This is a genomic window from Streptomyces sp. Ru73 (assembly GCF_002920575.1).
GTDB lineage: Bacteria > Actinomycetota > Actinomycetes > Streptomycetales > Streptomycetaceae > Streptomyces.
In genome coordinates, this window is the sequence record NZ_PQSQ01000030.1 from 1 (window position 1) to 57,528 (window position 57,528).

Here is a 57,528-nt window from a genome sequence, read left to right on the forward strand (position 1 = left end):
GCCGTACAGGGACGGCGCCGGCTCGCGGCCAGCCGCGGCCTCGGCGAGTTCGCCGACCGCATGCGGCCCCTGCTGGTCGGCACGGTGCTGCTCTTCCTGGGCGCGGCCGCAGTGCTGCTGGCCGCCGCCGGCCTGCTGACCGGTACGTCCGGTACCGGTCCCGCCCGGCTGTCGCCCGCCGCGCTCGGCCCCTTCGCCGCTGCCCTGGCGCTCGCCGCGCTGCTCTTCCTCGCCCGCCTCCTGACCGTTCACGGTTTCCCGGCCGCGGCGGGCGCCGGCCTGGCCGCCGCCGGCGCGCTGGAGGCGGTGGCCCTCGCCACGCTCCCCGCCGGGCGGCTCCCGGGGCTGGAGGCGGTGGCCCGGCCCGTGACCGAGGCGGCCGGGCTGCTCGGCCCCGCCGTCGTCCCGGCAGCCGCCTGCACCGCCGCAGCGCTCGGTCTGTTGGCGTACGGGCTGCGCGCCTTGACCGGCGCGTCGGCGCACTCAGCGGCGCCCGGCACGGCCACGCTCCGGCCCGACGCCCCCACCCCGCCGCCCGGCCCGTCCGCGGCGACCGCCCCCTGAACCACGCGACTCCCGAGCCGCGTAGCCGCCACCCCCCGCTCCCTCCTTCGACCCTTCACGACCCCCTCTGAGGAGCCCTCGCAGATGACCGTCCACCACGCCGTACGAGGTCCGCTCGTACGAGAGCCGGCCGCAGCTCTCCCGGCCGTACGGGAGCAGTCCGCCGCCGTTCCGGCCGCCCGAGAACTGGGGGCCGCGCGATGAGGGTTCTGCTTGTCGGTGCCAACGGGTACCTCGGCCGGCACGTCGCCGACCGGCTGCTCGCCGACCCCGCCGTCCAGCTCACCGCGCTCGGCCGCGGCGACGACGCCGACGTCCGCTTCGACCTGGCCACGGGCAGTCCCGGCGCGCTCACCCGCTTCCTCGACGCGGTGCACCCGGGCGTCGTGATCAACTGCGCGGGCGCGACCCGCGGCGGCGCCCGCGACCTGACCCGGCACAACACCGTCGCGGTCGCCACGATCTGCGAGTCACTCCGGCGCAGCGGATGCGGCGCCCGTCTGGTGCACCTCGGCTGCGCTTCCGAGTACGGGCCCTCGCAGCCCGGCTCCTCCACGGCCGAGGACGCCGTGCCGCGTCCCGGCGGCCCGTACGGCGTGAGCAAGCTCGCGGCCACCGAGCTGGTCCTGGGCTCCGGTCTGGACGCGGTCGTGCTGCGGGTGTTCTCGCCGGTCGGCCCCGGCACGCCGGCCGGGTCCCCGCTGGGCCGGCTCGCCGAGGCGATGCGCCGCGCCATCCAGTCCGGCGAGGGCGAGCTGAAGCTCGGCGGCCTCGGCGTGCAGCGCGACTTCGTCGATGTACGCGACGTGGCGCGCGCCGTGCACGCCGCCTCGCTGTCCGCCGCCCAGGGAGTGGTGAACATCGGCACCGGCAAGGCCGTACGTCTTCGTGAGGCCGCCGCCGTGCTCGCCAGGGTCGCCGGGTTCGGCGGCGCGCTGCACGAGCTCGACGCGCCGCCCGGCCATGCCCCCGGGCGCGTTCCGATCCCGGGCCAGGGCGGCGACCACCACGGCGCGGGGCTGCCCGCCTACCCGTACCCGGACGGCTGCGGCAGCTGGCAGCAGGCCGACGTCCGCACCGCCCGCGACCGGCTCGGCTGGCGCCCGCGCATCGGGCTGGAGGAGTCGCTCGCCGACATCTGGATGGAGGCCGCATGTCGCATCTGACCGCGCCGACCCCGAGCCTGACGGCGGCCCTCGGCGCCGGCCCGTTCGGGGTCGGCGTCCCCGGCTACGGACATCCGCTGCTCGCCCCTGCCGAGTGGGGCGAGCTGCGCCGGCTGGCCCGGGAGGGCCCGCATCCGTACGGCGGCGGACCGCTGCACTGGGCGGTGCTGAACGTCGCCGACGGGCCCGGCTCGCGGCCGGATCCGCACTGCCTGGAGGCGGCGGGCCGGCTCCGGGAGGCCGCCGGGGCGCCGGCCGGCTTCGCGGGCGGGCGGCGGCCCCGGCTGCTCGGCCATCTGGACGCGGCGCACGGTGACCGGAGCTTCGGCGAGCTGATCTCCGAGGCGCACCGGTACCTCGACTGGTACGGCGTGGACGGCTTCATCCTGGACCGCTGTCCCACAGAGCGGACACACCTCGCCGAGACCCGCCGCGTCGCCACCACGCTGCGGGCCCTGAGGGACGACGCGTACCTCGTCTTCCGGCACGGCGCGCACCCCTGCGCCGGGTACGCGGAGTGCGCCGACCAGCTGGTCACCTTCGCCGGTCCGTGGACGGAATACCGCTGGTCACAGGTGGCGGAGTGGACCGCCGACCATCCGCCCGAGCGGTTCTGCCATCTGGTGCACGGGGTGCCCCGCACCCACCTGGAGGAGGCGCTGCGCATCGCCCGCTGGCAGGGCGCCGGCACCGTCTTCTTCACCGATCACCGGGACACGGGTGGCGGGGACGCCTGGCAGACGCTGCCCGGGTACTGGGACGAATTCGTCTCGCGAATCGGACCGGGTGTCTCGGAATGAAGAAGGGCGTGGCAGTGTTACGGGAAGAACCACCGTAATGAATTACCGACCAACGGAGTCCCCGTGTCGCTGCCACCCCTGGTAGAGCCCGCTTCGGAGCTCACCGTCGACGAGGTCCGCAGGTACTCCCGCCACCTGATCATCCCTGATGTCGGGATGGACGGGCAGAAGCGGCTGAAGAACGCCAAGGTGCTGTGTGTCGGCGCCGGTGGCCTGGGCTCGCCCGCGCTGATGTACCTGGCCGCGGCGGGCGTGGGCACGCTCGGCATCGTGGAGTTCGACGAGGTCGACGAGTCGAACCTGCAGCGCCAGATCATCCACAGCCAGGCGGACATCGGCCGCTCCAAGGCGGAGTCCGCCAAGGACAGCGTCCTCGGCATCAACCCGTACGTCACGGTCAACCTGCACCAAGAGCGCCTTGACTCCTCCAACGTCATGGACCTCTTCGCGCAGTACGACCTGATCGTCGACGGTACGGACAACTTCGCCACCCGTTACTTGGTGAACGACGCCTGCGTGCTGCTGAACAAGCCGTACGTGTGGGGCTCGATCTACCGCTTCGACGGCCAGGCGTCGGTCTTCTGGTCCGAGCACGGTCCCTGCTACCGCTGCCTGTACCCGGAGCCCCCGCCGCCGGGCATGGTGCCCTCCTGCGCCGAGGGCGGCGTCCTCGGCGTGCTGTGCGCCTCGATCGGCTCCATCCAGGTCAACGAGGCCATCAAGCTGCTCGCCGGCATCGGTGACCCGCTGGTCGGTCGTCTGATGATCTACGACGCGCTGGAGATGACCTACCGCCAGGTCAAGGTCCGCAAGGACCCGAACTGCGCGGTCTGCGGCCCGAACGCCACCGTCACCGAGCTCATCGACTACGAGGCCTTCTGCGGCGTCGTGTCGGACGAGGCCCAGGAGGCGGCGCTCGGCTCGACGATCACTCCGAAGCAGCTCAAGGAGATGATCGACGGCGACGAGAAGATCGAGATCATCGACGTCCGCGAGCCGAACGAGTACGAGATCGTCTCGATCCCCGGCGCCAAGCTGATCCCGAAGAACGAGTTCCTGATGGGCAACGCCCTCCAGGACCTGCCGCAGGACAAGAAGATCGTCCTGCACTGCAAGACGGGCGTCCGCTCCGCCGAGGTCCTCGCGGTCCTGAAGTCCGCGGGCTTCTCGGACGCGGTGCACGTCGGTGGCGGCGTCATCGGCTGGGTCAACCAGATCGAGCCGGAGAAGCCGGTCTACTGACCGTCCGCGCCCACTGGAGCGCAGGAAGGCCCGTCCGCGATGCGGACGGGCCTTCCGCATGCTGAGCGGGTGCCGGGGCGTGCGGCTGCGGGTGTGCGCCGACGGGCGTACGGAAGCGCTCGTGCCACCGGTTCCGCGCGGGCGGGTGCGCCCGGGGACGCCAGGGCGCCGCGCGGGCGCGGGGCTTTCCGGCCGCGCCGTAAACCGGTACCGCGGCCTGATGGCACCGCCGTACCGTTGCCGCATGGACGACTTCTTCCCGCCGCCGCGGCCGAGAGACGAAGAGCCCATCGAGGAGACGGGGTTCGACCGCGTGCCCTGGGAGGGCGCGCCCGAGGACATCATCGGCGGCATCGTGCCGCTGGAGCGGGTGCTGGCCCGCAACGACCACCTCGCCATCGTCGCGACCCAGGCAGTCGCCTACGCGGACGGCGTGGAGATCCGGCTGCGGCTGCGCGCCCGGCGCCGCCCCGGCATGAGCCGCGAGGAGTGGGCGCTGGTCTCCCGCGGGATCTGGGGGTACGACGACGACCCCTGGCAGGTCGCAGAGGCGGAGGCAGCGGCCGCGCAGGGCCGGCACCCGGACGGGCTGCTGCGCTTCGGGGTGCGCTTCGCTGACGGCTCCGTGGTGACCACCGTCGACGAGCGCGACGACGAGGACGAGTGGCCGGGACAGCGCCCGGACCGGCCGGTGCTGAGCCTGAACGAGGAGGGCGGCGGCAGCTCCGGCGAGAACATCGACAGCGAGTACGCGCTCTGGCTGTGGCCGCTGCCCCCGCCGCAGCTCTTCGAACTGGCGGTGAAGTGGCCCCTGCTGGGCGTGGACCTGACCTTCACGCCGCTGGACGGCGCGGAGATCGCGGCGGCCGCGGCCCGCGCCCGCCCCTTCTGGGACGACTGACCGGCCGATCTACGGGACGCGCGGCCCGCTGCGTACGGAGGGGCCGCGCCGCGCCGTGTACGAAGGGGCCGCGCCCCGCTGCGTACGGAGACGGCGCGTGCCGCTGCGTACGGAGGAGGCGCGTGCCGCCTGCCTCCGTACGCCTTCGATCACCGCGCTTCCCGGCCCGCCGGGCGCGTCACAGCGCTCCCTTGCGCGTCAGGAACGTGAAGGACAGCCAGCCCGGCAGGACCGGCAGCCAGAACGTCATCAGCCGGAACAGCAGCACCGCCGACAGGGCCGTGTCACTGCCCAGCCCGGCAGCCGTCAGCAGACCGGTCAGGGCCAGTTCCACGGCGCCGACGCCGCCCGGCGTGGGTGCCGCCGAGCCGAGCGCGTTGCCCGCGAGGAAGACGACCGCGATGCTCGCGTAGGAGATCTGGTCGCCGCCCCCGAAGGCGCGGATCGAGGCGTCCAGGCACATCACGTTCGCCGCCGTCAGCAGCAGCATCCCGCCGATGCCGGTGACCAGCTTCTTCGGCCGCTGCAGCACGTCGAGCATGCGCGGCACCACACCGGCGAACAGCGACCGCACCCGGGTGACGACGAACTTGCGCAGCGCCGGGATGGCCGTGACCACCAGGGCCAGCACCGCCGCCGTCAGCAGGCCGGCGATGACCGTACGGGACGGCGACAGCGACGGCGTGCGTTCCGTACCGGTCAGATAGCCGAAGGTCAGCAGCAGCAGGATGTGGCTGCCGAGACCGAACAGCTGGGAAGCGCCCACGCTCGCCACCGCGAGGCCCGGCCGGATGCCGGCCCGCTGCAGGAAGCGCGCGTTGAGCGCCACGCCGCCCACCGCGGCCGGCGCGACCAGCTTCACGAAGTTGCCCGCGACCTGTGCGATCACCGTCCGGAGGAAGGAGACCTTCTCGGGGACGAAGCCGAGCAGGCTGAGCGCCGCCGCGATGTAGGTCAGCGCCGAGAAGACCAGCGCGGCCGCCACCCAGCCCCAGTTCGCCTCGCCGATGACCTGGTCGAACTTCACGTGGGTGAGCTGCGAGAGCAGGAAGTACGCGGCGAAGGCGCCCGCGATCCAGCTGACCAGCGTGCGCGGGCTGATCCGCTCCAGTTTGGCCGGTTCCACCGGTGCGGTCGGCCGGATCAGGAGCACCTGGCGGCGGATCTGGGAGAGCAGGTCCTCCTCGCGGGCCTCCTCCATCGCCTCGTCCAGCGCCCGCTTCTCGGCGTTCTTCTCGGCGCGCAGCGTCTTGCGGTCCGTGCGGCCCTCGGCCGCCTTGGCGGCCTTGGCCGCCTGGGAGGCCGCCAGGACGGCCTCACGCTCCCGCTTGGCCCGTTCCCTGGCCAGGTGGCGCAGCGTGGCCCTGGTCGTCCGGCTGAGCGCGATCGGCTGCAGCAGCGGCAGGCTGTCCGCCACCGCGTCCGGGCCGAGCACCTCGACCGCCGCCTGCACGCTGCGCTCCGCGCCGACCCGCAGGCCCAGCGTGGTGAGCAGCTGCGCGACGTCCATCCGCAGCACCACGTCACCGGCGGCGATCTCGCCGCCGCGCAGATCGGTCAGGACGACCGTGCCGGAACGATCCACCAGCAGCGCGTCACCGACCAGCCGCCGGTGCGCGATGCGTCGCGACTGCAGCGCGGCGACCTGCTGCCAGGCGTTGTCCATCAGCTCGTCGGTGATCTCGTCGTCCGCGAGCGCGTCCAGGGTGCGGCCCCCGACGTGCTCGTACACGAGCATCACGGCGTCCGGGCCCAGCTCGGAGGTGGCGATCAGCTTCGGCGCGTTCGCCCCGGCGGCGATCGCCGCGTACGCCAGCAGCGCCTCCTGCTCCAGCGCCTGGCGCAGCGACTGGAGGCTGCGGCGCTGGTTGATGCCGCGCAAGGAGAGCCGCCGCCACACGCGGTAGAAGAAGCCCTGCGCCTGCTGCTCCCGGTCCACGACGGTGACGTCGATGGGCGGGCCGTCCTCCAGGGTGACGATGTACCGGCGGCCGCGGTCGGAGTGCTCCGGGTACGCGGTGTCCTCCGCGCGCAGCGCGCTGACCGGCCGGAAGCCGACGCGGCGCAGGCCGGCGAGGAGGTTCTGGCCGGTGGGCCGGACGTTCGGGGAGCCGACCGCGTACAGCGTGCCGAAGGCGACCGTGTACCCGATCAGCACGGTCGTGACGATGGCGAACGGCGTGGTGTACCGGCCGACGAGCACCGCGAAGGCGTCGAGCAGCAGCACGCACCACATGGCCACGCGCCAGCGCGGCCTACGGGACATGCCGACGGCCGTCATGTAGGCGATGACGGGTGCGAGGTAACTGTGCACGGGGGCGGTGATGGCCCCGTTGCCCAGCGGCTGGGTGAGCGCGTCCCGGATGGACTCCGGCGCGGCCTCGGCCACCCAGAGGTCCGTCGCGAGCGACACCCCGTGGGCCAGTACGGCCGCGAGTACGCCGTCCGCGATCCGGAGGCCGTCCCGTTTGATCAGCCGTTCGATCGCGAACGCCACCGGAACGATCAGTACCGCAATGCTCGCGGTCAGTCCGGCGAAGGTGATCAGTAGCTGGGGCGCCTGTCCGGCCCCCTTGCCGATGTCGTTCTCCAGGCCCTGCGTCGTGCCGTGCGCGAACGTCGCCAGCCCCAGGACCAGCGCGATCCCGACGATGCCGAGCAGGAAGCGCAGCAGGTCGAAGGGGCGGTGCACACGTGCGGGCAGCAGCGGCTCGTCACCCGAGACGTGGTCGACGTGGAACTCGCTGCCGGGGCACTCGCCGGCGGCACGGCCCGCCCTGTCGGGGCGGTCGGTCCGCTCCGTACGGGGGACCTTCGCGGCGCCCGGTCTGTCGGCGTCCTGCCCTGAGGCGTCGTCGCGCGACGCACCCGGTGGCGGGCGCTCGTCCTTCGGAGTGCGGCCGGCGGCAGCCCCCGTGCCCTCGGGCACGTCGGCCCGCCCGGCCTGCTCGGTCGTACTTGCCATGTCGGTCGTGGAAGCCCTTCCCCGTCGTAGCGGCTGTCCCGGTGTCTGCTCCGGCTGGTCCTGCTGCTCCGGCTTCCTCTTGCTCGTTCCGTCGGTCTCGGCCCCGGTGTCGGGCCGGGGCGTGTGGTCGGTGTCGCTGCTGTCGGATCCTGTGGAGCCGTGGTCGGCGGTGCTGCCCCCGGACCGCGGCAGCGCCTCAGGAGCGCCCGCCTCCCCTGGAGGCGCCGCGCTCTGATGCTGCTCAGCCGTCTCTTCTTGATCTCGTATCACCAGTCACCGCCCGGAAGATGGTGGCACGGCCCTGGTGCGGAGGGGGGCATCAGGGTGCATTTCGGGGGCGCGGGAAGCGCAGCGTACGCCGCGTCGGCCGTCCGTGCACGCGCCGTCACCGCCGTGGCGGGGAACGAGGGGCGTTGTCGGTGGCGTGCGGCAGGATGGGCCGAATGAGTGGGACCGGAGAGAGCGGGAGTGGCGCCCCGGGCGGCGAGCTGCCGGAGTACGCGGACCGCGTGCTCGACGTGGCCGAGCGGATTCCGCCGGGCCGGGTGATGACCTACGGGGACGTCGCCGAGTACCTCGGTGACGGCGGGCCGCGGCAGGTGGGACGCGTGATGGCGCTGTACGGCGGCGCCGTGCCGTGGTGGCGCGTCGTCCGCGCGGACGGCGTCCTGCTGCCGGGCAGCGAGCGGCGCGCGCTCCAGCACTACCGCACCGAGGGCACGCCGCTGCGCGAGCCGACGCGCACGGCCGGCTCCCGCGAGGAGCGCACGATGCCGCGGCTGGACATGGCGCGGGCACGGTGGGACGGCAGCGAGCCGGGCGCGGGCGGCGCTCCGGGCGGCGCGGACTGAGCACACTGCTCCCGGGGGCGCGTACGAGGTGCGCGCGGCCGCCCGTTCCCGCCGTCCCGTCGCGGGACGCGCTGCGGCTCGTGCGCCGCGTGGCGTAGCGTCGGGCGCAGCCACCACGACGGACACCACCACCCATACCACCTCACACTTCAGCACCGCTCGCATCGGCAATCCTTGTCCGTAACACCAGCATCACCGCAGACCGGGCGCCCGGCATCACTCGCCGGACACCCGTCTCCACCGCATCCGCACACCAGGACCCCAGTACCACCGCAACCGCACCCCAGACCCCTGCACAGGCGATCCACGTGAGTTCCTCCCCCTCGGCGATTCCGGAGCCCCGGCCGTACCCGCGGCCGGCGCGCCGGGATGCCCCCGGCGCGTACCGCCTGGTCCGCACGCGCCCGGAGGCGGTCCGTCCTCCTGCCTTGGACGCACGCCAGCGCGCGGTGGTTGACCACGAGGACGGCCCGCTGCTGGTGCTCGCCGGTCCCGGTACGGGCAAGACCACGACGCTCGTCGAGGCGGTCACCCGGCGGGTGCGCGAGGGCACCGACCCGGAGCGGATCCTCGTCCTCACCTTCAGCCGCAAGGCCGCCGTGGAGCTGCGCGACCGGATGGCGGCCCGGCTGAGCCACGAGCCCCCGGACGGGCCGGACACGCCGTACGCGGACGGCGCGGCACCCGGCGAGGGCGAGGAGGCACCCGGCGAGGGCAACAGGGCGCGTGACGCCGGCGGCGCGCCCGCGCCTGCCCCCGTGCACCGGACGGGCGGCCCGCAGGCCACCACCTTCCACTCCTTCTGTTACGCGCTGGTCCGCGCCCATCAGGACGCCGACCTCTTCGCCGACCCGCTGCGCCTGCTCTCCGGCCCCGAGCAGGACCTCGTCGTCCGCGAGCTGCTGGCGGGCCAGGCCGAGCTGGCCCGCGAGGACCGCGCGCTGGTCGGCTGGCCGGACGAGCTGCGCGCCTGTCTGACCACCCGCGGCTTCGCCGACGAGGTGCGCGCCGTGCTCGCGCGCAGCCGCGAGCTGGGCCTCGGCCCGGACGCGCTCGGCGACTTCGCGCGCCGTACGGGGCGGCCCGACTGGGGCGCCGCCGCCGGCTTCCTCGCCGAGTACCTCGACGTGCTGGACGCCCAGGGCGTGCTGGACTACGCCGAGCTGGTGCACCGCGCGGTGCTGCTCGCCGAGCGCCCCGAGGTGGCGGCCGAGCTGGCGCGCCGGTACGACGCGGTCTTCGTCGACGAGTACCAGGACACCGATGCCGCGCAGGTCCGGCTGCTGCGCGCGCTCGCCGGGAACCACGGGCCCGCGCGCCCCGGGGCGGGCGGCGGCCGCACCCTGGTCGCCTTCGGCGACCCCGACCAGTCCGTCTACGCGTTCCGGGGTGCCGACATCAACGGCATCCTCGACTTCCCGGAGACCTTCCGGCGCGCGGACGGCACGCCCGCGCCCGTACAGGTGCTGCGCACCGCCCGCCGTTCGGGTGCCGCGCTGGTCGCCGCCACCCGGCTGCTCACCCGGCGCATGCCGCTCAACCGGCTGCCGGCGCGCCAGGTCAGGGAGCACCGCGAGCCGGAACCGGTGCGGGACGGCGGCCGGGTCGAGGTGTACACGTACCCGACGGCCGGCGCCGAGCTGGACAACATCGCCGACATCCTCCGCAGGGCCCACCTGGAGGACGGCGTCCCCTGGCAGGACATGGCCGTCCTGGTGCGCGCCGGCGGCCGCTCGATCCCGTCCGTACGCCGCGCCCTCACCTCGGCCGGCGTCCCCCTCGACATCGACGGCGACGACCTCCCGCTGCGCCACGAGCCCGCGGTCGCCCCGCTGCTGCTGGCGCTGCGGGTGGCGGCGACGGACGCCCCGGTGACGCACGGGACGGGCGCGGACGCCGGGGAGGGGCTGTACGGGCCCCAGGACGAGCTGGCCGCGGTCCAGGACGCGCTGGACGAGGCCGAGGACGAGCCGGCGGGTGACGAGGGTGCCGGGGAGGCCGGGGCTCCGGACGAGGCCGCGGAGGGGACCGTGACGCCCGCCGGGGCCGACGCGAGCGACGAGTCCGCCGACGCCGGGGCCCCGGGCTCTGACGCGACCGACGCCCCGGCCGCGTACACCCGGATCGCCCCCGAGGTGGCCATGGAGCTGCTCACCTCGCCGCTCGGCGGGATGGACGCCGCCGACCTGCGGCGGCTCGGGCGGGCCCTCCGGGAGGAGGAGCGGGCCGCAGGACAGGCCGTGCCGCGCCCCTCGGACGTGCTGATCGCCGAGGCGCTGGACGAGCCCGAACGCCTCGTGGCGCACGACCCGGCCTACGCGCGCGGCGCCCAGCGGCTCGGGCTGCTGCTGCGCAAGGCCCGCGAGCTGCTCGCCGGCGGCGGCACCGCCGAGCAGGCCCTGTGGGAGCTGTGGGACGGCACCCCCTGGCCGGGGCGGCTCGAACGGGCCGCCCGGCGCGGCGGCGCCGCGGGCCGCAACGCCGACCGCGACCTGGACGCCGTGGTCGCCCTCTTCGAGACCGCGGCGCGCGCCGAGGAGCGCACCGGCGGCCGGGGCGCCCTGAACTTCCTGGAGGAGCTGGACAACCAGGACATCGCGGCCGACACGCTGACCCGCCGTACGGTGCGCCCCGACGCGGTGCGCCTGATGACCGCGCACCGCTCCAAGGGCCTGGAGTGGCGCCTCGTCGTGGTCGCCGGCGTACAGGAAGGGCTCTGGCCCGACCTGCGCCGCCGCGGCTCGCTCCTGGAGGCCGACCGGATCGGCCGGGACGGCCTTGCCGCACCGCTCACCCCCGGGGCGCTGCTCGCCGAGGAGCGCCGGCTGTTCTACGTGGCGGCGACCCGCGCCCGGGAGCGCCTGGTCGTCACCGCCGTGAAGGCCGCCGCCGACGACGGCGACCAGCCCTCCCGCTTCCTCAGCGAGCTGGGCGTCGACCCGGTGGACGTCACCGGTCGCCCGCGCCGCCCCCTGTCGGTCGCCGCGCTCGTGGCCGAGCTGCGCGCCACGATCGTGGACCCCGCGGCCTCCGAAGCGCTGCGCACGGCCGCCGTGGAGCGGCTGGCCCGGCTGGCCGCGCTCCGGGACGAGGAGGGCCGACCCCTGGTGCCCGCCGCGCATCCGTACCGCTGGTGGGGCCTGTACGAGCCGACGCACAGCTCCGTACCGCTGCGCGACCCGGACACCCCCGTGGCCCTCTCGGGCAGCGCGCTCGACCAGCTCGCGAACGCCTGCGCGCTCCAGTGGTTCCTGGGCCGGGAGGTCAAGGCGGACGCGCCCGCGACCGCGGCCCAGGGCTTCGGCAACGTGGTGCACGTGCTGGCCGACGAGGTCGCCTCCGGCCGTACCCCCGCCGACCTCGCCGTCCTGATGGAGCGGCTGGACTCGGTGTGGGACGCGCTGGCCTTCGATGCGCCCTGGAAGTCGCGGCAGGAGAAGGACAACGCGCGCGCCGCCCTGGAGCGCTTCCTGCGCTGGCACGTCATGGAGCGCGAGGAGCTCGGCCGCACCACGGTCGCCACCGAGCACGGCTTCGACGTCACGCTGCGGGCCGGGACGGACGAGGAGTACGCGGTCCGCATCCGCGGCAGCATGGACCGCGTCGAGGCCGACGCGGACGGCCGCGCGTACGTCGTGGACTTCAAGACCGGCAAGAGCAGGCCGACCGGCCCCGAGGTGGCCCGGCATCCGCAGCTCGCCGTGTACCAGCTCGCGGTACGGGAGGGCGCCGTCGACGAGGTCTTCGGGGGCCGCACCCCGCAGCCCGGGGGAGCGGAGCTGGTGCATCTGCGGCAGGGCGCCGCCAAGAAGGACGGCGGCGACGCGCTCCCCGTGGTGCAGGCCCAGCAGCCCCTGGAGGGCGAGTGGGTCGGCGAGCTGCTGGCCACGGCAGCGGGGCGTGTCCTGGAGGAGCGCTTCGTCCCCTCGACCGGTAAGCACTGCACGCACTGCGCCTTCAAGAGCTCCTGCTCGGCACGGCCCGAGGGACAGCACGTCGTCGAGTGACGGTCCGCCCCACTGACCGGCTGTTTTGCCACGTTGTCAGTGCCGCCCGTTACGGTCTCGGACGTGTCCGCACGCATCACCGACCCCGAGCAGCTCAAGCAGCTGCTGGGCATCCCGTTCACCCCGGAGCAGCTGGCCTGTATCACCGCGCCGCCCGCCCCGCAGGTGATCGTGGCCGGCGCCGGTTCCGGCAAGACGACGGTCATGGCCGCCCGGGTGGTGTGGCTGGTGGGCACCGGACAGGTCGCCCCCGAGCAGGTCCTCGGCCTGACGTTCACCAACAAGGCCGCCGGCGAGCTGGCCGAGCGGGTGCGCGCCGCCCTGCTCGCCGCCGGCGTGACCGACCCCGACCCGGCGCCGCCCGGCCACGGGAGCGCCGACGACGCCCCCGGCGAGCCCCGCATCTCCACGTACCACGCCTTCGCCGGCCAGCTCCTGAAGGACCACGGCCTGCGCATCGGGATCGAGCCCAGCGCCCGGCTGCTCGCCGACGCCACCCGCTTCCAGCTCGCAGCCCGGGTGCTGCGCGAGGCGCCGGGCCCGTATCCCGCGCTCACCACCTCGCTGCCCGCCCTCGTGGAGGACCTGCTCGCCCTCGACGGGGAGCTGGCCGAGCACCTCGTCACCCCCGAGGAGCTGCGCGCGTACGACACGAGGCTGCTCGCCGAGCTCGGCGCCGCCAAGCTCAGCAACGCCGAGCTGCGCAAGGTCCCCGAGGCGGTGCAGGGCCGCCTGGAGCTGCTCGAACTGGTCGAGGCGTACCGCGGCGAGAAGCGCCGCCGCGACCTCCTCGACTTCGGCGACCAGATCGCCCTCTCCGCCACGCTCGCCACCACGCGCCCCGAGGTGGGCCGGCTGCTGCGCGAGGAGTTCGCCGTCGTCCTGCTGGACGAGTACCAGGACACCTCCGTGGCCCAGCGCCTGCTGCTCTCCGGGCTCTTCGGCGGGGGCACGGGGCACGCCGTCACCGCCGTCGGCGACCCCTGCCAGGCCATCTACGGCTGGCGCGGCGCCTCCGTCGCCAACCTCGACGACTTCCCCCGGCACTTCCCGTTCGCCGACGGCACCCCGGCGCGCCGCTTCGCGCTCAGTGAGAACCGCCGCAGCGGCGGCCGCCTCCTGGACCTCGCCAACGGCCTGGCGGCCCCGTTGCGCGAGCGCCACGAAGGCGTCGAGGCGCTTCGCCCCGCGCCCGGCGCGGAGCGCGACGGCATCGTGCGCTGCGCCCTGCTGCCCACCCACGCCGACGAGATGCGCTGGCTCGCCGACTCCCTGGCCCACCTGGTCCGTACCGGCACGCCGCCCGGCGAGATCGCCGTCCTGTGCCGCACGGCCGGCGATTTCGCGCGCATCCAGGGCGAGCTGGTGGCCCGCGACATCCCGGTGGAGGTGGTGGGCCTCTCCGGCCTGCTGCACCTTCCGGAGGTCGCCGACCTGGTCGCCGTCTGCGAGGTGCTGCAGGACCCCACGGCCAACGCCGCCCTGGTCCGCCTCCTCGTCGGGCCGCGCTGGCGCATCGGCCCCCGGGACCTCGCCCTGCTGGGCCGTCTCGCCCGGACACTCGTCCACCGCGACGACCCCTCCAACGACCCCGAGCGGCGCCTCGCCGAGGCCGTGGAGGGCACCGACCCGGCCGAGGTGATCTCGCTCGCCGACGCCCTGGACACGTTCCTCGGCACGGACCCCGGCGCCCCCGGGGAGGACGAGCCGGGGGCCGGGCTGCCCTTCTCGGCCGCCGCCCGGGTCCGCTTCGCGCACCTCGCCGCCGAGCTGCGTGAGCTGCGCCGCTCCCTCGGCGACCCCCTGATGGACGTGCTGCACCGGGTCCTGGCCACCACGGGGCTCGATGTCGAGCTGTCCGCCTCCCCGCACGCCCTGGCCGCGCGCCGTCGCGAGACCCTGGGCTCCTTCCTCGACATCGCCGCGGGGTTCGCCGCCCTGGACGGCGAGGCGACGCTGCTGGCCTTCCTCGGGTTCCTCCGCACGGCCGTGCAGCACGAGAAGGGCCTGGACAGCTCCCTCCCGGGCGGCGAGAACACCGTCAAGGTGCTGACCGCGCACAAGTCCAAGGGCCTGGAGTGGGACGTCGTCGCCGTACCGGGACTGGTCGAGAAGCAGTTCCCCAGCGGCCAGGCGCGCGAGTCCTGGACCAGCCAGGCCAAGGTGCTGCCGCACGCCCTGCGCGGCGACGCCGACACCCTGCCGGACGTGCCCGAGTGGGACAGCCGCGGCCTGAAGGCCTTCAAGGAGGCGATGAAGGACCACCAGGCCACCGAGGAGCTGCGCCTCGGGTACGTCACGTTCACCCGCCCCCGCTCGCTCCTGCTCGGCTCCGGCCACTGGTGGGGGCCCGACCAGAAGAGGCCGCGCGGCCCGTCCGCCTTCCTGGACGCGCTGCGCGCGCACTGCGAGGCGGGCCACGGCGAGGTCGAGGAGTGGGCCGACCCGCCCGAGGAGGACGCGGAGAACCCCGCCCTCGTGGCCGCCGCCGACGACGCCACGGGGGAGTGGCCGCTCCCGCTGGACCCGGAGGCCATGGCCCGGCGCCGGGCCGCGGCGGAGGCCGTACTGGCCAGGGTGCGGCACCTGGAGGGCGGCACCCCTGCGGCCCCCTCGGAGCCCGCCGAGCCGCCGCAGGGCCCGGCCGGCCCGCCGGACGACCCCGACTGGCCGGCCGAGGAGCCCGCGTACGAGGACGAGGAGCGGTACGGGGATCCGTACGCCGAAGACCCCGACGAGGCCCACGGCGACCCGTACGACGAGCCCTGCGAGGACACGTACGCCGAGGACCCGTACAACGACCCGTATGCCGAGGACGAGGCGTACGGCGCCCCGGACGACGCCTCGCACCCCGGCCACCCCGCGCGCACCGCGCCCGGCGCCGCCATACCGGCAGCGCGGGACGGCGACGCCGCCGACGCCGCGGCCTCGCTGACCCCCGAGGAGCGGCGGACCGTCGCCTCCTGGGACCGCGACCTCGACGCGCTGGCGGGCGAGCTGCGCCGCTCCCGGGCCCGCGTCCAGGACGTACCGCTGCCCTCCTCGCTCAGTGCCTCGCAGATGATGCGGCTGGCCGCCGACCCGGACGGCTTCGCGCGCGAGCTGGCCCGGCCGATGCCCCGCCCGCCGCAGCCCGCAGCGCGCCGCGGCACCCGCTTCCACGCCTGGGTGGAGTCCCGCTTCGAGGAGCTGACGCTGCCGATGCTGGGCCCCGAGGAGCTGCCCGGCGGCGACCCCGAGGAGCCGGACGGGGACGGCATCGCCGACGAGCGGGACCTCGCCGCACTGAAGGAGGCGTTCGCCCGCACCCCGTATGCGCAGCGCACGCCGCACAGAGTGGAGGTCCCCGTCCAGCTCACCCTCGCGGGCCGCCTCATTCGCGGCCGCATCGACGCCGTCTACCGCCTCGACCCCGACCCACAGGCGGCGGACGGCTACGACGGTCCCCGCTACGAGATCGTCGACTGGAAGACCGGCCGCAGCCAGGACGCCGACCCGCTCCAGCTGGCCCTGTACCGCCTCGCCTGGGCCGAGCGGCGCGGCGTCCCGCTCGCCGCGGTGCGCGCCGCCTTCCTGTACGTCCGCAGCGGCGAGCTGGTGCGTCCGGCCCACCTCCCGGGCCGTCGCGAGCTGGAGCGCATCCTGCTCGGCGAGGAGCCCGGCGGCAGCGGCGACACGACCGCAGCCGGCGGCGCTCACGACGGTGACCAGGCGTACCCGGCGGGTCACGGAGGTGAGACCGGCGACCGTACGACCCATGCGGGCCGATAGGCTCAGGGGTATGAGCAGCACCCCGGACAGCGCTGTCCGCACGTACATCAGCAGCCGACGTGACGCCTTCCTCGAAGACCTCGGCGCCTGGCTGCGCATCCCCTCCGTGTCGGCCGACCCCGGCCACGCACCCGATGTACGCCGCAGCGCCGAATGGCTGGTCGCCAAGCTCACCGAGACCGGCTTCCCGACCGCCGAGGTCTGGGAGACCGAGGGCCTGCCCGCGGTGTTCGCCGAGTGGCCGTCCGGCGACCCGGACGCCCCGACGGTGCTCGTCTACGGCCACCACGACGTGCAGCCCGCAGCCCCCGAGGACGGCTGGCACACCGACCCCTTCGAGCCGCACATCACGGACGGCAGGCTCTACGCGCGCGGCGCCGCCGACGACAAGGGCCAGGTCTTCTTCCACACCCTAGGGGTGCGCGCGCACCTCGCCGCCACGGGACGCAGCGCGCCCGCCGTCAACCTGAAGCTGCTCATCGAGGGTGAGGAGGAGTCCGGCTCGCCGAACTTCCCCGCCCTGATCGCGAAGCACGCGCACCGCCTCGCGTGCGACGCCGTGATCGTCTCCGACACCGGCATGTGGGCCGAGGACACCCCGACCGTATGCACGGGCATGCGCGGCCTCACCGACTGCCAGATCGACCTGTACGGGCCCGACCAGGACATCCACTCCGGCTCCTTCGGCGGCGCCGTGCCGAACCCCGCCACCGAGGCGGCCCGGCTGGCCGCTGCCCTGCACGACGCGGACCGCAGGGTCGCGATCCCCGGCTTCTACGACGGCGTGATCGAGCTGACCGAGCGGGAGCGCGAGCTCTTCGCCGAGCTGCCCTTCGACGAGGACCAGTGGCTGCGTACGGCCCATTCGCACGCCGCCCTCGGCGAGGCGGGCTACTCGGTACTGGAACGCATCTGGGCCCGCCCCACGGCCGAGGTCAACGGCATCGGCGGCGGCTACCAGGGCCCCGGCGGCAAGACCATCGTGCCCGCCCGAGCCCAGCTGAAGCTGTCGTTCCGGCTCGTCGCGGGCCAGGACGCCGCAGCGGTCCAGCAGGCCGTCCGCTCCTGGGTCGCCGACCGGCTGCCCCCAGGCATCCGGCACGACATCACCTTCTGGGGCGCCACCAGGCCCTGCCTGACCCCGCTGGACCACCCCGCCCTGCAGTCGGTCGCCCGCGCCATGGGCCGGGCCTTCGAGCAGAAGATCCGCTTCACCCGTGAGGGCGGCTCGGGGCCCGCCGCCGACCTCCAGGACGCCCTCGGCGCCCCGGTGCTCTTCCTCGGCATCTCCGTGCCCTCCGACGGCTGGCACGCGCCCAACGAGAAGGTCGAGCTGGACCTGCTCCTGAAGGGCGTCGAGACCGCGGCGTACCTGTGGGGCGACCTGGCGGAGAACTGGCGCCCGGCATGACCCGACCGCCACGGTCGCGGCCTCCCGCCGGCCCGCGCCCCGCATACGTACGCAGCCCGCATCTCTCGCACAGGGGGAGTTGGAAACTCCAGTGACCACCCGGACCGATCACGACGCACACCGGCCCATCACCTTCAGCGCCGACAGCGGCATCGACCGCAGCGCGCACCACCGACTCGACGAGGCCTGGCTCGCCGCTGCATGGAGCCACCCGACGACGCGCGTCTTCGTGGTCTCCGGCGGTCAGGCCCTCGTGGACGACACCCCCGACGGCCGCACCGAACTGGTCATGACGCCCTCCTTCGAGGCGCCGATGACCGAGACCCACCGGTACTACCTCGGGCAGGACGAGGACGGCGTCCGCTACTTCGCACTGCAGAAGGACTCCCTGCCGGGGCGCATGGACCAGTCCGCGCGCCCTGCCGGGCTGCGCGAGGCCGGACTGCTGCTCTCCGAGCGCGACGCCGGCCTCCTCGTGCACGCCGTCGCGCTGGAGAACTGGCAGCGGCTGCACCGCTTCTGCTCGCGCTGCGGCGAGCGCACGGTCATCGCGGCGGCGGGCCACATCCGCCGCTGCCCGGCCTGCGGCGCCGAGCACTACCCGCGTACCGACCCGGCCGTGATCATGCTCGTCACCGACGAGGAGGACCGCGCGCTCCTGGGCCGCCAGGTGCACTGGCCCGAAGGCCGGTTCTCCACGCTCGCCGGCTTCGTGGAGCCGGGCGAGTCCATCGAGCAGTCGGTGCGCCGCGAGGTCTACGAAGAGGCCGGCGTGGTCGTCGGGGACGTCGAGTACGTCGCCAGCCAGCCCTGGCCCTTCCCGTCCAGCCTGATGCTCGGCTTCATGGCCCGTGCCACGCAGCCCGAGATCCAGGTGGACGGCGAGGAGATCGAGGAGGCCCGCTGGTTCTCCCGCGACGACCTGCGCAAGGCCTTCGAGTCGGGCGAGGTGCTGCCGCCCTACGGCATCTCCATCGCGGCCCGCCTGATCGAGCTCTGGTACGGGAAGCCGCTGCCGAAGCCCTGACGGCCGCAGACGTGCGCGAGGGCCGGAACCGTACGGTTCCGGCCCTCTGCGTGTCCGGCCTCACAGCGCGGGCCGCGCAATGGCGTGCGCGGGCCTCAGGCGCCGAGCTTCTCCTTGATCCACGCGAGCGGCGGGTTGCCCATCGCGTGCTGCTCGCCGCCGCCCTCGGGGACCACGACGACGGTCGGCACCAGCTGGTTGCCGTCGTTCACGGTCTCCACGTACTTCGCGGACTCGGGGTCCTGCTCGATGTTGATCTCGGTGTACGCGATGCCCTCGCGGTCCATCTGGCCCTTGAGCCGACGGCAGTAACCGCACCAGGTGGTGCTGTACATCGTGACAGTGCCCGCCATGAGTCTCGCGCTCCTTCTTGCTGCTCAGCTTGGTGCTGCTCGGCGTGACCGCGGCGGATTGCCGCGACCGCAGTGGTTCAACGCGCACCTACCCCGGACCATTCCCGGCCCTCCGGCGGCGCGCGCAGGTCCCCTTCCCGCCCCGTTCGGGCACTTCCCGCCCCGAACATGCCGGCCCCCTTCCGGGCCTGCGCAAAAGTACGACCATCGGCCGCGGCTGTGGACAACATTCCCGGCCGCCGCCGGGGACCTGGCAGCATGGCGGGGTGACAGCAGCATCGGACCCCACCCTCTTCCCGCACGCACCGCAGACGTCGAACTTCCCCGCCGCCCCGGCGGACGCCGACGCGGTGCTGGAAGGGCTCGACCCCGAGCAGCGCGAGGTCGCCACCGCGCTGCACGGTCCCGTCTGCGTGCTGGCCGGTGCGGGCACGGGCAAGACCCGCGCGATCACCCACCGCATCGCCTACGGCGTCCGCGCGGGCATCCTCCAGCCGAACACCGTCCTCGCCGTCACCTTCACCAACCGCGCGGCGGGCGAGATGCGCGGCCGGCTGCGCCAGCTCGGCGCCGCAGGCGTCCAGGCCCGCACGTTCCACTCCGCCGCACTGCGCCAGCTCCAGTACTTCTGGCCCAAGGCCGTCGGCGGCGAGGTCCCGCGGCTGCTGGAGCGCAAGGTCCAGCTGGTCGCCGAGGCCGGCGTCCGCTGCGGCATCCGGCTGGACCGCACCGAGCTGCGCGACGTCACCGGCGAGATCGAGTGGTCCAAGGTCACCCAGACCGTGCCGGCGGACTACCCCGCCGCCGTCGTCAAGGCCACCCGCGAGGCGCCCCGCGACCCCGCCGAGATCGCCCAGATCTACCGCACCTACGAAGACCTCAAGCGCGAGCGCGGCGTCATCGACTTCGAGGACGTGCTGCTGCTCACGGTCGGCGTGCTCCAGGAGCGCCCGGACATCGCCGAGCAGGTCCGCGCCCAGTACCAGCACTTCGTCGTCGACGAGTACCAGGACGTCAGCCCCCTCCAGCAGCGCCTGCTGGAGCTGTGGCTCGGCGACCGCGACAGCCTCTGCGTGGTCGGCGACGCCAGCCAGACGATCTACAGCTTCACCGGCGCCACCCCCGACCACCTGCTGAACTTCCGCACCCGCCACCCCGGCGCGACCGTCGTGAAGCTGGTCCGCGACTACCGCTCCAGCCCGCAGATCGTCCACCTCGCCAACGGCCTCCTCGCCCAGGCCCGTGGCCGCGCCGCCGAGCACCGCCTGGAGCTGATCTCCCAGCGCGAGGCGGGCCCGGAGCCGGTCCACGTCGAGTACGGCGACGAGCCCGCCGAGGCCGAGGGCACCGCCCGCCGCATCCGCGACCTCATCGCCTCCGGCGTGCCCGCCGGCGAGATAGCCGTCCTGTTCCGGATCAACGCCCAGTCCGAGGTGTACGAGCAGGCGCTGGCCGACGCGGGCGTGCCGTACCAGCTGCGCGGGGCCGAGCGGTTCTTCGAGCGCCCCGAGGTGCGCGAGGCGGGGCACAAGCTGCGCGCCGCCGCCCGCTTCGGCGGCAACGACACCCTGCTGGACGACGCCCAGGACCTGCCCTCCGAGGTGCGGGCCGTGCTCAGCGAGATGGGCTGGGGCGACCGGCCGCCCGCCGGGTCCGGTGCCGTGCGCGACCGCTGGGAGTCGCTGGCGGCGCTGGTCCGGCTCGCCGAGGACTTCGCGCGGGCGCGTCCCGAGGCCACCCTCGCCGACCTGGTCGCCGAGCTCGACGAGCGGGCCAGTGCCCAGCACGCCCCGACGGTCGACGGCGTGACGCTGGCCTCGCTGCACGCCGCCAAGGGTCTGGAGTGGGACGCGGTCTTCCTGGTCGGCCTCACCGACGGCATGCTGCCGATCACGTACGCGAAGACGGACGAGCAGCTGGAGGAGGAGCGCCGCCTGCTGTACGTCGGCATCACCCGCGCGCGCCGCCACCTGAGCCTCTCCTGGGCCCTCTCGCGCTCTCCCGGCGGTCGCGCCCACCGGAGCCCCAGCCGCTTCCTGAAGGCGCTGCGGACGGGCGCGGGCGCTGCGGGACACCGCTCGCCCGGCGGGGGCGGCGGCATCGAGCGCGGCGTCGGCGGCGCGGCGGGCCGGGGCGAGGAGCGGGAGGCGGCCCGGCGCAAGCGCCGCGGGCCGATCCGCTGCCGGGTGTGCGGCCGGGTGCTCTCCGACGGCGGTGAGATCAAGCTCATGCGCTGCGAGGACTGCCCCTCCGAGCTGGACGAGGGGCTGTACGAGCGGCTGCGGGACTGGCGCGAGGCGCAGGCCGCCGCGCTGGGCCAGCCGGCATTCTGCGTCTTCACCGACAAGACACTCATGGCGATAGCCGAGGCCGTTCCGGGAACCGAACAGGAGCTGGCGGGCATCCCTGGAGTAGTAAGGCGCAAGCTCCGCAGATTCGGCGCCGACGTCCTGGCCCTGTGCGCGGGGGAAGAACTCCCCGGTGGAGAACTCGCGGCGGACCGGGCCGGAGGTGACGAGGAGACTGCGGAATGAAGGCTTCCGGGGAACGCTTCCGGTGACACGGAAAACTCGTCGGAAAAATAGTTTGCGCGCGCGGAGCGCATCCCCATAGCCTTCGGAAGCACGGAGACAACGGGCCTTCCGAGAACCGTTGGATTCGTGCTGTACTGAACAACCCGGACCGGTCCCGATCGGTCCCCGAAGACGCCGAAAGGAGGCGAGACCAGTGATCAGCTTCATCGAGACCCAGAAAATGACCGATCTCTCGGTCGTCGCCACCTGCCCGCTCGGCTCTTCGCTCCGTGGCACCGGTCTGTCCGGAGCCGGCCTGTCCGGTTCCGTCCGTCCGTCCGGCGTCGCGGCCGTGCGCCCGGCTTCCCTCGCGATTCTTCCGATTCGCGAGCGCAGCGAGCGACCGACCGAGGCACCTGAGGTAGCAGCAGCGGCAGACGCGCATGCCTTTGCCTTTGCGGCGGCCAATGGTGCCGAATCCCGGACGCAGTACGCCACGACCGAGTACGCCACGCAGCAGAACGACATGTGGGCCTTCCGCGGCCTCGAACCCTGGAGTGATCCAGCCTGATCGGCGAGATCAGGTCGGCACCTTCCAGGGCCGCGGAACCCACACCGGGATCCGCGGCCCTTTTGTTTGTCCCTCCGCAGCCGGCGGGGGACGCCATACGACAGCCCAGCCACCAGCCGGGCCGAACAGACGAGGAACACACCACCGTGCAACTCAAGACGCACACCCCGTCCGTCGCCACCGACCTGATTCCTCCGCCCGACCCCCAGGAGAACTCCTTGCTGCCCCTCACCGAGCTCGACGACGAGATCGACCGCCTCGGCGCCGCCGTCCCGTGCCGCACCTACGACCCGGAGGTCTTCTTCGCCGAGTCGCCGGCCGACGTCGAGTACGCCAAGTCGCTGTGCCAGACCTGCCCGGTGCGCGAGGCCTGCCTGGCCGGCGCCAAGGACCGCCGCGAGCCCTGGGGCGTCTGGGGCGGCGAGCTGTTCGTCCAGGGCGTCGTCGTCCCCCGGAAGCGCCCGCGTGGCCGTCCGCGCAAGAACCCGGTCGCGGCATGAACACCACCGGCACAGGAACGATCGACCGTCCCGCCACCCGGGACCCCCAGAAGCAGGACCCGACGATGAACCCATCCCTCACCGACATGCCCACCCCCGCGAACTCCGGCGCGAACGAGCGTCGTCAGAACAGGACCCGAGAAATGCAACTCATCCCAGAAGCCCTGGCCCGTGCGCATATCCATGAGCGGTTGCGGCAGGCCGAGACGGAACGCAGAGCCCACCGGCTCGCCACCGCCCGCCGCATGCAGCGCCGCGCCGAGCGCGTCTCGCTCCGCGCCCGCCGCGCGCTGGCCATGGCCGTCATGCAGTGACCGTCCCCCGTCCCTTTTCCGACCTGTAGCGCGTCGCACGCCCTCCCGGGGCAGTGCGGCGCGCTCTGCGCATTCCGCGGGCGGAGGCCGGCGCGGTGACCGACGCGATGGCCGACGCGGTGACCGGACGAGGTGGGCGGAGCGGAATACGGAAACGTGCGCCATGGCCGCCGCCCCGTGCGCCCGATGAATGGCTGATGCACCCGTGGGGTGAACCGTGCGCCCGGGCTGCCGGCCCGTGCGCCGAATGGACGGACCCGTGCTTCGACACGCCTCGCTTTACCGGTGCGTTGTGCACGTATTGGCGGCCTTGGCGGGGATATCGTCGGGCAGTGGACGACGAGACGCATGAGCGGGCGGAGTTGACAGGCGAAACCGACCGGGAGGGCGGAACCCTCAGAACGGACACGACCGCCGGAACGGACGAAGCGTCCGGGGGCGGAGAAACGTTCAGATCGGGGGAGAGCACGGTCTGCGCCCGGTGCGGTGCGGTGGCGCACGGCACCCCGGCGACCTGGACCTGCTCCGTCGAGAACGGCACCCGCCACTACTTCTGCCACACCTGCGCCCGCACCCACCTGCGCGCGATCGAGTCCCGCCTGGACTCGGCCTGGTGGTGACCCTCACCGGGCCTGACGGACCGGCTGCCGACTGACCCGAGCCCCTGCGCGGGCAGCGGGCGTACGTAGGCGGCGAGGCGGAGTCCCGCGGTGAGGAGCGGAGTCCCGCGGTGAGGGACGGGGCAGGCGGTCGTGCGCCGTGGAGTACGGCACCCGACCGTGAGAGTCCAGGGGCGAGAGACGAGGGGTAAGGGGTCAGGCAGAGGTCTCCTCGGTGTCGTCCTCCTCCCTGGTCTCGGGGCTGCTGTCACGGTCGGACTGAGCGGGAACCCCGGCCGACGCCGCCGCGGATGCCGACGCGGGCTCGGACTCGGAGTCGGAGTCGGGATCGGGCACGGGGACCGGCGCGGGGTGGACGAAGCCCGGTAGCCAGGTGGTCAGTTCGTCCCTGAGCCGGACCGTCGCGCCCAGCTGGCACAGGACACCGATCGTGCTCAGCGTCACCCGGTGTATCAAGAGGTAAGCAGGCGGGAGGTTCAGCTGCTTGCCCAGCTGGTAGGCGGGGGAGCGGGGGTCGGCGATCCGGGCCGCCTGGTTGCGCATCCAGCCCCGCGTGAAGGTGAACTCCTCCGCCTGCGCCGGCTCGATGATCGGCAGCAGGTAGTCCAGTACCGCGTCCGGCTCCAGCTCGATCGACTCCTTGACGAACCCCTCCTCGCACAGCAGCTCATAGACCTCGTCGGCCCGGCCGTCCAGCGTCATCCGCAGCGACGTACCGATCGTGGGCGGCAGCCCGTCCGGCAGCCGGTCGACCGTGCCGAAGTCCAGCACCCCCAGCCGCCACTTCTCCGGCGGCCCGTCGGGCGCGTCACCGGTCAGCAGCCGGAAGTTGCCCGGATGCGGGTCGGCGTGCAGCAGGCCCGTACGAGCCGTGCCGGAGAAGAGGAAGCGGGCCAGCAGCTGCCCCGCGCGGTTCCGCTCTTCCTGAGTCCCGCCCGAGATCACCTCGGAGAGGGGCACGCCCTCCATCCACTCCGTGACCAGCACCTCGTCGCCCTGGTGGACCACGGCCGGCACCAGTACGTCCGGGTCGTCGGCGAACTCCTCGGCATACGTACGCTGGGCCGCCGCCTCCAGGCCGTAGTCCAGCTCCTCCGAGACCCGGTCGCGCAGCTCCGTGATCAGCGGCTTGACGTCCATGCCGGGCACCAGGGGCCCCAGCAGGCGGGCGAACCGCCCCAGTTGAGCGAGGTCGGACAGCAGCGCCTCGCCCGCCCCCGGATACTGCACCTTCACCGCGACCTCACGGCCGTCGTGCCACACCGCCCGGTGCACCTGGCCGATCGACGCAGCAGCCGACGGCTTGTCGTCGAACTCCGCGAACAGCTCCCGCCAGTCCTCACCCAGCCGCTGGGCGAGCACCGAGTGCACGGTGGCGGACGGCAGCGGCGGGGCCGCCTCCTGCAGCTTGGTCAGGGCGGCGCGGTAGGGCCCGGCGATCTCCTCCGGCAGCGCCGACTCGAAGACCGACAGCGCCTGCCCGAACTTCATCGCCCCGCCCTTGAGCTGGCCCAGGGTCGCGAACAGCTGCTCGGCGGTGCGCTGCTGGAGCTCGGTGGCGATCATCTCCGCCGGACGGCCGCCGATGCGCTTGCCCAGCCCCAGCGCGGTGCGTCCGGCGAAGCCCAGGGGGAGGGCGGCGAGCTTGGCCGTCCGCACGACGGCCTTGCGCGGCAGATCAGACATGTGCGCGTCCTCCTAGGTCCCGGTCCCGGCGGGGTACGTAGTTCCCACGGGACGCGTGAGGTCAGTACTCGGATCCAACGGCCAGTAGGTCAGCACTCGGATCCAGGGTCAGCATGCGGGTCCATCAGGGCGGTCGGTCCGGTCGAACCGGCTGCTCCGGCCCGACGGGTCGGCTGAGCGGTTCGAGTCGGTCGTAACGGTCGAGTGGTTCGTGTCGGTCTAGGGGTTCGTAACGGTCGAGTGGTTCGTATCGGTCGAGTGGGGCGTGGCGGTTGAGGAGGCCGTGGCGATCGGGTGGGGCTCGTCGGCGAGCCGGGGAGGGCGGCCGTGTGCAGTCGGTGCGGTGTCCGCATGTGCCCTCCAACTCGCTCCTGCCCCGGGTGGGGTTACTCGGTCATTGTGGCGTGTCGGGGACGAGGATCCGAGGCGGCTGCGGTGGCAGGGGAGCGCGCCGCGCCACAGGCGCACTCGGGGTGAGCCTCGATCTGATCGATGTTCCAGCTCATACAGGGGAGCGCAAGCTCCGTCCGTGCGCCGGTACAGGGCGGTAAATACCCGTCCAGGTAGGTCAGAACCTGCGTGGCGGCGAGACCGGCCACCGTCGTCGCGAGCGCCGCGTCGCACGCGGGCACGACCGGAGACGCCCGCCCGGAGCGCCACTGGGCCAGCAGCCGGAGCCAGGCCGGCTCGACGTCCGTACGGCGCAGCTCCCAGCAGCCGGCGCACGCCGTGTCACCGGGGAGCACCAGCGGCCCCACGACCCCCGTCGCCTCGATCACGCCCACGTACAGATGAGGCATGCCCGTGGCGACGAGTGACTCGGCGAGCCGCGGATCGGGAGCGTACGCCGCCAGGCCGTCCCGCGGGGCGAGCACGGTCAGGGCGAGCGGCGGGTCGCCCGGTGGCGGGCCGTCGAGCGACGCGCAGGGTGCCGAGCCGAGTGATGCGCCGTGTGCCGAGCGGAGTGACGCGTGGGGGCGTCGGGCCCACGGGGAGTACTCATTGACCAGGCGACGTGCTGAGACGTCCCGGCGTTCGCCGACGCGGTCGGGGGAGAAGCCGGCGGGCAGCACGTCCCACGGCTCGACCCGGCCGCCGTCCAGCACCTCCACCTGGCCCACGCCCGCCGCCGAGAGCAGCGCCGCGATCGACGCTCCCACCCGGCCCGTGCCGCGCACGCGCACCCGCGCCGAGCGACGTGCCCACAGCCGTTCGTCCGCACCCGTCCCGTCGCGATGGCATACGGACAGGGCGGCCAGGTCCGGGCGTAGGCGGTCGAACGCGGGGAGATCGGCCTGGAGCGCCTCGGCAGCCGGGGCGCCAGGAGCCGGAGAGTCCAGCAGCCCGGCGGCGTCCAGCCGGCCGACGAGCTCCCGGGCATGCCCCGGCGGCAGCTGCAGCGCCTTGGCCTCACGCTCCAGCTCCTCGATGCTCCGGGTGCCGTCGATCAGGTCCAGCAGACTGCCGGTCGCCCCGTCCACCGGGCCCACCACCACGGCATGAGCCGGGGCGACGCCGAAGCGCACGGTGGCCCGGTCCCGCCAGCCACGCCGCAGAGCCGGCTTGAGCATCGGCCGCGGTAGCGGGACGGCGCCCGAGCGCCTGGACGAAGAAGGCGAGGAAGCGGAAGAGGAAGGGGAAGGGGAAGGGGAAGAGGCCGACGAAGGGGAGGGAGAAGAACAGGGAGGGGAAGGAAGAGGAGAGGGAAGTGTCCGTTGAGTGGGTGGGCGTGAGTGCCGCATGTCGTCCCCCGTGGATGCGGTGCGGATCGGTGTGATCGGTGCAGTCGGTCGGTCGTGCGGTGCGTCGAGGACTGACTCCGCGGTGGTGCCTTCCGGTCCTTCGCGGAGGTCCGGATCTGTCGTACGCATCGAGCATGCGGCAACGCCGGATTCGGCATCCGAAGTTATCCACAGGTAGCGGGATTAGTCGTACTGGTGCGGCGCGTCTCCGTACCCGGCATGGAGGGTTTCCCCCGCGACCCGGCTCATGGACGGGACTTCGCGCGGCGCCAGCAGGTAACGTCGGGGCGTGCCCGCCGACCCACTGCACCGTGCCGCCGCCCCGCAGCGCAGGTCTGATGCGAGCCCGCAGAGCAGCGGCTCCACGACCAGCGCGGTCGAGGTGCGCAGAAGCTCACGGCGGAGGCGCACCGTCTCGGCGTACCGCGAGGGCGACCGGACCGTCGTCCTGATCCCGGCCCGGATGTCGGAGGCCGAGGAGCGCCGCTGGGTCACGGTCATGCTGGACAAGCTGGCCGCGCAGGAGAGCAAGCGGATACTGGGCGACGACGAGCTGGCCGAGCGTGCCGAGCGGCTGTCGGGCCAGTACCTGGGCGGCCGGGCCCGCCCCGCTTCGGTGCGCTGGGTCACCAACCAGAACACCCGCTGGGGATCGTGCACCCCGGCCGAGGGCAGCATCCGGCTCTCGCACCGGCTGCAGGGCATGCCGGAGTACGTCATCGACTACGTGCTGCTGCACGAGCTGGCCCACCTGCTCGTCCCCGGGCACGGTGCCGGCTTCTGGGAGCTGCTGACGGCCTACCCCCGTACGGAGCGGGCGCGCGGCTACCTGGAAGGGGTGGTCGCCGCAGGCCGGCTGCCGCACCTGCCCGCCGCGCGCAGCGAGTGAGCCGGACGCACCCGCACCCGGCCTCGTACGCGCGGCGGTGAGCGCGGCCGGGCCCGCACGCCCGCCCCATGGCCCGCGTGCCCGCCGCACTGCCCGCGTGCCCGCCCCACTGCCCCCATTGGGCCGCGCGAGGGCAGGCCGCGCCCGGGGACTTTCGTGACCAAACCGTCGAGCCCCGCCATCGTGCCCCGTCAGGCTCAGCCGTTAGCCTGACGCGCAAGGCAATCAAGCTCGGATGGGGGACGGTCGTTACGTATGGCCAGGGAATTCCAACGGGGCCACAAGGCCAGGATCAGTGACCTGACCGCGGGGACCGATCTGTACGTGGGCGTACAGATCGCCGCCCCCGGTCTGACCTTCGACATCAGCTGCTTCGGGCTGGACGCCGACGAACGGCTTTCCGACGACCGGTACTTCATCTTCTTCAACCAGCCGAAGTCGCCCGAGGAGTCCCTCCAGCTGCTCGGCCCCCAGGCCGGTGACACGCAGTCCTTCCGTGTCACGCTCGACCGCATCCCGCAGCACATCCAGAAGCTGTCCTTCACCGCCACCATCGACGGCGCCGGCCAGATGTCGCAGATCGGCCCGGGGTACATCCGGATCGTCGCCGGCGGGCAGGAGGTCGCGCGGTACTCGTTCACGGGGGCGGAGTTCAGCACCGAGCGCGCCGTCATGCTCGGCGACTTCTACATGAAGGACGTGTGGCGCTTCGCCGCCGTCGGGCAGGGCTTCGACGGCGGACTGGACGCGCTGCTGAAGAACTTCGGCGGCGAGGTCGCCGAGGAGGCCGAGGCCGCGCCGCAGCCGGACGCCGCACCCGGTTTCGCGCCGCCCGCCGCGGCCGAGCCGGCGCCCGCCTTCGCGCCGCCGGCAGCCGCCGAACCGGCGCCGGCCGCCGCGGCCCCGCCCCCGGCCCCCGACTTCGGCGTCCCGGCCCAGCAGCCGGCCCCGGCGCCCGCCCCGCCGCACGCCACGCAGCCGGAGCCCGTCGCCCCGCAGGACGTGCCGCAGCAGCCGCAGGCCCCCGCCCCGCCCCCGGCGCCCCAGCAGCCCATGGCGCCGCAGCAGGGCTTCCCGCAGCCCGACCAGCAGGCGCAGATGCACGCGGCGCAGACCATCGCCGCGCCCATGGCGCCGCCCGCCGCCACGCCCCCGCCGCAGGCCCCTTATGGTGCGCCGGGGCAACCCGCTCCTCATGGAGCGCCCGCGCCGTACCCGGGGCAGCAGGCGCCGCCCGCTCCGTACGGGCAGCAGCCGCCCGCCTACGGGCAGCCCGGACCGCAGGCCGGCGGGCAGTACGCCGTGCCGCAGGGCGCCGGCGCGGGCCTGGAGGCGTCGCTCCAGAAGTACCGGGAGGCCGCCACCGGGCAGCGCTGGACCCCGCAGAGCGAGAAGCTGATCCGCGCCGACCTCGGCGTCGACGGACAGCCCGTACTGGCCCGCCAGGGCAGCATGGTGCTCTACCAGGGCAAGGTCGACTTCAGCTACAAGGGAGCCGGCTTCCGCGGCCGCATCGTGGGCAACGCCACCGGCCAGGAGATGCAGCTGATGCGCTGCTCCGGGCAGGGCCAGGTGTTCTTCGCGGAGAACAGCGCCCATGTGCACCCCATCGAGCTCCAGGGGGACGCGATCTGCGTCAGCGCCGAGAGCGTGCTGGCCTTCGACGAGTCGCTGCAGCACGAAGTGCGCCGTATCGAAGGGCACGGCATCCCCGGAGGCGCGCTGTTCACCATGCAGTTCCAGGGCACCGGCACGGTCGTGGTGAAGACCGCCGGCACGCCGGTCGTCCTGCCGGTCACGCCGACCACCTTCGCGGACGCCAACGCCATCGTCGCCTGGTCCGCCGGGTCACAGGTGATCATCTCCAGCCAGGTGCGGCTGCGCCGCAGCGCGTACCCGGGGCACTCGGGCGAATCCGTCAACCTCCAGTTCCGGGGCGCCCCCGGCAACTTCATCGTCGTCCAGCCCTACGAGGTCTAAGGGAGCCCGTCATGACTCAGCAGCAGCTTTCGGGCTACGCCCCGACCGCACCCGCGGCCCGCATGGAGAACCACGGCAGTGCGATGGTGAAGATCGCGATGCAGAGCGGCCAGGACGTCTTCTGCCGCACCGGCTCGATGGTCGCCTACGAAGGCTTCGTCCAGTACGAGCCGAACCCGCCCGCCGTGCGCCAGATGGCCTCGCAGTGGCTGACCGGCGAGGGCGCGCCCCTCATGAAGGCCAGCGGCGACGGCCTGCTCTACCTCGCCGACTACGGTGCGGACGTCGTGTGCCTCAACCTGAACGACGACGCGATCTCCGTGAACGGCACGAACCTGCTCGCCTTCGACGCGCACCTCCAGTGGGGCGTGCAGCGCGTCAAGGGGATGGCGAAGTTCGCGGGACAGGGATTGTTCAACGTGGGGATCGCGGGCACCGGTTGGGTCGCGCTGACCTCGCGCGGCACCCCGATCGTCGTCGACTGCGGCCGCGGCGAGGACGAGACCTACGTGGACCCGGACGCGCTCGTGGCCTGGTCGACGAACCTGAAGATGAAGGGCAAGCGCAGCTTCAAGGCGTCCTCGATGATCGGGCGCGGCAGCGGCGAGGCGTACCAGCTCGGCTTCTCCGGCCAGGGCTTCGTGGTCGTACAGCCCAGCGAGGACAGCGCCGACCGGCTCCGGGCCCGGGGCTGAGGGGGAGGACTTCCGTAACCATGCAGAGCCCGCTTTTCGCCTACACAGAGGCGCAGACCCAGGACCGGTACGCGCTCCAGAACCCGCAGCTGCTGCGGGTCGCGATGACCGGCCACGAGGACCTGCTGGCCCGTAAGGGCACGATGGTCGCCTACCAGGGGCTGCTCGAATTCGACGGGGAGTACCAGACCCCGCACCAGCAGCGGCGGCGCGCCCGGGCCGGCGAGGGCCTGGACCTGATGCGCGTCTCCGGGCAGGGCACGGTCTACCTGGCCAACCTCGCCCAGCACGTGCACCTCGTGGACGTCGACCACGACGGGCTGACCGTCGACAGCAACTACGTGCTCGCGCTGGACTCCACGCTCCACTGGGAGGTCATCTCCGTGGACAGCCAGTACGGCATCTCGGGCACCGGCAAGTACCAGCTCAACATCTCCGGGCGGGGCAAGGTCGCGCTGATGACGTCCGGGCAGCCGCTGATGCTGCAGGTCACGCCGGACAAGTACGCCAACGCTGACGCGGACGCGGTGGTCGCCTGGTCGACCTCGCTGCGCGTCCAGATGCAGGCGCAGACGCATTCCTCGGGGGTGTGGCGGCGCCGCGGCAGCACCGGCGAGGGCTGGGAGCTCAGCTTCCTCGGGCAGGGCTACGCGCTCGTACAGCCCAGCGAGCTGCTGCCGCCGCAGAACGCGGTCATCGGGTCGGGCCTCGCCGCTCAGTACGGCATGGGGCAGCACGGCGCCCGCGGGCAGAACCAGGGCAACATCTTCACCAACTGACCGGGCATCCGCCGGTCCGGCGTGCGCCCCAGGACCGGCAGGAAGCCCTCTGAGGGCACGTGAGCGGGCCCGGCACCTTCCCGGTGCCGGGCCCCGCTCACCTCGTCCCGCAGCGTCCTACAGCAGCGCCCTGGTCCGCTCCACGAGCCGGACCACCGACTCGTCGGCCACGTCCGGCACCTCGGCGTACGGGAACCAGCGCAGGTCCAGCGACTCGTCGCTGATCGCCTCCATGGCGTCCTCGGGGGCCAGCGCGGCGTACTGCACGTCCAGATGCCAGGCACAGGGCGTGTGGTGGCGGTCCAGGCGCACCGGGCCGCCCGGCAGCAGCGTCAGGCCCCGAGTGATCCCGGACTCCTCGCGCGCCTCGCGCAGCGCCGCGTCCGCCAGCGTGGCGTCCTCGGGCTCGCAGTGGCCGCCCATCTGGAGCCACATCCGCAGCTTCTTGTGCAGCGTGAGCAGGACCCGGCCGCGTGACGGGTCGATCACCAGGGCGCTCGCCGTGAGGTGCCCGTCGCCGCAGGGCTTCCACATGCCGTCCGGGTGCGCGGCCAGATGGTCCAGGTAGTCCAGGCGCAGCCGCTCCTGGCCGGGGTCGGGCGCGGGCCACTCCTTGAGGACCCGCGCCGCGTCCTCATGAAGGCTCACGGTCACTTGCCGCCGTCGCCCTCGTCGCCGTCCTCGCGCTCCGTGGCGCCGCCCTCGGGGCGCTCGCCCTCGGCGCCCTCGCGCTTGGTCAGGTCGGGCGTGCCGCCCTCGGCAGTGCCCTTGCCCTTCGCCGCCTCGCCGAGCATCGCGTCCAGCTCGGAGAAGTCCAGCTGCTCGCGGTGGACGAAGCCGTCCGGGTCGTCCAGGTCCTGCGCCGTGGGCAGCATGTCCGGGTGCGACCACAGGGCGTCCCGGCCGTCCAGGCCGCGCGCGTCCGTGAGCGAGGCCCACAGCCGCGAGGCGTCCCGCAGCCGACGCGGACGCAGCTCCAGGCCGATCAGGGTGGCGAAGGTCTGCTCGGCAGGGCCACCGGTCGCCCGGCGCCGCCGCAACGTTTCACGCAGGGCGTCGGCCGACGGCAGGTGCGGCGCGGCGGCCGCGTGCACCACCGCGTCCACCCAGCCCTCGACGAGCGCCAGGGCCGTCTCCAGGCGGGCCAGCGCGGCCTTCTGCTCGGGGGTGTCCTCGGGCTGGAACATGCCCTGCTGGAGCGCGTCCTGCAGCTGCTCAGGGTGGGCCGGGTCGAGCTGGCCGACCGCGTCCTCCAGCTTGCTGGTGTCGACCTTGATGCCGCGCGCGTAGCCCTCGACCGCGCCGAAGAGGTGCGAGCGCAGCCACGGTACGTGCGCGAAGAGACGCTGGTGGGCGGCCTCGCGCAGGGCCAGGTACAGCCGCACCTCCTCGGGCGGCACGCCCAGGCCCGAGCCGAGCGCCTCGATGTTGCCCGGCAGCAGGGCGGCCTTCCCGGCCGGCCCCAGCGGCAGCCCGACGTCCGTGGAGCCGACGACCTCGCCGGCCAGGGTGCCGAGCGCCTGCCCGATCTGCGTACCGAACATCGCGCCGCCCATGGAGCGCATCATCCCGAGCAGCGGGCCCGCCATGGCCTGCATCTCCTCGGGGAGCACGTCGCCCATCGCGGCGCCGACGCGCTCGGCGACCGGGTCGACCAGCTCGCGCCAGACCGGGAGGGTCTCCTCGACCCACTCGGCACGGCTCCAGGCGACCACGCTGCCCGCACCCGACGGCAGCGACGTCACGCCGTCCAGCCACAGGTCGGCGAGGCGCACCGCCTCCTCGACGGCCGCGCGCTCACCGGGCGCCACACTGGCGTCCTTGCTGCCGTCCGGGGCGCCCTGCGCCACCGTCTGCCGGGCGATGTCCTTGGCCATCTCCCAGTTCACCGGGCCGCCCTCGTAGGAGAGCATCTGGCCCAGCTTCTGGAACGCGGCTCCGAGATCGCCGGGGTTCATCTGGCCCCCGGGCCCGCCCATGCCGCCGAAGAGCGCCGCGAACGGGTTGTCCGCGCCGCCGCTCCCGCCACCGAACCCGAACGGATTCGCGGGGCCCTGGCCACCTCCCTGGCCGCCCTTCTGCTTGCCGTTGTCGCCGTCCTCCGGCTCCTCCGGCGGAAGGCCGAATCCGAATGGGTTGTCACTCACGGGTTTCCTCGGCTCGTAGGGCCGCCGGCCCCGGGCCGACGGCGGCTGCCCGACATTCCCTTCCAGCCTAGAGGGTGCCCGGCCGTTCTCCGCGGCCGCGGAGAAGACGGTCCGAAGCGCCTCTGTGACACCCCGCGCCGCTCAGGGGCTGGGTGCTTGGCTGTCGGGGTGCCTGCGGCAGGATGGACGCACGCTGGTCCGTACGCGCCGGTGCGCATACGTACTGAAGACAACCGCTGGAGACGCCCGGTGAGTTCCCCAGATCCGACCGTTCGCGCAGCGCGAAACGCCGCTGCGGACCCCGAGAAGACGCCCGAGAAGTCGCCCGAGACGACCGTGGCCGCCGCGGTCCCGCCGCAGCGCCGCCCCGTCGTGGCGGTCACCGGCGCCGCCGCCGGCACCGGCGCGCTCCTGACCCGCGCCCTGCTGGCGTCCGACGAGGTCAAGCGGGTCGTCGCCATCGACGAGCGGCGGGGCGACGAGGAGGGCGCCGACTGGCACGTACTGGACGTCCGCGACCCCGCCATCGCCGAGAAGCTCCGGGGCGCCGACGTCGTCGTCCACCTGGCGCTCGACCTGGACCTGGAGACCGACCCGGCCGCCCGGACCGCGTACAACGTGCGCGGCACCCAGACCGTCCTGACGGCGGCCGCGGCGGCCGGCGTGCACCGGGTCGTGCTGTGCACCTCCGCGATGGTCTACGGGGCGCTGCCCGACAACGACGTCCCGCTCTCCGAGGACGCCGAGCTGCGCGCCACCGCAGATGCCACCGGGGTCGGCGATCTCCTGGAGATCGAACGCCTCGCCCACCGTGCGCCGCGTGCCCACCCCGGGCTGAACGTCACGGTGCTGCGCCCCACCGTCCTCGTGGGCGGCACCGACACGGCACTGACCCGTTACTTCGAGTCGCCGCGCCTCCTGGTCGTGGCCGGCTCCCGCCCCATGTGGCAGTTCTGCCACGTGGAGGACCTGGTCAGCGCGCTGCAGTACGCGGCCCTGGAGAAGGTCGAGGGCGAGCTCGCGGTCGGCTGCGACGGCTGGCTGGAGCAGGAGGAGGTCGAGGAGCTCAGCGGCATCCGCCGGATGGAGCTGCCGTCCTCCGTCGCCCTCGGGGCCGCCGCCCGGCTGCACCGCATCGGGCTCACGCCGTCGCCCGCCGGCGACCTGGCGTACACGATGCACCCGTGGGTGGTCAGCGGCAGCCGGCTGCACGAGGCGGGCTGGCGGCCCCGCTGGACCAATGAGGAGGTGCTCGCCGAGCTCCTGGAGGAGGTCGCGGGGCGGCACACCGTGGCCGGGCGCCGGCTGGGCCGCAAGGACGCCACCGCCGCCGGAGCCGCGGGCGCGACCGTCGCCCTCCTGGGTACCGCGGCCCTCGTGCGCCGCGCCCGAAAGGCCCGGCGGCGCCTCTGAGCGCTCCGGCCGACGCCCCCGAAGCGGACGGGCGACGGCCGCTCGGCGCCCCACGGGGCCACCCGTGCCCCGTGCGTGCCGGGGACCGTACGGAAGCGGTGGCTCCCTCCGGACGGCGGGAACGCGTCGTCCGTACGCGGCGCCAGTACCCCTACGGACTGGTAGGACCCTCCATACGGCGGTCCGTACACCAGGTGAAACCAGCCATTCCCCAGCGCCCCGTCCTTGGGGCACGATGGGCGCATGTCTGGTACGAACCACCACCCGTCGCCGCGCCCCGACCACCCCGGTGAGCAGGGGACCGCGGATCCGATCCGGCTGCTGGGCATCCGGGACACGCCGCTGTCCGTGGACGAGGTGTTCACGGCCGTCGGAGACGCGGCGGCCGGCGGGACCGCCCTGTTCGTCGGCACCGTCCGCTCGCACGACGGCGGCGCGGACGTCGACGGGCTCGGCTACTCCGCGCACCCCTCGGCCGAGGCGGAGCTGCGCCGGGTCGCGGAGAAGGTGGCGGCGGACTTCCCCGTACGCGCGCTGGCCGCGGTGCACCGGGTGGGCGACCTGGCCATCGGGGACCTCGCGGTCGTCGTCGCGGTGTCCTGCCCGCACCGGGCGGAGGCCTTCGAGGCGTGCAGACGGCTCATCGACGACCTCAAGCACGAGGTGCCGATCTGGAAGCACCAGACGTTCTCGGACGGCACCGAAGAATGGGTCGGTGCGTAGCGCCGTCTTCTGAGGGGCGGCAGCCCCCGCGGCGCCTGAGGGAGCCAGTCCCGCGGTGGACCCGCGCGCCTTCGAACGGCCGGGAGACGTCCTCACCCGGAAGGCGTAACGGACCGGAAGGCGTCAAGAAGGCGGTAATGGCGTATTCGAGGGGCGCATGGGGGCAGTGAGCTGCCGCGAAGTGGGTACGCGCTCCCCATGGGCGCCCCGCCGCAGACGCCCGTTGATCAGCCGTACAGCCGACACCGTCCTCCGGTTGCGTAACCCGCCCCCGGGCATGAGCGTTGAGCTGTCGGATGGTTAATCTGCTTATTCGTCGTTGCGGTTGTACAAGGGGTCGGGAGGCCGCTATGGGTGCGCTCCTCTGGTTGCTGATTCCGCTTCTCGCCGCGCTGGCCGCCACGGTGTGGAGCAGTTGGACGACGCGTAACCGCAAGATCGGTGACGTCGCCGAGCTGGCCGGATACGCCCGGTTCCGCGAGGCGATGGAGCGGTCCGAGGACGCGCGGGACCGGCCCGAGGACGCACGGCCGAAGGCGCATTCGGACGCCGCCTGAGCCGTCGGCGCGTGACGGGACCCGTACGGACGGCCCCGCGGGCCGCTTGTCATACCCGTCCCGTACTGTCGTTCCATGCCACGCCGGACCGCGACGCTCCTCGCCTCGACCCTCATGCTGATCGCACTGCTGTGCGCCGGAGTGCTGATCCCCGTGCCGTACGCGCAGATGACGCCGGGGCCGACGGTCAACACCCTGGGCGACCACGCCGGTGAGCCGGTGCTGCAGATCGACGGCCGCAAGACGTATCCGACGACCGGCCACCTCAACATGACGACGGTCCGCGTCACCGGCCCGGACTACCGGATGAACCTCTTCGAGGCGGCGTACGGCTGGCTGGCGCACGACAGCGCCGTGGTCCCGCACAAGACGCTCTACCCGGACAACCAGACCGCCGAGCAGGCCGACCAGGAGAACGCCGAGGAGTTCAGCCAGTCCCAGGAGAGCGCCAAGGTGGCGGCCCTGAAGGAGCTGCACGTCCCGGTCAGCTCCCAGGTCGTGGTCGCCTCCGTCATGAAGGACACCCCGGCCGACGGCACGCTACACGCCGGCGATGTGATCAAGGCGGTCGACGGCAAGGCCGTACGGCAGCCGGCCGACGTCGCCGGGCTGGTCACGAAGCACGAGCCGGGCGACAAGGTCACCTTCACGCTGGTCCCGGCCAAGGAAGCGGCCGCCGCGGAGAAGAAGGGCGAGAAGCCGTCCGGCGGCCGCGAGGTCTCGCTGACGACCAAGAAGGCCACCGACGGCCGGGCCATCGTCGGCATCCAGGCCGGGCTCGACCACACGTTCCCGTTCCACATCGACATCAAGCTCGCCGACGTCGGCGGTCCGAGCGCGGGCCTGATGTTCGCCCTCGGGATCGTCGACAAGCTCACGCCCACCGACCTCACCGGCGGGAAGTTCGTCGCGGGTACGGGGACCATCGACGACAAGGGCGTGGTCGGGCCGATCGGCGGCATCTCCATGAAGATCGTCGCGGCCCGCGACAAGGGCGCGGAGTACTTCCTCACGCCGAAGGACAACTGCGCGACGGCGGCCAAGGACACCCCGGACGGGCTGCGCCTCGTCAAGGTGAACACCATCCACGACGCGATGCAGGCCCTGACGAAGATCCGCAAGGGCGACGTCAAGGACCTGCCGAGCTGCACGCCCGCCAAGAGCTCCTGACAGCGGCGCGGCTCCTCGGGTCCGTACCGGGGCGCGCTTCCGGGCGCCCCCGCCCCGCCCGCACGGCGCCCGGCACCCGGCCCCGGGCGCTCGGGCCCGGCGCCCAGCCCCCGAGAGTCAGCCCCCCCCGCGACACCAGGCTCCCCCGTAGGCGCCCGGCACGCTCACTCCAGGAAGCCCTTGCTCCTGGAGGACTCCGAGAAGCCCTGCGCTCCTCGAAGACTCCGAGAGGCCCTAGCTCCTAGGAGACCCCGAGAAGCCCCAGCTCCTCGAAGGCTCCAAGGAGCCCTTGCTCCTGGAACACCCCGAGAAGCCCCCGAGAAGCCCACGCTCCCTGGAGGCGCCGAGGAGCTCCCTACTCCTCGAACGTGGCCGTGAGCGCCTCCGCGAGGCCCGGCACCAGGTCGGCGCCCGTGAGGACCTCGGCGGTGGAGTCCTTCTCGCGCAGCCGCAGCGCCGACTCGCGCCGGCCGTCCCGCAGGACCGCCACGGTCATCCGCACCTCCTGGCGGTCGGGGTGCTCGGCGACCCACTTGGCGAGCGCCTCCTCGTCCATGCCGGCCGGCACGGACTCCTCGGCGGACGGCGGCAGCATCAGCCGCTCCACGGTCATGGCGCAGCCGGTCACCGCGTCGGGCCAGGCGATGGTGGCGAGGAATTCGTCGAGCGGGACGGTGGCGGGCACCTCGTCCTGCTCGACGGGGGTCAGGGAGGCGTCGGCGTTCTCGTCGATGCCCAGCTGGGCGGCGAGCGCGGGTTCCTCGTCACGCAGGCGCGCGGTGTCGACGAGGGCGAAGAGTCGGGCGGGCTGGTCCCAGCCGATCCCGGCCGCGTACTCGTCGATTTCGAGCACGGCGCGGGTCAGCGGGTCGGCGGCGAGAGGGGTGCCGTCCACGGGGAGGTTGGTCATGTGGAATATCGTGCCCTGAACTTCCCGGAAAACGGGAACCGGGTAAAGCCTTAGTAAGTTGCAACAGTGGGTCCTAGTATCGCCGGGCCCGCTTCATACGACAGCGAACTTCGAGGTGCGCACCTTGGCTTTCCAGATGCCGGACCGCGGCTCAGGCCCATCGGGGCCACGGACGAGAGTGGGCCGCCCGTCCCGGCGGATGCGGACCGGGCTTTTGACGCTGGGCGTGCTGGCTGTGCTGGCCATGCTCTTCGTGATGTTCTCCGGGTTCTGGACCGATTGGCAGTGGTACCGCTCGGTGCGGTACTCCTCCGTCTTCACCACCACGCTGTGGACCAAGGTCGGTCTGTTCTTCTTCTTCGGCGTGCTGATGGCCGCGGCCATCGGGGTCAACGTCTGGCTGGCCCACCGGCTCCGCCCGCCGCTCAGCGCGATGTCGCTGGAGCAGCAGAGCCTGGACCGCTACCGGATGAGCATCGCGCCGTACAAGAAGTGGGTGCTGATCGCGGTCACCGCGCTGGTCGGCCTGATCGCCGGCGCGTCCGCCTCCAGTCAGTGGCGCACCTGGCTGCAGTGGGTCAACGGCGTGCCGTTCGGCCAGAAGGACCCGCAGTTCCACGAGGACATCTCCTTCTACGCCTTCGACCTGCCGTGGTTCCGCTTCCTGCTGAGCTTCGGCTTCGCCTGCGTGGTGCTGTGCCTGATCGCCGCGGCGCTCACGCACTACCTCTACGGCGGCCTGCGCGTCACGAGCCCGGGATCGCGCGCCACCGCGGCGGCCACCGGCCACCTGTCGGTGCTGCTGGGCATCTTCGTGTCGCTCAAGGCGATGGCGTACTGGCTGGACAGGTACGGCCTCGCGGTGAAGTCCAGCGGGCTGAAGTCCGCCGAGGGCTGGACGGGCCTGCGGTACGTCGACGCGCACGCCTACCTGCCGGCGAAGACCATCCTCTTCTTCATCGCGGCCATCTGTGCCGTGCTGTTCTTCGCGACCCTGTGGCGGCGGACCTGGCAGCTGCCGGTGATCGGCTTCGGCCTGATGGTGCTCTCCGCCGTGCTGATCGGCGGGCTGTACCCGGCCATCGTGCAGAAGTTCCAGGTCCAGCCGAACGAGCAGGCCAAGGAAGCTCCGTACATCAAGGAGAACATCAAGGCCACGCGGGACGCCTACGGCATCGACGGCTCCAAGGTCACCGGCTACAAGGGTGACTACAAGCCCAAGGACAAGGCGGACAACGAGCGGCTGCGGGGCGACGCGGACACCACGGCGAGCATGCGCCTGCTGGACCCGAACGTCGTCTCGCCCACCTTCCAGCAGCAGCAACAGGTCCGTGGGTACTACCAGTTCCCCGCCACGCTCGACGTCGACCGGTACAAGGACAAGGACGGCAAGGAGCAGGACACCGTCATCGGCCTGCGCGAGCTGAACATCGCCGGCATCCCCGAGCGCAACTGGATCAACGACCACTTCAAGTACACCCACGGGTACGGCGCGGTCACGGCCAAGGGCACCGGCACGGTCAACGGCGGCGAGCCGGACTACACCGAGAAGAACCTCCCCGCCAAGGGCCACCTGCCGAAGCACGAGCAGCGCATCTACTACGGCGAGAAGACCACGCAGTACTCGATCGTCGGCGGCCCGCAGCAGGAGCTGGACTACTCCGACGACAGCGGCGAGAAGAGCTACAGCTACAAGGGCAAGAGCGGGGTGGACCTCTCCAACCCGGTCAACCGCGCGGCGTACGCCGTGGCCTTCGGTGAGCCGCAGATCCTGTACTCGGGCGCCATCGGCGACGGCTCGCGCATCCTGTACAACCGCACGCCCAAGGAGCGCGTGGAGTCGGTCGCGCCGTGGCTCACCATCGACGGCGACGCCTACCCGGCGGTGGTCGACGGCCGCATCAAGTGGATCGTGGACGCGTACACCACGAGCAACGGCTATCCGTACTCCTCGCGGACCACGCTCGGCGACTCCACGGCGGACTCGCTGACCGACGGCCAGCGCGCGGTGGTGGCCCAGCAGAACCAGGTCAACTACATCCGCAACTCCGTCAAGGCGACGGTCGACGCGTACGACGGCTCGGTCAAGCTCTACCAGTGGGACAAGAAGGACCCGGTCCTGAAGACCTGGATGAAGGCCTTCCCCGGCACGGTCGAGCCCAAGTCGAAGATCAGCAACCAACTGATGGAGCACCTGCGGTACCCGCAGGACCTCTTCAAGGTGCAGCGCCAGCTGCTGACCACGTACCACGTCACCGACGCGAACACCTTCTACACCGGCAGCGAGCGCTGGCAGATCCCGAACGACCCGACGACCAAGTCGGCGACCGCGGTTCCGCCGTACTACCTCAGCATGAAGATGCCGGACCAGAAGAACCAGACGTTCTCGCTGACGACGACGTTCACGCCGAACAAGCGGGACAACCTGGGCGCGTTCATGGCGGTCGACGCCAATGCCAAGAGTCCGGACTACGGGAAGATCAGAATCCTCAAGCTCCCGTCCGAGACGACGGTCCCGGGCCCGCAGCAGGTGCAGTCGAAGTTCAACTCCGACGACACGGTCGCCAAGACGCTCAACATCCTCAAGAAGGGCGACTCGGAGATCGAGTACGGCAACCTGCTCACCGTCCCCCTGGACGGCGGCCTGCTGTACGTCGAGCCGGTCTACCTGAGGGGCGCCGGCACCAACTACCCGCTGCTGAAGAAGGTCCTCGTCTCCTACGGGAACAAGGCGGCCTTCGAGGACAGCCTGGGCGAGGCGCTGGACGTGGTCTTCGGCAAGAAGGCGCCGAACATCGGCGACGGTGACGAGGAGACCTCGCCGCCGGACCAGGGCAGCAGCACGCCGCCCACGGACCAGAGCGTCCAGGACGCGCTGGACGACGCCCAGCAGGCGTGGGAGGACAGCGAGAAGGCCCGCCGGGACGGCGAGTGGAGCGCGTACGGCGAGGCGCAGAAGAAGCTGAAGTCCGCGCTGGACCGGGCGGCCGCCGCCGAGAAGAAGGCGGAGCAGAAGGGCGGTTCGTCCGACAAGGGCGGCGGCGACAAGGGGAGCGGACAGGGCGGCTGAGCGCCGATTACGGCTTCACCTCCGCGCCGTGGTACCTTGGATACACAACGGCGCGGGGTGGAGCAGCTCGGTAGCTCGCTGGGCTCATAACCCAGAGGTCGCAGGTTCAAATCCTGTCCCCGCTACTGCAGAACGAAGGCCCGGATCCTCGGATCCGGGCCTTCGTCATGTGTGCCGTCAGATATGTGCGCGTTAAACCACCCGCATTGGGGAGACTCAGGTTCCAAGCGTTTGGATGTCGTCGTGTCGGGAAGTCGACAAAACGCTGAAGTGACCTCACTGGCTGCGGTATACCAGGTGTACCCGGGCTTCGGGTGGTGCGACGATGGCCCTTATGGGGGACAAGGCAAGGTTGTTGGAGACAGGACCATTTGTGCATGCGCCCGACGACGGGCGCGAATCCGAGCTGCCGCCGGCCATGGCCGGGACGACGGAAGCGGACGGGCCGGCGGAACCGCCCGAGGCCGCCGAGCTGCTGGACGAGGCGGGCCACCGCAAGGCGGCCGCCGGCGGTGATCCGGCAGCGGCGAGCATGCTCGGTGCGATGCTGCTGCGCCGCGGCGACCTGGACGGAGCCGAACCCTGTCTGCGTGCCGCCACCGTAGCGGGCGACCGGGCGGCCGCCAACAACCTCGGGGTCCTGCTGCACCAGCGCGGTTACGCCGACGAGGCGGCCGGCTGGTGGCGCATCGCCGCCGTCGCCGGATCCGCCGCAGCCGCCCACGCGCTCGGCCGGCACTACCGCGAGCGCGGCGACGAGCCCGCCGCCGAGTACTGGCTGCGCCAGGCCGCCGAGTCCGGCCACTGCCTGGGCGCCTACGCGCTGGCCGACCTGCTCGACCACCGCGGCGAGGAGGGCGCCGAGCGGTGGTTCGTGGCCGCCGCCGAACGCGGCCACCGCGAAGCCGCCTACCGCCTCGCGCGCATCCTGGACGAGCGGGAGGCCGACGGCTCGGCGTACGGCGAGCACGCCGAGCCGCGCGCGGCGGCCGAGCAGTGGTACCGCCAGGCGGCGGCCCGCGGCCACCGCAGGGCGGCGCTGCACCTCGGCACGCTCCTGGAGCAGCGCGGCGAGCTGAAGGAGGCCGGGCGCTGGTACCTGATCGCGGCCAAGGACGGCGAGCCGCGCGCCGCGTGCGCGCTCGGCTTCCTGCTCAAGGACGCCGGCGACGAGGAGAGCGCGGCCGAGTGGTGGCGGCGCGCCGCCCAGGACGGCGACGGCAACGCCGCCAACGCGCTGGGCGCGCTGCACGCCGACCGCGGCGAGCTGCAGACCGCCGAGCGCTGGTACCGCGCGGCGCTGGAGGCCGGCGACGTCAACGGCGCGTACAACATCGGCCTGCTCTGCGCCCAGCAGGGCAGTGACGGCCGCAGCGAGCAGTGGTACCGCCGGGCCGCCTACGCGGGCCACCGGGAGGCGTCCAACGCGCTCGCCGTGCTGCTGCTGCAGCGGGGCGACGCGGCCGGCGCCGAGCCGTGGTTCTGCAAGGCGGCCGAGGCCGGCAGCGTGGACGCCGCGTTCAACCTCGGCATCCTGCACGCGGGCCGGGGCGCCGAGCGCACCTCGCGCAAGTGGTACCAGCAGGCCGCCGACGCCGGGCACACCGAGGCCGCGCTGCAGGCCGCCCTCTCCTTCCTGCGGGACGGCGAGTGGCAGGACGCGGAGCGGTACCTGCGGCTGGCCGCGGGCGCGGGCAGCGCCGAGGCGGCGTACCGGCTCGCGGCGCTGCTGGACCGCGAGGCCCGCGGCCCGGAGGAGTCCGGGGGCGAGAGCGAGGAGTGGTACGAGCGCGCCGCCGAGCAGGGGCACCGCGGTGCCCAGGTGCGGATGGGCATGCTCGCCGCGTCCCGCGGGGACGCCGCGGCGGCCGCCGACTGGTACCGCGCGGCGGCCGAGGCCGGCAGCCGCAACGCGGCCTTCAACCTCGGGCTGCTGCTGGCCCGCGAGGGCAGCCTTCCGGAGGCCGCCCTGTGGTGGACGCGGGCCGCCGAGGCCGGGCACGGCCGCGCGGCGCTGCGGCTCGCCCTGCTGGCCGCCCGGCGGGGCGCGCTCGCGGAGAGCCAGCGGTGGTGCGCGCGGGCCGTGGAGCTGGGCCCGCCGGAGGTCACTCAGCGTGCCTCCCGGCTGAGCGAAGCGCTCAAGGCGGAGCTGAGCGCCTGAGTCCGGCCGGCCCCTCGGGGCCGGCCGGACGCCCGGTGCGCACGGGCTCCCGAGCACGGATTTGCGCTGGTCGTCGGCTTGGGGTTAGAGTTGTGAACACAACGGCGCGGGGTGGAGCAGCTCGGTAGCTCGCTGGGCTCATAACCCAGAGGTCGCAGGTTCAAATCCTGTCCCCGCTACTGAAGACGAAGGCCCGGATCCTCGGATCCGGGCCTTCGTCATGTTCACGGCCTCTTGTCGCAGGGGGGGCCTCAGGGCCGGTGGCCGACCGCCTCCGCGTAGAAGGCGCGGTCCACGAGCCGGCTCTCCGGGACGGGCGCCCCCTTGGTGACGCCCGCGTCGCGGTACGCGCGCTGCAGACGGCCGGCCGTGCCCTTCCGGATCTCCCAGTCCATCCGCAGCGACGGCACCGCGGTGAGCGTGCCGGCGTCCACCTTCAGCAGCTTCGCCAGCTCAGCGACGAACGCCCGGTCGGCCTTGTAGTCGCCGCGGAAGTACGTGTTGACGGTACGGATGTACGCGCGGAGGAAGGCGACGCCGGCGTCCGGGTCCCGCTGCAGCAGGTTCGGGCCGTACAGCGCGCCGCCGAGGGGTTCGCCCTGCGGCTGCCCGCCGAGGAACGCGTACCGCTTGTCGCCGTCGACCGTTCGCCAGACCGGGTCCAGCAGCCAGGCGGCGTCCACGCCGCCGCCGGTCAGCGCGGTCAGCACGTCGGCGGAGCCGAGCTGCTGAAAGGTCACGGAGTCCAGCCGGGCGCCGTGCCGGGCGAAGGACCGGTCCATCGGATACATGATCACCGACCCCTTGCCGATCATCGTCCCGAGCGTGGCGCCCTTCAGCGACGCCGACCGGGCCGTCTCCCCGTGCCGGAGCCGGACCCACAGGCCGCTCTTCGACCGCGGGCCGGGGGAGAAGTTCCCGGCCACCCAGCGGATGTCGAAGCCGCCCGCGATGCCGTTGAGGACGGCGGCCTCCGGCGCCGCCCACAGCACGTCCATGTCACCCTTGGCCAGCAGCGGCAGCGCCTCCGGGGTGGGCAGCACCTTCAGGTGGACGTCCAGCCCCTCCTTCGCGAACTCACCCTTGGCGAGCGCCGTGCGGACGGGCGCGACGTACTCGGCGTTCAGCGTGCCCAGCGCGAGGGTGAGGGAACGCCGCTTCTTCAGGGGCCGGGCGGCCGGCGCGCCCTTCTCGCACCGGGCGGGCCCGCGGTCGGCCGCCAGGTCGGCGGGGTCGGTCCAGGCACGGGCGCCGCAGCCGGCGACCGGCGTGATGGTGCGGGGCTTGGTGGCGGTGGCGGACTGCTCCCCGGCGGTACAGCCCGCCGCGAGGACGAGCACGGCGGACAGGGCGGCGAGCGCTGTGGTGCGGCGACGCATGGGGCCTCCGTACGGCATGAGGGCTTGCGGCGTGTGGGCTTACGGCCTGGGTGCCTTCGGGCTCAGCTCTGGGCCCGGCCGCGGTCGCGCGGCGCCCAGGGGGTGAGGAACCGGCCGGCCAGCCGCACCAGTTCGGAGAAGAGCACGCCGAGTACGGCGACGCAGACGATGCCGACGAACATCACGTCGTTCTGGAACAGGGCGCGCGAGTCGAAGATCAGGTGGCCGAGCCCGTCGGCGGCGGCGATCTGCTCCGAGGCGACGATCACCAGGACCGCGACGCCGGCCGCGATCCGCGCGCCGACCAGCACGGCGGGCAGCGACGCCGGAAGCAGCACGTGCCGGAACATCTGCCAGGCGCCCGCGCCGAAGACCCGGCCGGCGTCGCGGTGCCCGGCCGGCACGGCGAGCACCGCCGCCATGGTGGAGATCCACACGAAGAAGAAGACGGTGGCCGCGACCAGCGCGACCTGCGGTCCCTCACCGAGCCCGAACATGTTCAGGAAGACCGGCAGCAGGGCGAGCTTCGGTACGACGTACAGCGCGTCCAGCAGCGGCTCCAGGGCGGCGCGTACCAGGGCGAGCGAGCCCATCAGCAGGCCCAGCGCATAGCCGGCCGCGGTGCCTGCGGCGTAGCCGGCGAGGACCCGCCGGAGGGTGGCCCAGACGTCCGGCCACAGCGCGCCGGCCAGCGCCCGGTCCCAGCCGTCGGCCAGGATCGTGGTGGGTGCCGGGTAGATCCGGGCGTCGATCCAGCCCCCGGCCGCGGCGAGCTGCCACAGCAGGACCAGGGCGGCCGGGACGGCGAGCGCGAGGGCGCCTTCCAGGGTGCGGCGCCTGCGGTGGGTGCGGCGCGGGTGCAGTTCCTGGGGGCCGGGGCGGCGGACGAGGACGGTCTCGCGCGGCGCCGGGCGGTCGGTGAGCGTCATGCGGGCACCGCCTCCGTACCGGCGCCGCCGTCGACCTCGCCGCGCAGCAGCTCCCACAGCTCGGTCTTGAGCGCGGTGAACTCCGGCGCCGCGCGCACCGCTCCGCTGCGGGGGCGGCCGAAGGGCGGGCGGCGCTCGGCGATGATGCGGCCGGGCCGCGCCGACATCACCAGGACCCGGTCGCCGAGGACGAGGGCTTCCTCGAGGCTGTGCGTGATGAAGAGGGTGGTGGTACGGGTGTGCTGGGTGAGGCCCAGCAGCTCGTCCTGGAGGATCGTGCGCAACTGGGCGTCCAGGGCGGCGAAGGGCTCGTCCATGAGCAGGATCTCGGGCTCCACGGCGAGCGCGCGGGCGATGGCCACGCGCTGGCGCATGCCGCCGGAGAGCGCCGCCGGATACGCGTCGGCGAACTCCGCGAGGCCCATCCGGGCCAGCCAGGAGCGGGCCCGTGCATCGGCCTCCTTGCGGGGCACGCGCTGGACGTCCAGGCCGAAGCGGACATTGGCCAGCACGGACTTCCAGTCGTAGATCCCGTAGTCCTGGAAGATCATCGCGGCCGGGTGGGCGCCCGTGGCGCGGATCTCCAGCTCGCCCGTGCCGGGCCGGAGCAGCCCGGCGGCGATCCGCAGCAGGGTGGACTTGCCGCAGCCCGAGGGGCCCACGAGGCAGACGAACTCGCCCGGCGCGACGTCGAGGTCGAGCGGGCCGAGCGCGGTGACCGCCTTCCGGCCGCGCCCGAAGGAGCGGCCGAGCGCCCTGGCACGCAGGGCGGGCGCGGCGGCGGGGGGATGCGGCCCGGGCGCTGCCGGGCGCGGGACGGCGGACGGTGTCGGCGGGTGCGGCTCTCCCACGGTGTGCTCCTCGCGGAGTCGGGCGGGCTGCCGCGGCGGTCCCGGGCAGCCGTGGGGGTGGCGCGCGCACGATATGACGAGCCGTCAGAAACAGGAAGGGGCGTGCGGGGGAACGGATCCGGCCGACATGCCGGAAAGCCCGCCGCGGAAGGCGGCGGGCTGTGAGGATCGGCGCTGCGGAAGGGGGTGCGGTGGTTCGCCGGTCAGGCGCTCGCGCAGTTCGGACAGATGCCGCGGTAGGTCACCGAGACCTCCGAGACGTCGAAGCCGAATCGTTCCGGCTCGGGCAGGGCCGCCATCGGGTCGCTCGCGATGTGCACGTCACGGATGGTGCCGCAGCGGGAGCAGACGAGGTGGTGGTGGTCGTGGTGGGCGTTGGGGTCGTACCGCTTCGCACGGCCGTCCGTGCTGACCTCCAGCACCTCGCCGAGCGAGACGAGCTCGCCGAGGGTGTTGTAGACGGTCGCGCGGGAGATCTCCGGCAGGCGCTCGGAAGCCCGCGCGTGCACCTCGTCGGCGGTGTAGTGGACGTGGTCCCCGTTCAGGACCTCGGCGACGACGCGGCGCTGTGCGGTCAGCCGCCAGCCGCGTCCCCGGAGTCGTTCGAGCAGGTCACTCATGCCAATCACCCATCAGTCAGATATCAGCCAGGGTACCAGCGGGTTCCAGTGCCGGACGAGGTACGGGTTTCACCTCCTTCTCAAAGTCACACCCTTCTTGACTTAGACATTGTCCAATGTAGGATCGGGTACGGCGCAAGCCAAGGACAGGTATTGATGAGGAGGCGCACGTGTCGGTAGAGAGCATTACCGGACCGCTGACCACCGAGTCCGGTGCTCCGGTCGCGGACAACCAGAACAGCGAGACGGCCGGCACCGGTGGCCCGGGTCTGATCCAGGACCAGCTGTTGATCGAGAAGCTCGCGCACTTCAACCGTGAGCGGATCCCGGAGCGCGTCGTGCACGCCCGCGGCGCCGGCGCGTACGGCACCTTCACCGTCACCGCGGATGTGACCAAGTACACCCGCGCGAAGTTCCTCTCCGAGGTCGGCAAGCAGACCGAGACGTTCCTGCGCTTCTCGACCGTCGCGGGCAACCTCGGCGCGGCCGACGCCGTGCGCGACCCCCGTGGCTTCGCGCTGAAGTTCTACACCGAGGAGGGCAACTACGACCTCGTCGGCAACAACACCCCGGTGTTCTTCATCAAGGACGCCATCAAGTTCCCGGACTTCATCCACACCCAGAAGCGCGACCCGTACACCGGCTCGCAGGAGGCGGACAACGTCTGGGACTTCTGGAGCCTGAGCCCCGAGTCCACCCACCAGGTGACCTGGCTGTTCGGCGACCGCGGTATCCCCGCCTCGTACCGCCACATGGACGGCTTCGGCTCGCACACCTTCCAGTGGAACAACGAGGCCGGCGAGGTCTTCTGGGTCAAGTACCACTTCAAGACCGACCAGGGCATCAAGAACCTCACGACGGAGGAGGCGGAGGTCCTCGCGGGCAAGGACCCCGACAGCCACCAGCGTGACCTGCGCGAGGCGATCGAGCGCGGCGACTTCCCGACCTGGACCGTCGGCGTGCAGATCATGCCCGCGGCGGAGGCCGCGAACTACCGCTTCAACCCGTTCGACCTGACCAAGGTGTGGCCGCACGCGGACTACCCGGTCATCGAGATCGGCAAGCTGGAGCTGAACCGCAACCCGCAGAACATCTTCGCCGAGGTCGAGCAGTCGATCTTCTCCCCGCACCACTTCGTGCCGGGCATCGGCCCCTCGCCCGACAAGATGCTGCAGGGCCGGCTCTTCGCGTACGGCGACGCGCACCGCTACCGCGTCGGCATCAACGCCGACCACCTGCCGGTGAACCGCCCGCACGCCGCCGAGGCGCGCAGCCACGGCCGGGACGGCGCGCTCTACGACGGCCGCCACGGCGGGCAGAAGAACTACGAGCCCAACAGCTTCGGCGGCCCGGCCGAGACCGGCCGTGCGCTGTGGCAGCCGCTGCCGGTCAGCGGCCAGACCGGTGAGCTGGCGGCGCCCTCGCACGCCGAGGACGACGACTTCGTGCAGGCGGGCAACCTCTACCGCCTGATGTCGGAGGACGAGAAGGAGCGCCTGATCAACAACCTGGCGGGCTTCATCTCGAAGGTGTCGCGCGAGGAGATCGCGCAGCGCGCCATCGAGAACTTCCGCAAGGCGGACGCGGACTACGGCAAGCGGCTGGAGGCCGCGGTCCAGGCCCTGCGCGGCTGACCGGACGCCGCCTGCGCGGCCCGCGTCGCGTCCGGGGCCCCTTCACCCCGGACACAGGAGGCCGGACACCCTCGGGTGTCCGGCCTCCTCGGCTTGTCAGGGGCTGACCGGCGGGCCGGCGCCGCGGCCGGCCCGCCGGTGTCAGACCGGTACGGCCGCCGCCGTCCGCTCCCGGACGGCCGCGCGGCAGCGCATGATGTCGCGTACGGACACCACGCCGACCGGCTCCCGGTCGTCCAGGACGATCAGGTGGCGGAAGCCGCCGCGCACCATGGCGGTGGCGGCCTCGTCCAGCGTCCATTCCGGCGCCGCGAAGACCACATCGGTCGTGGTGTGGCTCTGAGCGGTCTCGTGGTCGGGGTTCTCCCCGGCGCCGAGGGAATTGAGGATGTCGCGCTCGGTGAGGATGCCGAGCCCTCCGGCGTCGGTGTCGAGGACGACGGCGGCGCCGACGCGCCGCGCCGCCATCAGATGTGCCGCCTGCCGGAGTGTGTGTGCGGGCCCGATGGTGAGGACCACCGTGCTCATGGCGTCCCTGACGTACATGGGCATGGAGTGGAGCCACCTCCTTGGTGAACCCCCGGCGGAATTCCCGGCGCCGGAAGCGCCTGGAGAAAGATTTCACAAATGCACAAGCGGGGGGATTCTCATGTTCACATGCTCCGTGGCACGCGACAAGGGGCGCGTGAAGGCCGGTCGGCCGGTCACGCGCCCCAAGGCGCCGTTTGAGATCCCGCGGGAGTGATCGCGGACGGTGGCGGCGCTCAGCCCCGCAGGTGGCCCAGCAGGTCGTCGTGGAGCAGCCCGTTGGAGGCGGCGGCGTTGCCGCCGTGCGGGCCCGGGGTCCCGTCCAGCGACGTGAAACGTCCGCCGGCCTCCTGTACGACAACGGCGCATGCGGCCATGTCCCACAGCGACAGCTCCGGCTCCGCACAGATGTCCACCGAGCCCTCGGCGACCATCATGTAGGGCCAGAAGTCGCCGTACGCACGGGTGCGCCACACCTCGCGCGAGAGGTTCAGGAAGCCGCCCATCATGCCGAGCTCCTCCCAGCCGGTGAGCGAGGAGTAGGCGAACGAGGCGTCCTGGATGCGCGCCACGCTGGACACCTGGAGACGCTGGGCGGAGGTCAGGCTGCGGCCGGAGTAGGCGCCCAGCCCCTCGGCGGCCCACCAGCGGCGGTGCAGCGCGGGCGCCGAGACCACGCCCACGACCGGACGGTCGCCGCCCTCGCCGCGCTCCATCAGGGCGATCAGGGTGGCCCACACGGGCACCCCGCGCACGTAGTTCTTCGTGCCGTCGATCGGGTCGATGATCCAGCGGCGCGGACCCGCGCCCTCCGAGCCGAACTCCTCGCCGAGCACCGCGTCCCGCGGCCGGGCCCGCGCGAGCTGGCCGCGGATCAGCTCCTCGGCCGCCTTGTCGGCCTCGCTCACCGGCGTCATGTCCGGTTTGGTCTCCACCTTCAGGTCGAGCGCCTTGAACCGTTCCATGGTCGCGGCGTCCGCGGCGTCCGCGAGGACGTGGGCGAGACGGAGATCATCGTGGTAGTCGGCCATGTGCGCACACTATCTTTCTCGGCGCCTGAGCACGGAAAACCCCGCGGCGGCCGGCGGACGTGGCGCCCTCCTGAGTACCCTTCCGCACCCGCCCGCAGACCTTCCGTCCGGAGCCTTGACACCACCTGGCGGGGCGTCAATTCTGTGCGCACACAAGGCCATATGGGCACTACGGCCTGGGAGGCGACGATGCCCGCAGCGCGTGATTCCTTACTGGACGCCGCCTACGCGGCGCTCGAAGTGCGGCCCTGGGCAGGCGTCCGGATGGTGGATGTCGCCGCCGCTGCCGGAGTCTCCCGGCAGACGCTCTACAACGAGTTCGGCAGCAAGCAGGGGCTCGCGCGCGCCCTCGTGCGCCGGGAGACCGAGGGCTACCTGGCGGGCGTGGAGCGCATCCTGTCCCGGCCCGCCGGGGGAGTGCCGGCCGAGGACGGGGAGGCCGCGGCCGGTGCGGGCGGCCCGGCCGCCGTGCCCGAGGAGGCGCCGGCCCGGCTGGCGGCCGCGGCCGACTGGACACTGCGTACCGCTAAGGCCAACCCCCTGGTACGGGCCGTGCTGACCGGCTGCTGGAACGAGCGGCTGCCCTCGCCCGCCGACCAGTCGCTCCCGCCGCCGGTGCCGGGGCCCCGTACCGGCTTCCCCATGGCGCCGCCGCCGGTGGAGGCGCCGCTGCCCGGACCGAGCGAGCTGGTCGGCCGGTTCAGCGACCGGGCGGTGGCCGCGCTGGAGGCGGACTGGCCCAAGGAGGAGCTGACCGAGCTGGGCAGCGCGTGCACGGCGGCGGTCCGCCTCACACTCTCCTGCGTGGTCGCGCCCGCCGATCCCGAGGAGGTCGGGCGGCTGGTGCGCGGCGCGTTCGCGGGGCTGCCGCGGCATCCGGCCGGGCGCTGACCGCGGCCCGGCCGGTCAGTGCGCGGAGCCGGAGAACTGCAGCCCGATGGCGCCCGCGATCACCAGCGTGATCGAGACGATCTTCAGGGTCGACACCACGTCCCCGAGGAAGACCATGCCGTAGATCGCGGTGCCGGCCGCGCCCAGACCGGTCCACACCGCGTACGCCGGGCCCACGTCCAGCTTCTTCAGCGACAGCGTCAGCAGTCCGAAGCTGCCGAGTGCGAAGGCGCAGAAGGCGATCGTGGGCCACAGCCGGGTGAACCCGTGCGAGAGCTTCAGGCACACCGCGAAGCCCGTCTCCAACAGTCCCGCCACCACGACGAGCAGCCACGCCATCAGTTTGCCTCCGTGAGTCCGGCGACCGCTTCGCCCGTACTGAGAGCCCGTGCCTGATGTGATTATGCAGTTACCAGCGGCTCGCGGCAGGCACCTTTTCCCCGCCGGGCGCGGTGATGTGGCGGGCCGTCAGTCGCCCTCGCGCCGCTCCCGGGTGGCCAGCAGGCGCCGCAGCGAGTACAGCCGGGCCGGATCGGCGTGCCCTTCGGCGACCCATTGGTCCAGCGCACAGTCCGGCTCGTCGTGGCTGCAGGCGCGCGGGCAGTCGGCCGTGCCCGGCTCCAGGTCGGGGAAGGCGTGGATCACCCGCGAGGGGTCGATGTGGTGCAGCCCGAAGGAGCGCACGCCGGGCGTGTCGATCACCCAGCCGCCCGCCTCGTGCGGCAGCGGCAGGGCCAGCGCCGAGGTGGTGGTGTGCCGGCCGCGCCCGGTGACCGCGTTCACGTGCCCCGTGGCCCGCTTCCGCTCCGGTACCAGCGCGTTGACCAGCGTCGTCTTGCCCACGCCCGAGTGCCCCACGAAGGCCGTCATCCGGCCCGCCAGACGTTCGCGCACCCGGTCGGCGGCCGTGCCGTCGGCCAGCTCGTCGCGGTTGGTGACGACGTACGGGACGCCGAGCGTGCCGTAGGACTCCAGCAGGGTGTCCGGCGGCGCCAGGTCGGACTTGGTGAGCACGAGCAGCGGCTCCAGGCCCGCGTCGTACGCGGCGACCAGGCACCGGTCGATCAGCCGGGGCCGCGGCTCGGGGTCGGCGAGGGCCGTGACGATCGCCAGCTGGTCGGCGTTGGCGACCACCACCCGCTCGAACGGGTCGTCGTCGTCCGCCGTGCGCCGCAGCACGGACGTGCGCGGCTGGACCCGGACGATGCGGGCGAGGGTGTCCTTGGCGCCGGAGAGGTCGCCGACGACCATGACCCGGTCGCCGACCACCACGCCCTTGCGGCCCAGCTCGCGCGCCTTCATCGCGGTGACCGTGCGGTCCTCGATCAGGCAGGTGATGCGGCCCCGGTCCACGGTGAGGACCAGGCCCTCGCTGGCGTCCTCGTGCTTGGGCCGGATGTTCGTACGCGGACGGTTGCCCTTGCGGTTGGGGCGGACCCGGACGTCGTCCTCGTCGGTGTGCTTGCCGTAGCGGCGCATGGCGTGGACTCTCAGGCTCTCCGGGCGGTGGCCGCCGCGGGACTGAGCATGTCCGTCCACATCTCGGGGAAGTCCGGCAGGGTCTTGGCCGTGGTGGCGACGTTCTCCACCTCGACGCCGTCGACGGCCAGCCCGATGATCGCGCCCGCGGTGGCCATGCGGTGGTCGTCGTAGGTGTGGAACACGCCGCCGTGCAGCGGGCGCGGCCGGATGCGCAGCCCGTCGGCGGTCTCGGTGACGTCGCCGCCCAGGCCGTTGATCTCCTTGGTGAGCGCCGCGAGCCGGTCGGTCTCGTGCAGCCGCAGGTGCGCGACGCCGCGCAGTACGGACTCGGAGTCCGCGAGGGCCGCGACGGCCGCGATGCCCGGGGTCAGCTCGCCGACCTCGCCCAGGTCGATGTCGATGCCGTGGATCCGGCCGCTGCCGGTGAAGGTGAGGCCCTGCTCGGTCAGCTCGCAGGAACCGCCCATTTCGGTGAAGATCTCGCGCAGCGCGTCGCCCGGCTGAGTGGTGTGCTCGGGCCAGTCGGGGATGGTGACCCGGCCGCCGGTGACCAGCGCGGCCGCCAGGAACGGCTGGGCGTTGGACAGGTCGGGCTCGACGACCAGGTCGCGGCCGAGCAGCGCGCCCGGGGTGACCCGCCAGACGTTCGGCTCCCCGCCGGACTCCGGGGTGTCCACCTGCGCGCCGGCGGTCCGCAGCATGTCCACGGTCATCCGGATGTGCGGCATGGACGGCAGCGTCTCGCCGACGTGCCGCACCTCCACGCCCTGGTTGAAGCGCGGCGCCGACAGCAGCAGCGCGCTGACGAACTGCGAGGAGGAGGACGCGTCGATCTCGACCCGGCCGCCGTCCAGCCCGCCGCTGCCGTGCACGGTCATCGGGAGGGCGCCGCGGTTGTCGTCGTCGATGCGTGCGCCGAGGGCGCGCAGGCCGTCGATCACGCCGCCCAGCGGACGCTCGTACGACCGGGGGTCGCCGTCGAAGCGGATCGGGCCGTCGGCCAGCGTCGCGACCGGCGGCAGGAAGCGCATGACCGTGCCGGCGTTGCCCACGTCCACGGTGGCCGGGCCGCGCAGCCCGGCGGGGATCACGCGCCACGCCTCACCGCCGCCCGGCTCCCCGGCCGGGTCGGAGCTGGAGGAGATGGTCTCCTCGATGCCCACGCCCATGGTGCGCAGCGCCTGCGCCATCAGGAGGGTGTCGCGGGAGCGCAGCGGGCGGCGCAGCCAGCCGGGTTCGGAGGAGAGGGCGGCCAGGACCAGGCCACGGTTGGTGACCGACTTGGACCCGGGCACGGTGACGGTCGCGTCGACCGCCCCGGGCGCGGTGGGGGCTGGCCAGAGGGCGGAGTGTGCGGGGCTCTCGGTCATGCAGCTCACTTTAATGGCTCACCAGAGGTGCGGATCTTGATCAAATGGGTCGCAACCTGTACGAAACATGGCACTGGTAAAGCAACAGTGCGCGGACCGCCCGGCCGCACCCCGCGGGTTCGGCTCACAGGTTGAGCAGCCAGCGGCCGCCGCCGATGAGTGAGCAGAGCGTCACCACGTGGAAGAGGCCCAGCCAGACGGCGGCCGGCACGTTCGTCAGCCGCGCCAGCTGGTCCGGGTCGGAGTCCACCTGTCCTCCGGAGCGCCGCCGCTTGCTCTGGATCTCGAACGGCGGCCGCACCCCGCCCAGCAGCAGGAACCACACCACCGCGTACGCGAACGCCGCCTGCACCTCCGCCGTGGTCAGCCAGGAGACCAGGAAGAAGGCCGCACCGGCCAGCACCACCGTCAGCACGCCGTACGCGTTCCGGGTCATCACCAGCATCGCCAGCAGCAGGGCCGTCGCGCCCCACAGCAGCGCCGTGATGTGCCCGGCGGCGAGCAGCGCGGCCCCGGCCAGGCCGAGCAACGAGGGGGCGATGTAGCCCGCCGCCGCGGTCAGGATCATGCCGAGGCCGTGCGGCTTGCCGCGGCTGACGGTCAGCCCCGAGGTGTCGGAGTGCAGACGGATGCCGTCCAGCTTCCGGCCGGTCAGCAGGGCCACGAGGCCGTGCCCGCCCTCGTGCGCGATGGTGATGGCGTTACGGGCCATCCGCCAGGCGCCGTAGGGGACCACCACCGCCAGGGCGACGAGGCCGGTGACCACGACCAGCCACAGGGACGGATCGGGCTGGGTGGCGAAAACCCGGTCCCATACGTCGGTGATGTGATCCGTGTCCATCTCTCCCCTAGGTGTGGCGTGGCACTGTGGCATACATGTGCGGACGGTATGCGGCGAGCAGGCGGCCCGAGGATCTGGTGGGGATCTTCGAGGTCGAGAAGTGGGAGCCCGAGGAGACCCTCGCTCCCGACTGGAATGTCGCCCCCACCAAGAACGTCTACGCGGTGCTCGAACGCCCCGTCAAAGACGCGGATGACCGGCGTCCGGTTCGCCAGCTGCGGCCACTGAAGTGGGGCCTGGTGCCGTCGTGGGCAAAATCACCCGACGTCGGCGTGAAGATGATCAACGCCAGGGCGGAGACGGTCCACGAGAAGCCGTCCTTCCGCAAGCCCTTCGCGGCCCGCCGCTGCCTGCTGCCCGGCGACGGCTACTTCGAGTGGGTGACCGGCGCGGGGGAGCGGCAGCTGGAGGAGCAGGGACGCAAGAAGCGGCCCCGCAAGCAGCCGTACTTCGTCACCCCGGCCGACGGCTCCGTGATGGCGATGGCCGGGCTGTACGAGTTCTGGCGCGACCCGACGCTGCCCCCGGACCACCCGCAGGCCTGGTGGGCGACCTGCTCCGTGGTCACCACCGCCGCCGAGACCACGCCGCTGGCCGGCGCGTCCGGCGGCCCCGGCCCGCAGTCGCTCGCCGACATCCACCCCCGGATGCCGCTGGTCCTGCCGCCGGACCGCTGGGACGCCTGGCTGAACCCGGCCACCACGGACGTCGAGGAGCTGCGCGAGCTGCTCGCGCCGCCGCCCGCCGGGATGATGCGTGCCTACCCGGTCTCCACCGAGGTCAGCAACGTCCGCAACAACAGCCCCGAGCTCGTGAAGGAGCTGCCCGCGCCGGAGGAGGAAACGCTCTTCTGACCGGCCGCCGGCCCGTCCAGCGGGCCGGCCGGGGCAGGATGGCCCCATGAGTGAGAGCGAGACGGTCGGCACACCGGCGGGCGACGCCCGGATCACCTGGCACGAGGCGCAGGGCACGGCCCGCTCCGTGCTCGCCGTGAGCCACGGGGCCGGCGGCGGCATCGAGGCACGGGACCTGGCGGCGCTGGCCGCGTCGCTCCCGGAGCGCGGCGTCACCGTGGCCCTCGTGGAGCAGCCCTGGCGGGTGGCGGGCAAGAAGCTGGCGCCCGCGCCGAAGACCCTGGACACGGCCTGGACGGCCCTGTGGCCCGCGCTGCGGAAGCCCGGCCTGCCGGTGGTCGCGGGCGGGCGCAGTGCCGGGGCGCGGGTGGCCTGCCGTACGGCGCGGGAGCTGGGCGCGCACGCCGTCCTCGCCCTCAGCTTCCCGTTGCACCCGCCGGGCAGGCCCGAGAAGTCCCGAGCCGAGGAGCTGACGGGTGCCGGCGTGCCCACGCTGGTGATCCAGGGCGGCCGTGACCCCTTCGGACGCCCCGAGGAGTTCCCGGGCGGCACGGAGATCGTCGAGGTGCCGCACGCCGATCACGGCTTCGCGGTGCCGAAGAAGGCGCCCATCGGCCAGGACGAGGCCCTCATGCTGATCGTGGAGGCCGCCGCCGAGTGGCTGGTCGGGCTGCCGGACTGATCCCGCGCGACCCCGTTCCGGGTGCGGGAATGCCCGGCGGTCCTCCTCTGTTGTGCGTGGCGTAGGCAGCCACGTATTGGCACGCACGAGGAATGGGAGTCCACCGCATGGGGATCGCATGCCCGGCCCGACCGCAGGGTCCGACCTGGACGGTGCCGCAGGCACAGGTCCAGCCGGGACGCCACGTCACGGCCGGAGCGGCGGTGGTACCGGATCGTCGTCTATTCTCCGATTCGAGCGGGTCCGCATCCGGATCCGGCACGGTGTTGGAGGAGGTGGGTCCGGTCACCGGTACCGACGCAGGGACCGACGGCACGGCACAAGCACGCAACGAGGACCAGGCGGAGGCTGCCCGCACGCGGACGACGGGCGAGTCGGAGGCCGAGCGCAATGCGCGCTTCGAGCGCGACGCGCTGACCTTCCTGGACCAGATGTACTCCGCAGCCCTGCGCATGACGCGCAATCCGGCGGACGCGGAAGACCTGGTGCAGGAGACGTATGCCAAGGCGTACGCGTCCTTCCACCAGTTCCGTGAGGGCACCAACCTCAAGGCCTGGCTGTACCGCATCCTGACCAATACCTTCATCAACTCCTACCGCAAGAAGCAGCGGGAGCCGCAGCGCAGCGCGGCCGAGGAGATCGAGGACTGGCAGCTGGCGCGCGCCGAGTCGCACATGTCCACCGGTCTGCGCTCAGCGGAGTCGCAGGCGCTGGACCACCTGCCGGACTCGGACGTGAAGGAGGCCCTGCAGGCGATTCCCGAGGAATTCCGTATAGCGGTCTATCTCGCGGACGTAGAGGGCTTTGCGTACAAGGAGATCGCCGACATCATGGGAACCCCCATCGGCACGGTGATGTCCCGCCTGCACCGTGGCCGCCGGCAGCTGCGCGGCATGCTGGAGGACTACGCCCGGGACCGCGGGCTGGTCCCGGCCGGA

At 73.0% G+C, this 57,528-nt stretch carries 46 protein-coding genes, 2 tRNA genes and 1 pseudogene (1 of these 49 only partly in view); 32 read left to right on the forward strand and 17 right to left on the reverse strand.

Annotated elements, in window-relative coordinates; genetic code table 11:
* From C3486_RS37280 to C3486_RS15655, 5 genes and pseudogenes are all read left to right on the forward strand, one after another.
* Positions 1 to 564: pseudogene (locus C3486_RS37280) on the forward strand (hypothetical protein); the annotation flags it as partial.
* 200 nt (positions 565 to 764) lie between these two features.
* Entirely contained in the window at positions 765 to 1,730 is a 966-nt protein-coding gene (locus C3486_RS15640; protein ID WP_103833313.1) for an NAD(P)-dependent oxidoreductase, read from the forward strand.
* On the forward strand, positions 1,718 to 2,530 hold the full coding sequence (locus tag C3486_RS15645) for a spherulation-specific family 4 protein (RefSeq protein WP_103833314.1): 813 nt from the start codon (positions 1,718 to 1,720) through the stop codon (positions 2,528 to 2,530). Before C3486_RS15640 ends, C3486_RS15645 begins: the two co-directional genes overlap by 13 nt.
* Positions 2,531 to 2,593: 63 nt before the next feature.
* Positions 2,594 to 3,772 carry an adenylyltransferase/sulfurtransferase MoeZ gene (gene moeZ, locus C3486_RS15650; protein WP_103833315.1) on the forward strand — a complete coding sequence of 393 codons (1,179 nt, stop codon included), beginning with the start codon at positions 2,594 to 2,596 and terminating at the stop codon, positions 3,770 to 3,772.
* 244 nt (positions 3,773 to 4,016) lie between these two features.
* Entirely contained in the window at positions 4,017 to 4,673 is a 657-nt protein-coding gene (locus C3486_RS15655; RefSeq protein WP_103833316.1) for a hypothetical protein, read from the forward strand.
* Between the two features lie 178 nt (positions 4,674 to 4,851).
* Here C3486_RS15655 and C3486_RS15660 read toward each other — a convergent pair whose 3' ends face one another.
* Positions 4,852 to 7,638, reverse strand: coding sequence for a lysylphosphatidylglycerol synthase transmembrane domain-containing protein (locus C3486_RS15660; protein ID WP_103833317.1), 2,787 nt, complete (start codon positions 7,636 to 7,638; stop codon positions 4,852 to 4,854).
* A 443-nt stretch (positions 7,639 to 8,081) separates the two neighbouring features.
* Between C3486_RS15660 and C3486_RS15665 the strand changes: the two genes are divergently transcribed.
* From C3486_RS15665 to nudC, 5 genes are all read left to right on the forward strand, one after another.
* Positions 8,082 to 8,489: an MGMT family protein gene (locus C3486_RS15665; RefSeq protein ID WP_308461243.1), complete on the forward strand. Its 408-nt coding sequence runs from the start codon at positions 8,082 to 8,084 to the stop codon at positions 8,487 to 8,489.
* A 329-nt stretch (positions 8,490 to 8,818) separates the two neighbouring features.
* A complete protein-coding gene (locus C3486_RS15670) occupies positions 8,819 to 12,496 on the forward strand; it encodes a UvrD-helicase domain-containing protein (protein ID WP_374936876.1) in 3,678 nt (1,225 codons plus the stop codon).
* 63 nt (positions 12,497 to 12,559) lie between these two features.
* The gene (locus C3486_RS15675; protein WP_103833320.1) at positions 12,560 to 16,267 is read left to right on the forward strand and encodes an ATP-dependent DNA helicase; all 3,708 of its coding nucleotides are present in this window, start codon (positions 12,560 to 12,562) and stop codon (positions 16,265 to 16,267) included.
* 10 nt (positions 16,268 to 16,277) lie between these two features.
* Positions 16,278 to 17,678 carry a dipeptidase gene (locus tag C3486_RS15680; protein WP_103833321.1) on the forward strand — a complete coding sequence of 467 codons (1,401 nt, stop codon included), beginning with the start codon at positions 16,278 to 16,280 and terminating at the stop codon, positions 17,676 to 17,678.
* A 91-nt stretch (positions 17,679 to 17,769) separates the two neighbouring features.
* Positions 17,770 to 18,705, forward strand: coding sequence for an NAD(+) diphosphatase (gene nudC / locus C3486_RS15685; RefSeq protein ID WP_103833322.1), 936 nt, complete (start codon positions 17,770 to 17,772; stop codon positions 18,703 to 18,705).
* Positions 18,706 to 18,800: 95 nt separating this feature from the next.
* On the opposite strand, the gene C3486_RS15690 is transcribed toward nudC, so the two are convergent.
* Positions 18,801 to 19,058: a glutaredoxin domain-containing protein gene (locus C3486_RS15690; protein WP_103833323.1), complete on the reverse strand. Its 258-nt coding sequence runs from the start codon at positions 19,056 to 19,058 to the stop codon at positions 18,801 to 18,803.
* Positions 19,059 to 19,324: 266 nt separating this feature from the next.
* Here C3486_RS15690 and C3486_RS15695 point away from each other — a divergent pair, with 266 nt between their 5' ends.
* From C3486_RS15695 to C3486_RS38015, 5 genes are all read left to right on the forward strand, one after another.
* Positions 19,325 to 21,592 carry an ATP-dependent DNA helicase UvrD2 gene (locus C3486_RS15695; protein ID WP_374936874.1) on the forward strand — a complete coding sequence of 756 codons (2,268 nt, stop codon included), beginning with the start codon at positions 19,325 to 19,327 and terminating at the stop codon, positions 21,590 to 21,592.
* A 193-nt stretch (positions 21,593 to 21,785) separates the two neighbouring features.
* A complete protein-coding gene (locus tag C3486_RS15700) occupies positions 21,786 to 22,142 on the forward strand; it encodes a hypothetical protein (RefSeq protein WP_103833324.1) in 357 nt (118 codons plus the stop codon).
* 146 nt (positions 22,143 to 22,288) lie between these two features.
* Positions 22,289 to 22,642: a WhiB family transcriptional regulator gene (locus C3486_RS15705; protein WP_103833325.1), complete on the forward strand. Its 354-nt coding sequence runs from the start codon at positions 22,289 to 22,291 to the stop codon at positions 22,640 to 22,642.
* Complete coding sequence (locus tag C3486_RS15710; RefSeq protein WP_103833326.1) at positions 22,639 to 22,956, forward strand: hypothetical protein; 318 nt, start codon at positions 22,639 to 22,641, stop codon at positions 22,954 to 22,956. Before C3486_RS15705 ends, C3486_RS15710 begins: the two co-directional genes overlap by 4 nt.
* A 491-nt stretch (positions 22,957 to 23,447) precedes the next feature.
* On the forward strand, positions 23,448 to 23,576 hold the full coding sequence (locus tag C3486_RS38015) for a hypothetical protein (RefSeq protein ID WP_258052806.1): 129 nt from the start codon (positions 23,448 to 23,450) through the stop codon (positions 23,574 to 23,576).
* Positions 23,577 to 23,771: 195 nt separating this feature from the next.
* On the opposite strand, the gene C3486_RS15715 is transcribed toward C3486_RS38015, so the two are convergent.
* Positions 23,772 to 25,262: an AarF/ABC1/UbiB kinase family protein gene (locus C3486_RS15715; protein ID WP_103833327.1), complete on the reverse strand. Its 1,491-nt coding sequence runs from the start codon at positions 25,260 to 25,262 to the stop codon at positions 23,772 to 23,774.
* Positions 25,263 to 25,648: 386 nt separating this feature from the next.
* Positions 25,649 to 26,833 (reverse strand): TOMM precursor leader peptide-binding protein, encoded by a 1,185-nt coding sequence (locus tag C3486_RS15720; protein ID WP_103833328.1) that lies wholly within the window; start codon positions 26,831 to 26,833, stop codon positions 25,649 to 25,651.
* 460 nt (positions 26,834 to 27,293) lie between these two features.
* Here C3486_RS15720 and C3486_RS15725 point away from each other — a divergent pair, with 460 nt between their 5' ends.
* The 4 genes from C3486_RS15725 to C3486_RS15740 all read left to right on the forward strand — a co-directional run bounded on the left by C3486_RS15725 (position 27,294) and on the right by C3486_RS15740 (position 31,347).
* On the forward strand, positions 27,294 to 27,893 hold the full coding sequence (locus C3486_RS15725; RefSeq protein ID WP_103833329.1) for a M48 family metallopeptidase: 600 nt from the start codon (positions 27,294 to 27,296) through the stop codon (positions 27,891 to 27,893).
* 255 nt (positions 27,894 to 28,148) lie between these two features.
* Positions 28,149 to 29,873, forward strand: a complete 1,725-nt coding sequence (locus C3486_RS15730; RefSeq protein WP_103833330.1) for a TerD family protein — start codon at positions 28,149 to 28,151, stop codon at positions 29,871 to 29,873.
* Positions 29,874 to 29,884: 11 nt separating this feature from the next.
* On the forward strand, positions 29,885 to 30,568 hold the full coding sequence (locus C3486_RS15735; protein ID WP_103833331.1) for an AIM24 family protein: 684 nt from the start codon (positions 29,885 to 29,887) through the stop codon (positions 30,566 to 30,568).
* Positions 30,569 to 30,588: 20 nt separating this feature from the next.
* Positions 30,589 to 31,347: an AIM24 family protein gene (locus C3486_RS15740; RefSeq protein ID WP_103833332.1), complete on the forward strand. Its 759-nt coding sequence runs from the start codon at positions 30,589 to 30,591 to the stop codon at positions 31,345 to 31,347.
* A 117-nt stretch (positions 31,348 to 31,464) separates the two neighbouring features.
* On the opposite strand, the gene C3486_RS15745 is transcribed toward C3486_RS15740, so the two are convergent.
* Both C3486_RS15745 and C3486_RS15750 read right to left on the reverse strand, forming a co-directional pair.
* Complete coding sequence (locus C3486_RS15745) at positions 31,465 to 31,995, reverse strand: NUDIX hydrolase (protein WP_103833369.1); 531 nt, start codon at positions 31,993 to 31,995, stop codon at positions 31,465 to 31,467.
* A gap of 2 nt (positions 31,996 to 31,997) precedes the next feature.
* A complete protein-coding gene (locus C3486_RS15750) occupies positions 31,998 to 33,494 on the reverse strand; it encodes a zinc-dependent metalloprotease (RefSeq protein ID WP_103833333.1) in 1,497 nt (498 codons plus the stop codon).
* 249 nt (positions 33,495 to 33,743) lie between these two features.
* Here C3486_RS15750 and C3486_RS15755 point away from each other — a divergent pair, with 249 nt between their 5' ends.
* The 4 genes from C3486_RS15755 (at position 33,744) to C3486_RS15770 (ending at position 37,357) form a co-directional block, all read left to right on the forward strand.
* Positions 33,744 to 34,907, forward strand: coding sequence for an SDR family oxidoreductase (locus C3486_RS15755; RefSeq protein ID WP_103833334.1), 1,164 nt, complete (start codon positions 33,744 to 33,746; stop codon positions 34,905 to 34,907).
* A gap of 243 nt (positions 34,908 to 35,150) precedes the next feature.
* Positions 35,151 to 35,630, forward strand: a complete 480-nt coding sequence (locus tag C3486_RS15760) for a molybdenum cofactor biosynthesis protein MoaE (protein WP_103833335.1) — start codon at positions 35,151 to 35,153, stop codon at positions 35,628 to 35,630.
* A 350-nt stretch (positions 35,631 to 35,980) separates the two neighbouring features.
* A complete protein-coding gene (locus C3486_RS15765; RefSeq protein ID WP_103833336.1) occupies positions 35,981 to 36,187 on the forward strand; it encodes a hypothetical protein in 207 nt (68 codons plus the stop codon).
* Between the two features lie 75 nt (positions 36,188 to 36,262).
* A complete protein-coding gene (locus tag C3486_RS15770) occupies positions 36,263 to 37,357 on the forward strand; it encodes a PDZ domain-containing protein (protein WP_103833337.1) in 1,095 nt (364 codons plus the stop codon).
* Positions 37,358 to 37,712: 355 nt separating this feature from the next.
* On the opposite strand, the gene C3486_RS15775 is transcribed toward C3486_RS15770, so the two are convergent.
* Entirely contained in the window at positions 37,713 to 38,267 is a 555-nt protein-coding gene (locus C3486_RS15775; RefSeq protein WP_103833338.1) for a PPA1309 family protein, read from the reverse strand.
* 115 nt (positions 38,268 to 38,382) lie between these two features.
* On the opposite strand from C3486_RS15775, the gene C3486_RS15780 reads away from it, so the two are divergent.
* The 4 genes from C3486_RS15780 (at position 38,383) to C3486_RS15795 (ending at position 43,677) form a co-directional block, all read left to right on the forward strand.
* Positions 38,383 to 41,337: a UPF0182 family protein gene (locus tag C3486_RS15780; RefSeq protein ID WP_374936875.1), complete on the forward strand. Its 2,955-nt coding sequence runs from the start codon at positions 38,383 to 38,385 to the stop codon at positions 41,335 to 41,337.
* 51 nt (positions 41,338 to 41,388) lie between these two features.
* Positions 41,389 to 41,462 (forward strand) — tRNA-Met (locus C3486_RS15785).
* 200 nt (positions 41,463 to 41,662) lie between these two features.
* Positions 41,663 to 43,498, forward strand: coding sequence for a tetratricopeptide repeat protein (locus C3486_RS15790; RefSeq protein ID WP_181138566.1), 1,836 nt, complete (start codon positions 41,663 to 41,665; stop codon positions 43,496 to 43,498).
* Between the two features lie 105 nt (positions 43,499 to 43,603).
* Positions 43,604 to 43,677: transfer RNA gene (locus tag C3486_RS15795), tRNA-Met, on the forward strand.
* A 72-nt stretch (positions 43,678 to 43,749) separates the two neighbouring features.
* On the opposite strand, the gene C3486_RS15800 is transcribed toward C3486_RS15795, so the two are convergent.
* The 4 genes from C3486_RS15800 to C3486_RS15815 all read right to left on the reverse strand — a co-directional run bounded on the left by C3486_RS15800 (position 43,750) and on the right by C3486_RS15815 (position 47,277).
* Positions 43,750 to 44,877: an ABC transporter substrate-binding protein gene (locus C3486_RS15800; RefSeq protein WP_103833341.1), complete on the reverse strand. Its 1,128-nt coding sequence runs from the start codon at positions 44,875 to 44,877 to the stop codon at positions 43,750 to 43,752.
* Positions 44,878 to 44,939: 62 nt separating this feature from the next.
* Positions 44,940 to 45,806 carry an ABC transporter permease gene (locus C3486_RS15805; protein ID WP_103833342.1) on the reverse strand — a complete coding sequence of 289 codons (867 nt, stop codon included), beginning with the start codon at positions 45,804 to 45,806 and terminating at the stop codon, positions 44,940 to 44,942.
* Positions 45,803 to 46,573 carry an ABC transporter ATP-binding protein gene (locus tag C3486_RS15810; RefSeq protein ID WP_103833370.1) on the reverse strand — a complete coding sequence of 257 codons (771 nt, stop codon included), beginning with the start codon at positions 46,571 to 46,573 and terminating at the stop codon, positions 45,803 to 45,805. The genes C3486_RS15805 and C3486_RS15810 overlap by 4 nt, the downstream gene beginning before the upstream one ends.
* A gap of 287 nt (positions 46,574 to 46,860) precedes the next feature.
* Positions 46,861 to 47,277: a Fur family transcriptional regulator gene (locus C3486_RS15815; protein ID WP_103833343.1), complete on the reverse strand. Its 417-nt coding sequence runs from the start codon at positions 47,275 to 47,277 to the stop codon at positions 46,861 to 46,863.
* Positions 47,278 to 47,447: 170 nt separating this feature from the next.
* Here C3486_RS15815 and C3486_RS15820 point away from each other — a divergent pair, with 170 nt between their 5' ends.
* A complete protein-coding gene (locus C3486_RS15820; RefSeq protein WP_103833344.1) occupies positions 47,448 to 48,911 on the forward strand; it encodes a catalase in 1,464 nt (487 codons plus the stop codon).
* 141 nt (positions 48,912 to 49,052) lie between these two features.
* On the opposite strand, the gene C3486_RS15825 is transcribed toward C3486_RS15820, so the two are convergent.
* On the reverse strand, positions 49,053 to 49,457 hold the full coding sequence (locus tag C3486_RS15825) for a cyclic nucleotide-binding/CBS domain-containing protein (protein WP_103833371.1): 405 nt from the start codon (positions 49,455 to 49,457) through the stop codon (positions 49,053 to 49,055).
* Positions 49,458 to 49,675: 218 nt separating this feature from the next.
* Positions 49,676 to 50,470, reverse strand: coding sequence for a histidinol-phosphatase (gene hisN, locus C3486_RS15830; protein ID WP_103833345.1), 795 nt, complete (start codon positions 50,468 to 50,470; stop codon positions 49,676 to 49,678).
* Between the two features lie 189 nt (positions 50,471 to 50,659).
* Here hisN and C3486_RS15835 point away from each other — a divergent pair, with 189 nt between their 5' ends.
* The gene (locus tag C3486_RS15835; RefSeq protein WP_103833346.1) at positions 50,660 to 51,361 is read left to right on the forward strand and encodes a TetR/AcrR family transcriptional regulator; all 702 of its coding nucleotides are present in this window, start codon (positions 50,660 to 50,662) and stop codon (positions 51,359 to 51,361) included.
* A gap of 15 nt (positions 51,362 to 51,376) precedes the next feature.
* Here C3486_RS15835 and C3486_RS15840 read toward each other — a convergent pair whose 3' ends face one another.
* From C3486_RS15840 to C3486_RS15855, 4 genes are all read right to left on the reverse strand, one after another.
* Positions 51,377 to 51,700 (reverse strand): multidrug efflux SMR transporter, encoded by a 324-nt coding sequence (locus C3486_RS15840; protein WP_103833347.1) that lies wholly within the window; start codon positions 51,698 to 51,700, stop codon positions 51,377 to 51,379.
* Positions 51,701 to 51,829: 129 nt separating this feature from the next.
* A complete protein-coding gene (rsgA, locus tag C3486_RS15845) occupies positions 51,830 to 52,840 on the reverse strand; it encodes a ribosome small subunit-dependent GTPase A (RefSeq protein WP_103833348.1) in 1,011 nt (336 codons plus the stop codon).
* Positions 52,841 to 52,851: 11 nt separating this feature from the next.
* Positions 52,852 to 54,213 carry a 3-phosphoshikimate 1-carboxyvinyltransferase gene (gene aroA / locus C3486_RS15850; protein WP_103833349.1) on the reverse strand — a complete coding sequence of 454 codons (1,362 nt, stop codon included), beginning with the start codon at positions 54,211 to 54,213 and terminating at the stop codon, positions 52,852 to 52,854.
* Positions 54,214 to 54,337: 124 nt separating this feature from the next.
* Entirely contained in the window at positions 54,338 to 55,054 is a 717-nt protein-coding gene (locus C3486_RS15855; protein ID WP_103833350.1) for a M50 family metallopeptidase, read from the reverse strand.
* A 35-nt stretch (positions 55,055 to 55,089) separates the two neighbouring features.
* Here C3486_RS15855 and C3486_RS15860 point away from each other — a divergent pair, with 35 nt between their 5' ends.
* From C3486_RS15860 to C3486_RS15870, 3 genes are all read left to right on the forward strand, one after another.
* Entirely contained in the window at positions 55,090 to 55,908 is an 819-nt protein-coding gene (locus tag C3486_RS15860; RefSeq protein WP_103833351.1) for an SOS response-associated peptidase, read from the forward strand.
* A gap of 46 nt (positions 55,909 to 55,954) precedes the next feature.
* Positions 55,955 to 56,590, forward strand: a complete 636-nt coding sequence (locus C3486_RS15865) for an alpha/beta family hydrolase (protein WP_103833352.1) — start codon at positions 55,955 to 55,957, stop codon at positions 56,588 to 56,590.
* Positions 56,591 to 56,865: 275 nt separating this feature from the next.
* Positions 56,866 to 57,528 carry the 5' portion of a sigma-70 family RNA polymerase sigma factor gene (locus tag C3486_RS15870; RefSeq protein WP_219822228.1) on the forward strand. 60 nt of this gene lie beyond the right edge of the window, so the window shows 663 of its 723 coding nt (coding positions 1–663); the start codon lies at positions 56,866 to 56,868; the stop codon falls past the right edge of the window.

Excerpts from the sequence above, each read along its gene's own strand:
- C3486_RS15640 (WP_103833313.1), top strand. The coding sequence starts at position 765 with ATGAGGGTTCTGCTTGTCGGTGCCAACGGGTACCTCGGCCGGCACGTC.
- C3486_RS15645 (WP_103833314.1), top strand. The coding sequence starts at position 1,718 with ATGTCGCATCTGACCGCGCCGACCCCGAGCCTGACGGCGGCCCTCGGC.
- C3486_RS15655 (WP_103833316.1), top strand. The coding sequence starts at position 4,017 with ATGGACGACTTCTTCCCGCCGCCGCGGCCGAGAGACGAAGAGCCCATC.
- C3486_RS15660 (WP_103833317.1), bottom strand. The coding sequence starts at position 7,638 with ATGGCAAGTACGACCGAGCAGGCCGGGCGGGCCGACGTGCCCGAGGGC.
- C3486_RS15665 (WP_308461243.1), top strand. The coding sequence starts at position 8,082 with ATGAGTGGGACCGGAGAGAGCGGGAGTGGCGCCCCGGGCGGCGAGCTG.
- C3486_RS15680 (WP_103833321.1), top strand. The coding sequence starts at position 16,278 with ATGAGCAGCACCCCGGACAGCGCTGTCCGCACGTACATCAGCAGCCGA.
- C3486_RS15690 (WP_103833323.1), bottom strand. The coding sequence starts at position 19,058 with ATGGCGGGCACTGTCACGATGTACAGCACCACCTGGTGCGGTTACTGC.
- C3486_RS15710 (WP_103833326.1), top strand. The coding sequence starts at position 22,639 with ATGAACACCACCGGCACAGGAACGATCGACCGTCCCGCCACCCGGGAC.
- C3486_RS15715 (WP_103833327.1), bottom strand. The coding sequence starts at position 25,262 with ATGTCTGATCTGCCGCGCAAGGCCGTCGTGCGGACGGCCAAGCTCGCC.
- C3486_RS15720 (WP_103833328.1), bottom strand. The coding sequence starts at position 26,833 with ATGCTCAAGCCGGCTCTGCGGCGTGGCTGGCGGGACCGGGCCACCGTG.
- C3486_RS15730 (WP_103833330.1), top strand. The coding sequence starts at position 28,149 with ATGGCCAGGGAATTCCAACGGGGCCACAAGGCCAGGATCAGTGACCTG.
- C3486_RS15735 (WP_103833331.1), top strand. The coding sequence starts at position 29,885 with ATGACTCAGCAGCAGCTTTCGGGCTACGCCCCGACCGCACCCGCGGCC.
- C3486_RS15740 (WP_103833332.1), top strand. The coding sequence starts at position 30,589 with ATGCAGAGCCCGCTTTTCGCCTACACAGAGGCGCAGACCCAGGACCGG.
- C3486_RS15760 (WP_103833335.1), top strand. The coding sequence starts at position 35,151 with ATGTCTGGTACGAACCACCACCCGTCGCCGCGCCCCGACCACCCCGGT.
- C3486_RS15765 (WP_103833336.1), top strand. The coding sequence starts at position 35,981 with ATGGGTGCGCTCCTCTGGTTGCTGATTCCGCTTCTCGCCGCGCTGGCC.
- C3486_RS15770 (WP_103833337.1), top strand. The coding sequence starts at position 36,263 with ATGCCACGCCGGACCGCGACGCTCCTCGCCTCGACCCTCATGCTGATC.
- C3486_RS15775 (WP_103833338.1), bottom strand. The coding sequence starts at position 38,267 with ATGACCAACCTCCCCGTGGACGGCACCCCTCTCGCCGCCGACCCGCTG.
- C3486_RS15790 (WP_181138566.1), top strand. The coding sequence starts at position 41,663 with ATGGCCCTTATGGGGGACAAGGCAAGGTTGTTGGAGACAGGACCATTT.
- C3486_RS15800 (WP_103833341.1), bottom strand. The coding sequence starts at position 44,877 with ATGCGTCGCCGCACCACAGCGCTCGCCGCCCTGTCCGCCGTGCTCGTC.
- C3486_RS15805 (WP_103833342.1), bottom strand. The coding sequence starts at position 45,806 with ATGACGCTCACCGACCGCCCGGCGCCGCGCGAGACCGTCCTCGTCCGC.
- C3486_RS15815 (WP_103833343.1), bottom strand. The coding sequence starts at position 47,277 with ATGAGTGACCTGCTCGAACGACTCCGGGGACGCGGCTGGCGGCTGACC.
- C3486_RS15825 (WP_103833371.1), bottom strand. The coding sequence starts at position 49,457 with ATGTACGTCAGGGACGCCATGAGCACGGTGGTCCTCACCATCGGGCCC.
- hisN (WP_103833345.1), bottom strand. The coding sequence starts at position 50,470 with ATGGCCGACTACCACGATGATCTCCGTCTCGCCCACGTCCTCGCGGAC.
- C3486_RS15835 (WP_103833346.1), top strand. The coding sequence starts at position 50,660 with ATGCCCGCAGCGCGTGATTCCTTACTGGACGCCGCCTACGCGGCGCTC.
- C3486_RS15840 (WP_103833347.1), bottom strand. The coding sequence starts at position 51,700 with ATGGCGTGGCTGCTCGTCGTGGTGGCGGGACTGTTGGAGACGGGCTTC.
- rsgA (WP_103833348.1), bottom strand. The coding sequence starts at position 52,840 with ATGCGCCGCTACGGCAAGCACACCGACGAGGACGACGTCCGGGTCCGC.
- aroA (WP_103833349.1), bottom strand. The coding sequence starts at position 54,213 with ATGACCGAGAGCCCCGCACACTCCGCCCTCTGGCCAGCCCCCACCGCG.
- C3486_RS15855 (WP_103833350.1), bottom strand. The coding sequence starts at position 55,054 with ATGGACACGGATCACATCACCGACGTATGGGACCGGGTTTTCGCCACC.
- C3486_RS15860 (WP_103833351.1), top strand. The coding sequence starts at position 55,090 with ATGTGCGGACGGTATGCGGCGAGCAGGCGGCCCGAGGATCTGGTGGGG.
- C3486_RS15865 (WP_103833352.1), top strand. The coding sequence starts at position 55,955 with ATGAGTGAGAGCGAGACGGTCGGCACACCGGCGGGCGACGCCCGGATC.